The organism is Pinisolibacter sp. DMC19 (genome assembly GCF_056313985.1).
In genome coordinates this window covers 336463-388574 of the sequence record NZ_JBQUZF010000004.1, presented here as the reverse complement: position 1 = coordinate 388574, position 52112 = coordinate 336463, and the positions used below count along the sequence as shown (strand labels likewise).

Genomic DNA, 52112 nt, shown 5'->3' with positions numbered 1-52112 from the left:
CGGCGCGACCGGTTCTCGGCGTTCGAGGGCAGACGGAGGCTTTACCTCCCGATCCCCTGAAAGCGAGAAAAACAGCGCAAATCATGTCCCGACGTGTAACGTACCTGCCTCGTCTTCCCTCGCGACCGACCGGTCCCGGGGGAACGTGTCGTACATAGGGGGCTCGAGCCCCGCGGGAAAGGACTTGGAATGAGGGATCGTGGTTTCGGCGGCGGGCGTGGCGGCGACCGCGGCGGTTTCGGACGTGATCGTGGTGGTTTCGGCGACGAGGGTTTCGGCGGCGGACGTGACCGCGGCTTCGGCGGTGGCGATCGTGACCGCGGTGGCTTCGGCGGCGGCGATCGCGGCGGCTTCGGCGGCGGCGACCGCGGTGGTTTCGGCGGTGGCGACCGCGGCGGCTTCGGCGGCGGCGATCGTGGTGGTTTCGGTGGCGGCGGACGTGATCGCGGCGGCTTCGGCGGCGGCGATCGTGGCGGCTTCGGCGGTGGCGAAGGCGGTGGTTTCCGTCCGCGTCGTCCGTTCGGTGGCGGCGAAGGCGGCGGCGATCGCGGCTTCGGTGGTGGCGACGATGGTGGTTTCCGCCCGCGCACCCCGCGTCCGCAGGTCGAGCGCGGCCCGCGTCAGAACGGCACCGTGAAGTTCTTCAACGCCGAGAAGGGCTACGGCTTCATCACCCCGGACGAGGGCGGCGCCGACGTGTTCGTTCACGTCTCGGCGGTCGAGCGTTCGGGTCTCGGCACCCTCGACAAGGGTCAGAAGATCTCGTTCGAGACCGAGCCGGACAAGCGCGGCAAGGGCCCCAAGGCCGTGAACCTGCAGCCCATCGAGGGCGGCGAGGCTCCGGCCGAGGAAGGCCTCGACGCTCCGGAAGCCTTCGACGACGAGGAATGATCCGTCCGGGCTCTCTCGAGAGAGCCACGTGACGGCCAGCGACGCGACGCCGACCCGGTCGGCGCCGCGGAGCCTGAGATCGACCCTCCCGCGCTCCCGCGCCGGGAGGGTTTTTCGTCCCGACCCGCCCGTTCGCCCGGTCCGTTCCCACAGCCCCTACCCGCCCGACCGCACCCGCCCGATCCGACGCCAACCGACCGACGCCCGCCGATGAACTACCGTCACGCCTTCCATGCCGGCAACTTCGCCGACGTCGTCAAACACGCCGCGCTCGCCCGCATCCTCGTCCATCTGACGGCGAAGGAGACGCCCTTCCGCGTCCTCGACACCCATGCCGGCATCGGCCTCTACGACCTCTCCGGCGACGAGGCGAGCCGCACCGGCGAATGGCGCGACGGCATCGGCCGCGTGCTCGCCGCCCCCTTCGACGCGCCGGTCGCCGAGCTGATCGCCCCCTGGCTCGAGGCGGTCGCCCGCGTCAACGGCCTGACCTCTCCGGCCCACCTGACGGCCGAGCGCCTCGCCGTCTATCCCGGTTCGCCGCTGGTCATCCGCGCCGGCCTGCGTCACGACGACCGCGCCGTCGTCACCGAGCTCCACCCGGCCGATGCCCGGACCCTCGCCGATCTCTTCGCCGGCGACGCCCTGCTGAAGGTGGTCGAGCTCGACGGCTGGCTGGCGCTGAAGTCCTTCCTGCCCTTCAAGGAGCGCCGCGGTCTCGTCGTGATCGACCCGCCCTTCGAGAAGCCCGGCGAGTTCGACCGCCTCACCCGCGGTCTCGTCGAGGCGACCCGGCGCTTCGCGAACGGCACCTATCTGATCTGGCATCCGATCAAGGACCTCCGCGATCTCGCCCGTTGGCGCGAGGACCTGAAGGCGACCGGCCTGCGCCGTCTTCTCACCGCCGACTTCGCCGTCGCCGGGCCCGCCGCCGACGGGCCGCTGACCGCCTGCGGTCTGACCATCCTCAATCCGCCGTGGAAGCTCGCCGACGAACTCGCCGTGATGCTGCCGCCGCTCGCCGAACGCCTGGCGATCGGCCCCGGCGCCTCGTCCCGCGTCGACTGGCTGGTGCCGGAGTGAGGCCGGCCGCCGGGGGCGATGCCGCCTTTCGCGCTTGACCCTCGCCTTGGCCTCCCCCATCGTCGCGATCGATCCGGACGCGTACGCACCCCGAGTCCCCTGCGTGCGCCCGCATCTCTTCGAAGGACCGACGATGTTCCTGTCCGCTTCTCTCCGCCCGCTCGTCGCCGCCGGCCTCCTGGCCGCAGCCGCCCTCGCCCCCGGTCGGGCCGCCGCCGAGGCGCCGTCCGTGCCGGTCGCCGAATGCGACGCCGCCACCGTGCTCTACACGGTCCGCTCCTCCTTCGCCCATGGCGCGGCGCGGGTCGAGAAGGACAACCTCGAGATCGCCGAGTTCGGCACGATCCGCAGCCAGGGCGCCACGGTGAACGATCCCTCGCCGATCCCGCGGCGCTGGTGCTACGCCCCGGTGAAGCTCTCCGACGGCACACGCTCGACCGCCTATTGGCGCATCGACGACTCGGCCGGCTTCGCCTCGCCGGGCCTCTTCAACATTCACGACCGGATCGAAGTCTGCGTCCTCGGCCGCGACCGCTGGCGCGTCCACGACGGCACCTGCCGCACCGTGCGCCGCTGGTGGTGAGCCACGCCTCGACCCGACGGGAGATCGACCGCATGCCGCATGCCTTCCTCGCGCGCGCCGTCGCCTTCGCCCTCGTCGGCCTCGCTGCGATCTTCGTCGCCCTGCCGGCCTCGGCCGAGGGGCGTGGTCGCGCCGGCGACTTCGACTTCTGGGTCCTGTCGCTGTCATGGTCGCCGAGCTGGTGCGAGACGCAAGGCGCCGGCCGCGGCGGCATCCAGTGTGCGCGACCCTTCGCCTTCGTCGTCCACGGCCTGTGGCCGCAATACGACCGCGGTTTCCCCTCCGACTGCCCGACCCGTGAGCCGGAACCGACCCGCGCCCAGGTCGACGGCGTCCTCGACGTCATGCCGAGCCCCGGCCTCGTCCGCCACGAATGGCGGACGCACGGCACCTGCTCCGGCCTCTCCGCCGAGAGCTATCTCCGCATCATCCGCAAGCTCTTCGAGAAGATCCGGGTGCCGACCGAGTTCCAGGCGCCGCGCGAGGCCCGCATGGTCGACGTCCGCACGGTCGAAAAGGCCTTCATCGACGCCAACAAGGGGCTCGACGCGCCGGAGATCTCGGTGCTCTGCGACCAGCGCCGGCTGCAGGAGGTCCGCATCTGCCTGAAGAAGGATCTCTCCGCCTTCACCGCCTGCCCCGAAGTCGATCGCCGCGCCTGCCGGCTCGACCGGGTCTACATGCCCGCCGTGCGCTGAGGATGCGTTCGATGACCTCTCTTCGCCGCGCCCGCCCGTTCGCCCTCGCGATCTGGGCGGCAGCCTTCGCGTCCCTTCCCGCCACCGCCGAGCCGGTCAAGACCGAGATCAAGGGCTGGCAGGTCGCCTGCGAGGCGCCGGTCTGCCGGGCGAGCCTCGCCTCCGCCTCGGGCGAACAGGCGCTGCTCTTCGGCCGTTTCGAGATCGGCGACGGCGTCGCCCTCGGTCTCGCCACGCCCGGTGCCGGTCAGGCCGACCGCGAACGGCCGATGACGCTGCGCATCGACGGCAAGGCGATCGCCGACATCGAGCCGAAGTCCGGCTATCGCGCCTACGAGAAGGCCGAGACCTTCTGGATCACCGACACGAAGCTCGTCGAGGCGATCGTCGCGGCACGCACCACCGCCAAGACGATTCGCATCGAGTACATCGACGTGATCGGCGCGCCCCACGACGCCGACTTCGACCTGACCGGCCTCGCCCAGGTCGTCGCCTGGACCGGCGAGCGCCTCGGCCGCGCCCCCGACAAGGCGGTCGGCGCCGCGCCCAAGGGGCTGATGATCGCCCCCGAACAGAGCCGGGCCGAACTCGTGTCGAAGCTCGGCATCCCCCCGCGCCTCGCCCAGAAGCACATGGCGGCGTCGGACTGCGAGGCACCGAACTCGCCGCTCTTGCGCGCCTTCAAGCCGGTGATCGGCGTGCTGTCGTCGACCGCGACGGTCTATGCCATCCCCTGCACCGCCTCGACCGGCAACGTCTCGTTCCGCGTCTGGGTGCTGGAGAACGGTGAGATCGGCGGCCTCACGGCGCAGTATTTCGCCACTTTCGACCCGGCGCTCGGCTGGCGCGGCTCCGACCTCCTCTACAACGTCGCCTACGACGACAAGACCCAGCGGCTGACCTCGACCTACCGCGCCGGCGGCGGCTGCGGCGCGCGCGGGGTCTGGCGTTGGAAGAAATGGACCTTCGAGATGCTGGAGACCCGCGTCGCCTCCACCTGCGTCGAAGGCAAGGACCCGGGCGAATGGCCCGTCGTCTGGCAGACCACCGCACAACCCTGATTCGACAGACCGGAGACACGATGCCGATCCTGCGCTCTTCCCCGCCGTCGCCCTTCGGCCGCAAGGTCAAGATCGCCGCCCACGAACTCGGCCTGATGGATCGCCTGACGATCGAAATGGCCGACACCACCGATCCGTCCGACAGCCTCAGGGCCCAGAATCCGCTCGGCAAGATCCCGGCGCTGGTGTTCGAGGACGGCTCGGCGCTGTTCGACAGCCGCGTCATCCTGGAATGGCTCGACGTGGAGACCGGTGGCGGCCGCATCCTGCCGTCCGACGCCCCGACCCGCTTCGCCGCGCTGCGTCTGCAGGCGCTCGCCGACGGCCTCGCCGACGCGGCGCTGCTGATCGTCTACGAGAATCGCTTCCGCAAGGAGAACGAGCGTTCGCCCGCCTGGATCGAATACCAGCAGGGCAAGGTCGACCGCACCCTCGACCATCTCGAGGCCAACGCACCGGCGACCGATGCGGCCCTGACGGTCGGCACCATCGCGCTCGCCTGCGCGCTCGGCTATCTCGACCTGCGCTTCTCGGGCCTCTGGCGCGGCGGCCATCCGAAGCTCGTCGCCTGGCTCGACGCCTTCGCCGCCCGCCATCCCTCCTTCGAGAAGACCCGCTTCGTCCCCTGAGCGGATGCGGGCTGGGCCCGAAAATGCGAAAACCCCGCCCGGCGGTGCCGGGCGGGGCTTCCCCCCACGACGCGCTTCCCGCGGGAAGCGCGAAAGGGTCGATCAGAACTTGTAGGCCGCGCCGGCGCGAAGCGTCGTGGTCGACACGTTGGAGCCGACGGTCGCCCAGTTGGCGACGTGATCGGTCTTGCTGAAGCCGGTGTGGACCAGTTCGCCACGCAGCGAGACGCGATCGGAGATCTTGCCTTCGACACCGGCGCCGAGCTGATAGCCGACCTTGGTCGTGGTGTCGTTGGCGCCGAAGGCCTTCACCGTGTCGTCGGCGATGGCGACGCCGATGCTGGCGTAGGGCATGACCTTGTCGTAGGCGACGCCGGCACGGGCACGCAGCGCGCCGTTCCAGCTCGACGACTGCTTCACCAGACCGCCGGCGATCACCGAGGCCCGCTCCTGGCCGGAGACGTTCACTTCCGCCTCGGCGCCGAGGACGATGTTGGTGCCGACGGCGAAGTTGCCGCCGCCGAAGACGCCGCCCTGGGCGCCGTTGATGCCGTGTTCGCCCCAGCCGTAGCCGACCTGGGCACCGGCGTAGCCGCCGGCCCACTGCTGCGCCGGCGAGGAGCCGCCGTCCGAATAGCCGTAGTTCGACGACGGAGCGCGCGTGTTGCTTCCGTACATGTCGGCGGCGGCCGCGGGAGTGATCGCCGCGACGAAGGCGGCGAACGAGAGTGCGATGGAGACGCGGGACATGATCGAACCTTCGCGTTGTAGATCTCGTCGATTCCTCTGGGATTTCCAAAGGAGATGTTGACCATGTTGCCGCCCCGCGGTTAATGACGCGTAAGTATTCATAGTTTATTTTTTGTAAATCAAAGTCGCCACAGATCAATACATGTGACAAAAAGAAGAAGCCCGGCTCTCCACGAAGGAGAGCCGGGCTCCAAAGGACGTCACTCGAAGATTCGAGATCAGAACTTGTAGTTCACGCCGACGCGGACGATGTGGTCCGAGAGGCTGTGCTCGGTGGCACCGACGTTGGCCTTGCCGTAGTCGGCGTAGAGATACTCGCCCTTGACCGACACGTTGCGGGTGAAGGCGTACTCGGCACCGGCACCCAGCGTCCAGCCGGCGCGGGTCGTGGTGCGCTCGACGACGGTGTCGTTGAGCTTGAAGTTCTTCCAGGCCAGACCGCCGGTGCCGTAGAGCAGCACGTTGTCGATCGCGTAGCCGGCGCGGGCGCGCACGGTGCCCGACCAGGTGCCTTCACCACGGCCGTAGGCCGTGTTGCCGGCCGGACGGCCGTAGCCGACGTCGGCTTCGGCGCCGAAGACGAACTGGTTGATCTGGTAGTTGTAGCCGGCCTGCAGGCCGCCGAACACCGAGCCCGGCGTACGGGTGGCCGAGCCGGCGGCGGACGACATCTTGTCGTTCAGCCACTCGCCGCCGAGGTTCGCACCCGCATAGAAGCCGGTCCAGTTGTAGGCCGACACCGGGGCGGCGATCGGAGCCGCCGGGGGAGCCTTCCGGTACATGTCGGCGGCCGAAGCCGCGCCGGAGGCCGCGATAACCGCAACACCCGCGAGGGCGACGGCACGAAGGAACGAAGTGGTCATTTCTAGTCCTCGTCTGCACACGGTACGTCGACAGGGGTTCCCTGAGGAACCAACTCCGACGGGGCCCGAGGGTTCCCGCCGGCACGTCGATGTCGAAACTCGATCACGAATTCCAATGACCTCCGGGATGGTCCCCGAATGTGGCGAACTCGGAACCGAAATGAGACCGCCATCGCCCCATTCCCGGTTTTCGCCATGCATTTTTGTTCTTGGTAAACAAGTGATGTATGCGCGCAACACCGAGCTCTGCGCCATTTTCCGTCGCTCCGCCGTCTCGGCCGTCGCTTCTCGCCGGAACCGGCGCTAAAATCGCCGGACCGTCCGAGCCCTCCCGATCCGAGTTCAAATGACCGTGACACCCGTCCCCGCATCCCGCACCGCGCTGGTCACCGGCGCTGCGCGCCGCATCGGCGCGGCCATCGCGCGCGATCTGGCGGCCGCCGGCTGGCAGGTCGTGCTGCACGCCAATCTCTCGTTCCCGCAAGGCGAGGCGCTGGCCGCCGAGCTCGTCGCGAGCGGCGCCCGGGCGATCGCGGTGAAGGCGGATCTCTCCGATCTCGCCGCCCTCTCGGGCCTGCTCGACGCGGCCGAGGCGGCCTTCGGGCCGGTCGATCTCCTCGTCAACAACGCCTCGGAATTCGAGCCCGACGAGATGGGCACCCTCGGCGCCGAGCGATTCGAGCGCCATCTCCGGGTCGATCTGGTGTCGCCCTGCCTGCTCGCCGACCTCTGGGCCGAGCGCCTGCCGGAAGGTCGCGAGGGCCACGTCATCAACGTCGTCGATCAGCGTGTTCTGCGGCCGACGCCGAAGTTCTTCTCCTACACGCTGGCGAAGTCGGCGCTGTGGACGGCGACCCAGACCATGGCCCAGGCGCTCGCCCCGCGCATCCGCGTCAACGCCATCGGCCCCGGCCCGTCCTTCGCCAACTCGCGCCAGACGGCCGAGGACTTCGCCCGTCAGGTCGCCGCCGTGCCGCTGAAGCGCGGCCCGGCGCCGGAGGAGTTCGGCCGCACCGTGCGCTTCCTCGTCGAGACGCCGTCGATCACCGGCCAGATGATCTGCCTCGACGGCGGGCAGCACCTCGCCTGGGAGACCCCCGACGTGGTCGGCGTCGGCGAGTGAGCCGTCCCCGCGGTGGAGATCGAGCGGCCCCCCGTTTCGATCCCGCCGCGATCCGCTCCATATAGACGGTGACGAAGGACGGCGACGATTCGCCGGCCGCCCCGCTCGAGCCCCTCGAAACGACCACGATGTCCGACCAAGATCCGCAACCGGCCGCTCCGCCCCCGGAGAATGTGCTGCCGACCGCCGAGACCGCGACCGACGAGAGCCTCCTCGTCGAGGCGACGCGCACGCTCGCGGGCGTCGAGGTCATCGCCGATCAGGTGAAGCGCCTGCCCAGCGCGCCCGGCGTCTACCGCATGATCGACGATGAGGGCACCGTCCTCTACGTCGGCAAGGCGCGGAACCTGAAGAAGCGGGTGGTGAACTACACCCGCGGTCAGGGCCTGACCGCCCGCATCCTCCGCATGGTGCGCGAGACGGCGTCGATGGAGTTCGTCCAGACGCGGACGGAGACCGAGGCGCTGCTGCTCGAGGCCAACCTGATCAAGCGTCTGCGCCCGCGCTACAACGTGCTGCTGCGCGACGACAAGTCGTTCCCCTACATCCTCGTCACCGCCGACCACGACGCCCCGGCGATCGTCAAGCATCGCGGTCCGCGCAAGCGCAAGGGCACCTATTTCGGCCCCTTCGCCTCGGCGGGTGCAGTGGCGCGCACCATCAACGCGCTGCAGAAGGCGTTCCTGATCCGCACCTGCACCGACGCCGCCTACGACGGCCGCACGCGCCCCTGCCTGCTGTTCCAGATCAAGCGCTGCTCTGCGCCCTGCACCGGCGAGGTGTCGCTCTCCGACTACGCCGACCTCGTCGACGAGGCCGGGCGCTTCCTGTCGGGCAAGTCCAAGGCGGTGCAGGCCGAGATGGCGACCGCCATGCACGCCGCCGCCGAGGACCTCGACTTCGAACGCGCTGCCGTCTACCGCGACCGCCTCGCGGCGCTGTCGCATGTCCAGGCGCATCAGGGCATCAACCCGCAGGGCGTCGAGGAGGCCGACGTCTTCGCCCTCCATCAGGAAGGCGGACAGACCTGCATCCAGGTCTTCTTCTTCCGCACCGGTCAGAACTGGGGCAACCACGCCTTCTATCCCAAGGCCGACCGCAGCCTCGAGCCCGAGGAGGTGCTGGAGAGCTTCGTCGCCCAGTTCTACGACGACAAGCCGATCCCGCGCCTGATCCTGCTGTCGCACGACACGCCCGAGCGCGAGCTGCTGGAGGAGGCCTTCTCGGAACGCTCGCAGTATCGCGTCGAGGTCGCCGTGCCCAAACGCGGCGAGAAGAAGGACCTCGTCGACCACGCCGCCCTCAACGCCCGCGAGGCACTGGGCCGCAAGCTCGCCGAGACCTCGTCCCAGGCGAGCCTGCTCGCCGGCGTCGCCCGCGCCTTCTCGCTTCCCGAGACGCCGAAGCGCATCGAGGTCTACGACAACTCCCACGTCCAGGGCACCCACGCGGTCGGCGGCATGATCGTCGCGGGGCCGGAGGGCTTCGTGAAGGGGCAGTATCGCAAGTTCGACATCAAGTCGGAGGAGACGACGCCCGGCGACGACTACGCCATGATGCGCGAGGTGCTGACCCGCCGCCTCACCCGTCTCGTCAAGGAGAACGGCAGCCGCGACACCGCCCCGCGCGACGACCAGGGCTTCGGCCCCTGGCCCGACCTGATCCTGGTCGACGGCGGCAAGGGCCAGCTGGAGATGGCGCGGCAGGTGGCGGAGGAAGTCGGCGTCCTCGATCAGATCGCCTTCGTCGGCATCGCCAAGGGCCCCGACCGCGACGCGGGGCGCGAGAAGTTCTTCTTCTTCGATCGCCCCGACATCATGCTGCCGGAGCGCGACCCGGTCCTCTATTTCGTCCAGCGCCTGCGCGACGAGGCCCACCGCTTCGCCATCGGCACGCACCGGGCGAAACGGTCCAAGGCGATCCGCCAGTCGACGCTCGACGAGATCCCCGGCATCGGCCCGACGCGGAAACGCGCCCTCCTCGACCACTTCGGCACGGTCAAGGCGATCGGCCGCGCCGGGCTCGGCGACCTGATGGAGGTCGACGGCATCTCCGAAGGCATGGCCGAGACCATCCACGGCTGGTTCCATCAGGGCGAGGGGTGAGGCGCTCCTTGCCAATCCGCCGAAGGGTGCTACGTTTCGTAGTCATGAAGACCGTTGCCGACCTGACCTTCGATGATTTCCGAAAGATCGGAAAAGACGCCGCCGAAAAGGCCGTCGCCGATCTGCGGGCGGCCGGGCATCTCGCATCCGAGGCACACGAGACCTCGAAGGTGCCGACCAAGCGGGCAGTCACCAAATTTCTTCGTCGGTCTCGCAGCGACGAGACCACCTCTCATTCCGCTGAAATTCATTCGAGCAAGGCTCTTCGTTACGAGAAGAGCTGACGAACTCCATTGCGTTGACCGAGATCGATACGAATGGCGCCCGTTCTGGCTATTTTTTGTGGGCCGAACGGCTCCGGAAAGAGCACCTTGACGAGAGAGATCCTGCGTCGCGGTATCGATCTCGGAATCTACATCAACCCCGACGACATCGCGGCCGAACTGGTGGGCTCGCTCGAAGAGCGAACGCGTACGGCGCAGGAGCACGCGGACGAACTCCGCGAGCAGTGCCTCGCCGAACGCCGCGACTTCGCCTTCGAGACCGTCTTCTCCCACCGCTCGAAGCTCGGCTTCATGGAGCGGGCCGCGGACGCGGGATACGAGATCCACGTCTTCTTCATCTCCCTACCGACGCCCGAGATGAACGTCGAACGCGTCCGCCTGCGTGTCGCGAGCGGTGGCCACGACGTGCCGAAGGACCGCATCGTCGCGCGATGGGCGCGGGTCATGGCCATGCTCCCGGAGATCGTCCGCCGCGCGCACCGGGTGATGATCTTCGACAACGGCTCCCCTCCGGAGGCGCCCGTCATTCGCCTCGTCGCCTTCGGCGATCGTGACCCCGAAGGTCACCTCGACCTCGAGCGCGAAGCCGATGCGCCGGCATGGGTCGAAACCTGGCTGCCATCCGCCGGACAGTATTGAAGGGCATACCTCCGCCGTTGACGCGCCCTCCCCCCGCATGCTCTGTCTTCGGGCGAGACGAGGAACCCATGTCCGCGCTGAGTCTGCCCAACATCCTCACCTACGGCCGGATCCTGGCGGTGCCCGCGGTCATCGCCTGTTTCGCGCTGCCGGGAACGCCGACGCCGACGTCGCGCTGGGTGGCGCTCGCCATCTTCGCCGCCGCCGCCATCACCGACTTCTTCGACGGTTGGCTCGCCCGCGTCTGGAACCAGCAATCGGCGCTGGGGCGGATGCTCGACCCGATCGCCGACAAGCTGCTCGTCGCCTCCTGCCTGCTGATTCTGGTCGATGCCCGCACCATCTCGGGCTGGTCGCTGATCGCCGCCGCGATCATCCTCTGCCGCGAGATCCTGGTCTCGGGTCTGCGCGAATTCCTCGCCGAGCTGCGCGTCTCCGTGCCCGTCACCTGGCTCGCCAAATGGAAGACCACGGCGCAGCTGGTGGCGCTCGGCTTCCTCATCGTCGGCCCCGCCGGCGAGCCGGTCTATCCCTGGACGCTCGTCACCGGCCATCTGCTGCTGTGGATCTCGGCGCTGCTGACGCTCTATACCGGCTGGGACTATTTCCGTTCCGGCATCGTCCACCTGATGAACGAGCCCTGAGACACCGATGAAGATCCGCTATTTCGCCTGGGTCCGCGAACGCGTCGGCAAGCCCGAGGAAGACCTCGCGCCGCCCGCCACGGTCAAGACCGCCGCCGACCTGCTCGGCTGGCTGAAGACGCTCGGCCCCGAATACGAATGGGCGCTGGAGAAGTCCGAGTTCATCCGCGTCGCCGTCGACAAGGTCCACGTGACGCCGGAGGCCCCGATCACCGGCGCCGCCGAGGTCGCGCTCTTCCCGCCGATGACCGGCGGCTGAGCCCGCGCCGCCCCTTCGCAGACGAGGCCGCTCATGGAACCGATCCTCACCGTCCGCGTCCAGCCCGAGCCCTTCGACGTCGCCGCCGAGACGAAGAAGCTCACCGCCGGCCGCACCGACATCGGCGCCGTCGTCGCCTTCACCGGCCTGTGCCGCGCCGAGGAGGGCCGGCTCTCGGCGCTCGAGCTCGAGCATTATCCCGGCATGGCCGAGGCCGAGATCGAGCGCACCGCCCACGAGGCGATGGCGCGCTGGCCGCTGATGGGGGTGACCGCCATCCATCGCCACGGCGTCATCCACCCCGGCGAGCCGATCGTCGTGGTGATCACGACGTCGTCGCATCGCGTCGCCGCCTTCGAGGCGGCCGAGTTCCTGATGGACTTCCTCAAGACGCGCGCCCCCTTCTGGAAGAAGGAGGTCGGCGTCGACGGCTCGAAGGGCGACTGGGTCGACGCCCGCGAGCACGACGACGTCGCCGCCGCGCGCTGGGCGAAGTGACCGCGCCCCCGACGCCCGCTCACTTCGGCGTCAGCCGCTCGATGCCGACTTCCGTTCCGCCGATCTGGCTCCAGATGCCCTTCCAGTCCTTGCCGTCGCGGGCATAGACGGCGATGCCGCCCTCTGCGCCCTGGCGATAGCCGACCGCGAAGAAGCGGTCGTCGCCGACGGCGGTGCCGACGGTCTTCTCGTTGCCGATCGTCCAAGTGACCTTGTAGGTCTCGCCGGTCTTGGTGATGACGGCGCTGCCACGATAGGCCGCGCCGCCCGGGCTCTTGCCCTCGACCGTGTAGCTGCCGGTCGGATCGGCGAGAGCCGGCCCCGCGATCAGCGCCAACCCCAGAGAAATCGTCGCGAACTTCATGTGATCTCCTCCCACGGCACGAACCACCCGGCCGCTGCACGAACGCCGCTCCGAGTGTTTCTCGTTCTTTCCGGGAAGGAAAGGGCGTTCTGCCCGAAACGGGCAACGGACAGCGAACCCCGTGAGCTCTCGGGCGAACGCGGCCTCACCCCGCCACGGCGCGGATCGCCGCGGCGAGCAGGGTGGCGAGCAGCAGAACCACGACCGCGGTGCCCCATTTGTGCTGTCGGTGATCGACGTCGACCCATGCCGCACCGATCCCCTCGCGCGCGGCGCGCTGCCGCGCCAGCACCAGGTGGAGGCACCAGACGTTCGCGATCACCGCGCCGAGACCGAGGGCCACCTTGATCGCCAGCCCCGGCGTCCAGGGCGTGCGCCCGAGCAGCACCGCCCCGCTGATCGCCACCGCGACGAAGGCCGGTCCCTCGACCCACCGATCGACCTTATCGTGCAGCGCCGAGACCCATTGGCGGATCGCCGCCTCCGTGCCCATCGCCTTCTCGAAGGCGATCTCCGTCGCCAGACAACCGAGCCAGACGCCGACGGCGACGAGATGAAGAGTCGACCAGATCATGATACCTCCAGGCGCGGAGATCTCACGGCGAACGCGGCGCCCCCGCCAGCCGACACGTCGCCGCAGGCGCCGTTCCGGTCGCGAGCCCCGAAAGAAAAGAGGCGCCGTCGCGAGACGGCGCCTCTTTCGTCCCGCCGAGGCGGGCATGATCACTTCGGCTGCACTTCCGCCATGTAGGCCTCGAGCAGGCCGAGTGAGATCGCGCCGGGCGTGAAGCGATGGTGGGCGATCTCGGAGACCGGGGTCACTTCCGCTGCCGTGCCGGTGAGGAAGCACTCGGTGAAGCCTTCCATCTCTTCCGGCAGGATGCGCCGCTCGATCACCTCGATGCCGCGCGCCTTGGCGAGACCGATCACCGTGCGACGGGTGATGCCGTCGAGGAAGCGGTCGGCGAGCGGCGTGTGGATCTTGCCGTCCTTCACGAAGAACACGTTGGCGCCGGTCGCCTCGGCGACGAAGCCTTCCCAGTCGAGCATCAGGGCGTCGGCATAGCCCTTCTTCTCGGCGGCGTGCTTGGAGATGGTGCAGATCATGTAGAGGCCGGCCGCCTTCGACTTCGACGGCGCGGTGCGCGGGTCGGGACGGCGATAGTCGGCGAGATCGATGCGGATGCCCTTCATCCGCTCTTCCGGCTTGAAGTAGCTCGGCCACTCCCAGGCGGCGATGGCGACGTGGATCGTGTTCTGCTGGGCCGAGACGCCCATCATCTCCGAACCGCGCCAGGCGACGGGCCGCACGTAGGCGTCGACGAAATTCATCCGGCGCAGCACTTCTTCGCAGGCGGCGTCGAGCACGTCGACCGAATAGGGAATGTCGAAGCCGAGAATGTTCGCCGAGGCATGCAGGCGCTCGTGGTGTTCGCGCTGTTTGTAGACCACGCCGCCATAGGCGCGCTGTCCCTCGAAGACGCAGGAGCCGTAGTGCAGGCCGTGGGTCAGCACGTGGACCTTGGCATCGCGCCAGTCGACGAATTCGCCGTCGAACCAGATCACACCGTCGCGGTCGTCGAAGGTGAGCGCCATGACTTTCCTCCCTTGGGGCCGTGCATCCGGCCGAATGACGTCGAAGGGGTTTCCCCCGAAACGCGCGCCGATGCAAGGGTGAGGCATCACGAATGCGCGCGCGGCTTTTGCCTTGCCCGCCCTCTTCGCGCTATCGTGGGCACCACGCGCGGCCCCTCCCGCCGCGCCGAACCCGAAGACGCGAGATGGTCGACGATACCCTCGAAGCCGCGACACCCGCCGGGCCCGATGCCGCCCCGCGCCGTCCGGCCGCCCCCCGCGCCGCGCCGCGCGCCGCACCCGCACGCGGCGACACGCCGTCGTCGGCCTTCCTCGAGATGCTCGAGCTGTTCTTCTTCGCCTATCGCGACTTCGTCGCCGACCCGGACGCGATTCTCTCCCGCTACGGCTTCGGCCGGGCGCATCACCGGGTGCTCCACTTCGTCGATCGCAATCCGGGCCTCTCGGTCGCCGAACTGCTCGACATCCTGAAGATCACCAAGCAGTCGCTCGCCCGCGTGCTGAAGGAACTGGTCGAGACCGGCCACATCGAGAGCCGCACCGGCTCGACCGACCGTCGCCAGCGCCTGCTCTACGCCACCGACAAGGGACGCGCCCTCGCCCGGTCGCTGTCGCTGCCGCAGATCGGCCGGATCGCCGCCGCCTTCCAGGCCCTCGGTCCCGACGGCGCGGCGCGTGCCCGCGAGTTCCTGCGCCTGATGATCGACGCCGACGAGCGCCCGCGCGTCAGTCGCTACACCAATCGGCCCGCCCCTCCGCCGCTGGACGAGACGCCATGAACACGATCGACGCGATCGAAGCCCCGATCCCCGCCGACGAGGCGCCCCACCTGCTGGTCGTCGACGACGACAGCCGCATCCGCACCCTGATCTCGCGCTTCCTCGCCGAGAACGGCTTCCGCGTCACCGCCGCCCAGTCGGCCGAGGAGGCCGGCAAGAAGATGGCGATCATGGATTTCGACCTGCTGGTGGTCGACGTCATGATGCCGGGCGAGAACGGCATGGACTTCACCCGCCGAGTACGGTCCGGATCGAGCGTACCGATCCTGATGCTGACCGCGCGTTCGGAGACCGAGAGCCGCATCCGCGGCCTCGAGCTCGGCGCCGACGACTATCTCGCCAAGCCCTTCGACCCGCGCGAACTGCTGCTGCGGCTGAACAACATCCTCAAGCGCGGCGGCCCGGCGCCGAAGGCCCGGGCGCACGAACTGCACTTCGGCCCCTTCGTCTGGGACGGCGACCGCGACGAGTTGCGCCGCGGCGACGAGATCGTCCGCCTGACCGACGGCGAACTCCGGCTGATGCGCATGTTCGCCGACCGCTCCGGCGAGATCATCCCGCGCCACGAGATCGTGCAGGGCGAGAGCGCCCTCGGCGACCGCACCGCCGACGTCCAGATCAATCGCCTGCGCCGCAAGATCGAGACCGATCCGGCCAACCCGATCCATCTCGTCACCGTCCGCGGCCAGGGCTATCGCCTCAAGACAGATCAGGCCGCCCCATGAGCCTCGACGACGACGGTCCGCGCATCGGTCTGCTGCGCGACGCGCCGCTGGTGCGCATCCGCCTCGCCTGGCGCCGCTTCGCCCGTCGCATCGCCGATCACCTGCCCAAGGGCCTCTATGCCCGGTCGCTGCTGATCGTCATCCTGCCGGTGTTGATCCTGCAGTCGGTCGTCGCCTATGTCTTCATGGAGCGTCACTGGCGCCTCGTCACCGGCCGCCTGTCGGAAGCGCTCGCCCGCGACGTCGCCGCCGTCATCGAGGTGATCGACACCTGGCCGCAGGATCCCGACTGGCGCCTGATCGGCGGGATCGCCGAACGCGACCTCGGCTTCCAGGTCTCGGTTCTGCCCGGCTCGACCCTGCCGCCGCCGATGCCGCGACCCTTCTTCTCGCTGCTCGACAACGCACTCTCCGACGAGATCGCCACCCGCGTCGGCCGGCCCTTCTGGATCGACACGGTCGGCAACTCCGACCTCGTCGAGATCCGCATCGTGCTGAAGTCGGGCGTGCTGCGCGTCATCGCCCGCCGGTCGCAGGCCTATGCCTCGAACTCGCACATCTTCCTCGTATGGATGGTGTCGGCGTCGCTGGTGCTGCTCGCCATCGCCATCCTCTTCCTGCGCAACCAGATCCGGCCGATCCAACGCCTCGCCGACGCCGCCGAGAGTTTCGGCAAGGGCCGCGTCGTGGGCGAGTTCAAGCCGAGCGGCGCCCGCGAGGTCCGCCGTGCCGGCGAGGCCTTCGCGCTGATGCGCTCGCGCATCGAGCGCCAGATCGAACAGCGCACCGCCATGCTCGCCGGTGTCAGCCACGACCTGCGAACCGTGCTGACCCGCTTCCGTCTCCAGCTCGCCCTGCTGCCCGACGGCCCCGACCGTGAGGCGCTCGACGTCGACATCGACGAGATGCAGGCCATGCTCGAGGCCTATCTCGCCTTCGCCCGCGGCGAGGGCGAGGAGGAGGCGGCACCGACCGACATGGCGGAGATGATGGCGGCGATCGCCATGGACGCCGAACGCGCCGGCTTCGAGATCGCGATCCTGTTCCGCGGCGATCCCGAGATCGTCCTGCGCCCCAACGCCTTCAAGCGTCTGCTCGGCAACCTCGTCGGCAACGCGCTGCGCCATGCCGATCGCGTCGAAATGACGGGGGCGCACGCCGACGGCTGGCTGACCGTCACCGTCGACGACGACGGCCCCGGCGTGCCGGAGGCGGAGCGCGAGAATGTCTTCCGCCCGTTCTACCGACTCGACGAGGCGCGCAATCAGGACGAGGGCGGCACCGGCCTCGGCCTCGCCATCTCGCGCGACATCGCCCGCAGCCACGGCGGCGACATCACCCTCGACACGAGCCCGCTCGGCGGTCTGCGCGCCGTCGTCCGCATTCCGGGCTGATCAGATCGACGGATCGGCCGCCGCGGTGCTCGGCTCTGCGGTCGCCTTCGCCGCCGCCGGCGCGTCGCAGGACCGACGGCACAGGATGCGTCCGAACCGCGCCTCGAACCTGCGCGCCCGTCGAGCGAGACCGCCCAGCCGATCGAGCGTCGTGTCGAGCGCCGCCATGGTCTTGGGCAGACCCGATTCTTCCTCGGCGAGGAAGACCGGCACCACCCGCGAGAGCCCGGCGGCGAGCCCGAGCGCCCTGAGCGCACCGCGCGGTCCGGCTGCCGACACGCCCGCCGCCTCGAGCATCCAGGCCTGCGAGCCGACCACCAGACGGGTGAGATGCAACGCCAACACCGGATCGCGCCGCGCCGAGCGTTCGAGCCCCTTCAGGCCGGCGCGATGGGGCGCGAGCAGGTCGAAGCGGCGCATCAGCACGTCGAAGAGCCGATCCTTGGTGGGCTCGCCCTTCATGCCCGGATCGTCGCCGGCGAGCACGCCCGTGTCGATCCGCCGGGCGAAGCCGGAGAGACCGTCGAGCGGCCCGTCCCAGGCCCGCCGCAGGTCGGCGAGCGCAACACCCGCCCGTTCGGCGACGGCCGAGAGCCCGATCGTGCGGAACGGTCGTTCCGCCACGAGTTGCAGAAGCGCCGTCTCGGCGCGCGCGGTGACGTCGACGCCCGCTTCGCTCGCCATGCCCGTTTCGCTCGTCATGTCGGTCTCCTTCCGATGACGCCCGATCGTCGCGCGGATTTGCGGCGGCGGAAAGACGCCTCGTGGCCGATGAAAAAACCCGCGACCGTCACCGGCCGCGGGTTCGATACGGTGGACAAAGAACGATCGGATCAGTCGAACAGGCTCGACACCGACTGTTCCTGCGCGGTGCGGGCGATCGCCTCGCCGAGCAGCGGCGCGATCGACAGCAGGCGGATGTTGGAGGCCGCCTTCACCGCGTCGGTCGCCTGGATGGAATCGGTGATCACCAGTTCCTTGAGGCTCGACGAGGTGATGCGGGCCACCGCGCCGCCCGACAGCACGCCGTGGGTGCAGTAGGCCGACACGTCCTTGGCGCCGCGCTTCAAGAGCGCTTCCGCCGCGTTGCACAGCGTGCCGCCCGAATCGATGATGTCGTCGACCAGGATGCAGGAGCGGCCCGAGACGTCGCCGATGACGTTCATCACTTCCGATTCGCCCGGCCGCTCGCGACGCTTGTCGACGATGGCGAGCGAGGCGTCGATGCGCTTGGCGAGCGCACGGGCGCGCACCACGCCGCCGACGTCCGGCGAGACGACCATCACGGTGCCCGGCGCGTAACGCTCCTTGATGTCGCGCATCATCACCGGCGCGGCATAGAGATTGTCGGTCGGGATGTCGAAGAAGCCCTGGATCTGGCCGGCATGCAGGTCGAGCGTGAGAACACGGTCGGCACCGGCATGGGTGATCAGGTTGGCGACGAGCTTCGCCGAGATCGGGGTGCGCGGGCCGGGCTTGCGGTCCTGGCGGGCGTAGCCGAAGTAGGGCAGCACGGCCGTGATGCGGCGCGCCGAGGAACGGCGCAGCGCGTCGATCATGATGAGCAGTTCCATCAAGTGATCGTTGGCCGGGTAGCTCGTCGACTGCACGACGAACGTGTCCTCGCCGCGCACGTTTTCCTGGATCTCGACGAAGATCTCCTGGTCGGCGAAGCGCTTGACCGAGCAGGCCGACAGCGGGATCTCGAGATACTTGGCGATCTCGGCGGCGAGAACGCGGTTGGAATTGCCGCAGACGATCTTCATCCGATGCCTCTCGACGGAGGAGACGGTCGCGACTCGGGTCGCGTGTCTCGTGAAGTCGGCGCGGGCGCGCGCCATGGACGGGAATGGCCGGCCTTTTAACGGCTTTGTCCGCCGTCGTAAACCGCCCGATCGTCGGATCCCGGCATCAGGTGCGGTTGAGCCAGCTCTGCAGTCCGCGCACGGCCCGCGCCGCGAGCCGCTCCTGTACCGCGCCGTCGACCGCGCCCCACGGGTCGCCCTCGACGCCGCGCGACACTTCCTGACCGGTGAGGCGATAGACCGGGTTGCCCTGCGCGTCGTAGACGTCCCAGGTGAAGATGATGGTCGAGGCCGTGGCGTGGCCGAGCGCCACCAGATGGCCCTGCACGCGCCAGGTCGCCGGCTCCTCGAGCCGGTGGACCAGCGTGATGCCGGCCTGCGGCGCCGCGTTGCGGATGCCGCGATAGATGGCGTCGGCGATCGTCACCGGCGTGCCCGAGATCGGCAGGAACTGCACCGTCGGCCGCCCCGCCGGTGGCGCCTCGCGCAGCGGCGCCAGCCGAATGCGACCCGACAGTGTCGCCCCCGCATCCTCGAGCGTCTGCTCGCCCATGCAGCCGGCGAGCGCCGAGACCCCGAGCGCGACGGCCGCGACGCGCGCGAGCGTGCGGCGCTTCGAAGGATCGATGGGACCGTTGGATTGCATCGCGCGCTGCCTCGTCGCCGAGAGTGGACTTGCGGGTCTGTCTAGCCGGAAACCGCCCGGCGGTCCAGAAATCATGGCGCCGCGGAGAGCGCGATCGCCGAGACCAGCCGGCCGTAATCCGGCTCGCGCCGATGGGTGGTGCGACGATAGGAGAAGAACCGCGCCTCGTCGGCATAGGTGCAGGCGCCGAGATCGCCGCGCCGCCCGACGCCGGCCTCCTCCAGACGGAAGGCGACGAAGGCCGGTAGATCGAACATCGCGTGCCCCGCCCGCTCCGACGGCACGAAGAACCGCGCGAAACCCGAATCGGCATCGACGAATCGCGCGACGAATTCCGGCCCGACTTCGTAGGCCGAAGCCGAGATGGTCGGCCCGAGCACCGCGACGATGCGGCCCCGCGCGGCACCCAGCCCCTCCATCGCCGCGACCGTCGCCGCGATCACGCCCTTGAATGCCCCCTGCCAGCCGGCGTGGGCGGCACCCACCACCCGCGCTTGCGGATCGGCGAAGAGGATCGGCCCGCAGTCGGCGGTCGCAACCCCGATCGCCACGCCTTCGCGCGCCGTCACCACCGCGTCGACCTTCGGCCCCTCGCCCGGCCCCCAGACTTCCTCGACCACCGCCACGTCGGGCGAATGGACCTGATAGGGCATGGCGAGCGCATCCCCGGCGACGCCGAGCGCCGCCGCCACCCGGCGGCGGTTCTCGAGCACCCGCGCCCGCTCGTCGCTCGAGCCGAGGCCGACGTTGAGGCTGGCGTAGAGCCCGTCGGAAACGCCGCCCTCGCGGGTGAAGAAGCCGTGGGCGATGCCGGGAAGATCGGAAAGCAGGGGCGAACGGATCACGAGCGCGCGGGCTCCTCGACGGGGGACCAGAGTGAGAGCCCCGGCAGCGTCACGCCGGATCGGCTGACGGCCAAGACCTTGAACAGCGAGCCCATTTCCTGGGCTCCGACGAGGCGTTCGACCTGACCGACGATGTCGGCCCGCGTCGCCTCGTCCTTGTCGGCGCCGAGCCGGCCGGCCCGTTCGGCGAGACCGAGGGCGAGAAGGAAGTCGCCCTGTTCGACGATGCCGTGGATGCTCGCCCCCGCCGCCCGCGCCGCGACCGCCAGCGCGGTGAAGTCGACATGAGCGGTCAGATCCGCCTCGCCCGGCCGATCGAGCACGTCGACGGGGGAATGCGACCGCACCGCCTGGAACGTGTCGCCGAAGGCCGGGCCGGCGAAGCCGTAGTCGATGGCGAGCAACATGCCGCCCGACGCGGCGATCCGCGCCGCCAGCCGCCGCATGATCGAAACGCCGATCGGCGAGACCTCGACGATCGCCCCCTGCGGCGCGACGCCGAGGCGTTCGGGCAGATCGGCCTCGCCGATCGCCGTCGGGCCGAGGCCGAAGACGAGGCTCCCCTCTTCCGAAAGCCCGACCATGCGCTCGCGCCAGAGGGCGCCGTCGCGTTCGAACTGGCGGATCGGCAGGGCGTCGAAGAACTCGTTGGCGACGGCGATCAGCGGCCCCACCGGGATCTCCTCGTCGGAACCGTACCAGACCGGCGCCAGCGGCCCACCGGCGAGCGTCGCCGCCTGCTTGGCCCGGAGCCGCGGGCTGGTCTCGACGAGGCCGAGGCGAGCGGCGGCGACGAAGGCCGGCACGCGCTTCGCGACTCTCAGAAGATCGGCCATCAGCGTGCCGCGGCCGGGGCCGAACTCGACGAGATGGAACGGCGCCGGCCGGCCGAGCCGCTCCCAGGCCTCGACGACGAAGGCGCCGATGACCTCGCCGAACATCTGCGAGACTTCCGGCGCGGTGACGAAGTCGCCCTCCGCCCCGAAGGGCTCGCGCGCCATGTAGTAGCCGTGTTCGGGATCGGAAAGACACGTCCCCATGAAGTCGAACACCGACATCGGACCCTCGAGCCGGATCCGCGCCTTGATGCGGCGTTCGAGGGGCGTGGCGTTCATGCAGTCTCCCCGGCCGTCGCCGTTCTCGCCCGCGCTGCGCGCTTCCATGCCCAGATCGCCAGCGCCGCGCCCGCCGCCACCATCGGCAGCGACAGGATCTGACCCATGGTGATGAAGCCGAAGAGATAGCCGAGTTGGGCGTCGGGCTCGCGGAAATACTCGACGGTGAAGCGCGCGAGCCCGTAGCCCATGGCGAAGATGCCGGCGATCACACCGGGCTTCTCGAGGAGCCTCGTGCGGAACACCAGATGGGCGATCACCGCGAAGAGCACGATGCCCTCCAACGCGGCCTCGTAGAGCTGGCTCGGATGGCGCGCGATCGGCCCGCCGTGCGGGAAGACCATCGCCCACGGCACGTCGGCGGCACGGCCCCACAACTCGCCGTTCACGAAATTGGCGATGCGGCCGAAGAACAGCCCGAACGGCGCCGCCGCTGCCGCGAGATCGAACAGGGTCAGCAGCGGGAAGCCCTTGCCGCGGGTGAACAGCGCCATGGCGACGACGACGCCGAGGAAGCCGCCGTGGAACGACATGCCGCCGCCCCACACCTGCCAGATCTCGCTCGGATGGGCGAGATAATGGGCGGAATTGTAGAAGACGACGTAACCGAGCCGCCCGCCGAGCACGATGCCCAGCGTCGCCCAGAGGATGAAGTCGTCGATGTTCTCGGGCGTCGGCCGCGGCGCGCCGTTCCACAGCGGCACCTTCTCGACCAGACGGCGAACGAACCACCAGGCGAGCAGGATGCCCACCACATAGGCGAGCGCATACCAGCGTATGGCCAACGGGCCGATCTGAACCGCGATCGGATCGATCACCGGAAAGGGCATGACGAAGAGGGGCATTTCGATCTCGCGTTCGCCGGACGCGGCGACAGTGCGGTGCCCGCGTCGCGACGTCAAGGCGAGGGTGACATCCGTACGGTCGCGTCCTCGTGACGGGCGGGCGGGCACTCGGATCGAACGGCAGACGTCGGCCTGACCGCCCCTTGCGATCGCCCCGACGCCACCCCATAACCATCGCAGCTGCCGGGGCCTGCGGGCTCGCGGCCCCGTATCAGGAGCGACGCCCGTGACCCAGACCGGCAACCGTATCTTCGACGACATCGCCAAGCTCGTGACCGATGCCGCCGGCATGGCGCAGGGGCTCGGCAAGGAAGTGGAGGCCGCTGTCAAGGCGCGCGCCGAGGGCTTCGTCGCCGACATGGACCTCGTCAAGCGCGAGGATTTCGAGGCCGTCCGCGACATGGCGATCAAGGCGCGCGAGGAGAACGAGGCGCTCGCCCATCGCCTCGCCGATCTCGAGGCGCGACTGGCGAAGCTCGAAGGCGGCAAGTCGGACCTTTCGCAGACGCTGGTCGCCGGCGATCCCTCCGGCCCCGCCGTCGCCTGACGGCCATGGACCGCATCCTCGTCTCCGCCTGTCTGATCGGCTGGCCGGTGCGCTATGACGGCGGCGCCAAGACCGCTCATCACCCGCTCCTGGCGCAGTGGGCCGAGGAAGGACGCCTCGTGCCGCTCTGCCCGGAGACCATGGCCGGCCTGACGACGCCGCGCCCCGCCGCCGAGATCGTGCCCGAGGCGACCGCGACCGACGTGCTCGAGGGCCGTGCCGCGATCCGCGATGCGACCGGCGGCGATCATACGGAGGCCTTCCGCGAGGGCGCCCGCATCGCGGTGTCGATGGCGCGCGTCCGTGCCGCCCGCTTCGCGCTTCTGACCGACGGCAGCCCCACCTGCGGCTCGCAGTTGATCGCCGACGGCACGTTTTCCGGCAGGAAACGGCTCGGCGAGGGTGTCGCCGCCCGCGCCCTGCGCGACGCGGGAATAGAGGTCTTCGCGCTCGACGAGATCGAGGCGCTCGCCGCCCGGCTCGACGCCGCCCCCGCCCCCGGCGCCGACTGACCATCCACAGGCTGCCGAACCGTCCACATTTTTTCCCCGGCAATCGACGCCGGGGAAGGTCGCCGCCCGCTCGTCTCGGCCTATACTGAAACTCGTACGAGAGATTCGCGCCGCCGGTCGATCTTTCGATCGGTGTTCCGCGCCTCGTCGCTCCTGCGTTCGACGAAGACTAGTCTTCGACGAAGGTTCCAGTGGTGATGCGTCCTGTTGCGTCTCCCCGCGTCCGGCCATTCCACTCTCGCGAGACCTCGCCGATGAGCCTGATCGAATTGGAACTCGAACGGCAAGCCCACCCGGTGGACGTGATCGAACACGTCGCCGCCCTCGAGGACTGGTCCTTCGAGCGGTCCGGCGACGACGAGATCACCGTCTCGATCGCCGGTTCGTGGTGCGACTATCACGTCTCCGTCTCCTGGATGGAGGACGTCGAGGCGCTGCATCTGGCCTGCGCCTTCGACCTCAAGGTCTCCGACCAGCGCCGCGCCGAGGTGATGCGCCTCCTGGCAATCGTCAACGAGCAGATGCTGCTCGGTCACTTCGACCTGTGGTCGGGCGAAGGCGTGGTGATGTATCGCCACGCCCTGCTGCTGACCGGCGGCATCGAGCCCTCGGCACGCCAGATCGGCGCCATGCTGGTCGGCGCGATCGAGAGCTGCGACCGCTACTATCAGGCCTTCCAGTTCGTCGTCTGGGCCGGTCGTTCGGCCCAGGAGGCGCTCGAGGGGGCCCTCTTCGAAACCGTGGGCAACGCATGATCGACACGCTTTCCGCCGCCCGTCCGCTGGTCCTCGTCGGTTGCGGCAAGATGGGCGGCGCCATGCTCGCCGGCTGGCTCGACCGGGGCCTCTCGCCCGCGGCCGTCGTCGTGATCGAGAAGCACGTCTCGCCGGAACTGGCGGCGCTGGCCGCGAAACACGGCTTCCGCCTCGAGACCGCGGCACCGGCGAACGTCACGGCGCGGGTGCTGCTCGTCGCGGTGAAGCCGCAGGTCCTCGACGGCGTCCTGCCGGGGATCAAGGCTCTGGTCGACCCCGGCACGGCGGTGATCTCGGTCGTCGCCGGCAAGACCATCGCGACCTTCGCGAACGGCCTCGGCACCGAGCGAATCGTCCGCACCATCCCCAACACGCCCGCCCAGGTCGGCCGCGGCATCACGGGAGCCGCCTGCGGCCCCGCCGTGACCGCCGAGGACCGTGAGCTGGTCGGCGCGCTGCTCGCCACCATCGGCCGGCTCGAGTGGGTCGAGAAGGAAGAGCACATCGACCTCGTCACCGCGGTCTCGGGCTCGGGTCCGGCCTATGTCTTCCACATGGTGGAGGCGCTCGCCGCCGCCGGTGCCGCCGCCGGTCTGCCCGCCGATCTTTCCGCCCGGCTCGCCCGCGCGACGGTCGAGGGCGCCGGCGAACTGCTGTTCCAGAGCCCCGAGAGCCCGGAGCAGTTGCGCATCAACGTCACCTCGCCGGGCGGCACCACCGCCGCGGCGCTGGCCGTCATGATGGGCGGAGACGCGCTGATGAAGCTGATGACGGAAGCGGTTGCCGCCGCCGCGAAGCGCTCGCGCGAACTGGCGGGCTGAACGACACCGGCAAAGCGCCTTTCGGCGGTGAATTTCCGGCCGAAATCCTTGCGCTTTGCCCCCTTCGGTGCTAGAGACGCGCCCGGTCCCGCGACGCCGACACCCCTGGAGGCAACGTTGGGGACGTCGTCCGTGCGCCCGTGAGGGTCCGCGGACGAGAGCCGAAAGGGCCGGTCGACCGGCCTTTTTCTTTTGAATTCTCTGAATGAAGGAAAGCACCCCATGAGCCGTCAGTCTTACGAGCTCGAGGCCGTGGTGCGCGAACGGGTCGGCAAGGGGGCCGCTCGTGCGCTGCGTCTGGAAGGCCGTGTTCCCGCCGTCATCTACGGTGACAAGAAGCCCCCGCTGGCGATCTCGCTCCCCTACAAGGAAGCGGACAAGCGCCTGCGTGCCGGTGGCTTCCTCACCACCGTCGCCACCATCGTGGTCGGCGGTGAGAAGATCCGCGTGATCCCGAAGGACTTCCACATGCACGTGGTCAAGGACACCCTGACCCACATCGACTTCCTGCGCATCTCCGACGAGACCATCGTCACCGTCTTCGTTCCGGTCCATGCCGTGAACCAGGAGGCCTCGGTCGGTCTGAAGCGCGGCGGTGCCCTCTCGATCGTCCATCACGAGGTCGAGCTGCAGGTCCGCGCCGATTCGATCCCGGAAGCGGTCGAGGTCGACGTGACCGAGCTGAACATCGGCGGCAGCATCCACATCGAGGATGTGAAGTTCGCCGCCGGCATCAAGCCGGTCATCCACGAGAAGAACTACACCGTTCTCTCGATCACCGCGCCGGTCGGCTTCTCGGAAGCCGCCGAGACCCCGGCCGCGTGATTTCGCATTTCCGCGCCGGAGGCGACCCATGCTCCTCTTCGTGGGCCTCGGCAATCCCGGCGCGGAATACGCGAGAAATCGACACAACATCGGATTCATGGCGGTGGACGCGATCGTCCGCCGCCATTCCTTTTCCCCCTGGCGCGCCAAGTTCCAGGGCCAGGTCTGCGAAGGCACCATCGGTGACGAGAAGATCGTCGCCTTGAAGCCCCAGACCTACATGAACGAGAGCGGTCGTTCCGTCGCCGAGGCCGCCCGCTTCTACAAGATCGAGCCGAAGGACGTCGTCGTCTTCCACGACGAGCTCGACCTCGATCCCGCCCGCATCCGCGTCAAGTTCGGTGGCGGCCATGCCGGCCACAACGGCCTGCGCTCGATCGGCGCCCACATCGGCGCCGACTATCGCCGCATCCGCCTCGGCATCGGCCATCCCGGCTCGAAGGAACGCGTCACCGGCTGGGTGCTCGGCGATTTCGCCAAGGTCGACCGCGAATGGCTGGAGCCGCTGCTCGACGACGTCGCCGATGCGGCGACCTTCCTCGTCGCCGGCAACGACACCGGCTTCATGAACCGCATCGCGGCGAAGCCCGCGACCGACAAGGCACCGCCGCCCAAGACCGCCCCCGCCGCGCCGAAACCCGCCGGTCCCGAGCCCGCAGCGAAGAACGCCATGGCCGAGACGCTGCGCCGTCTCCTCGCCGCCAAGAAGCGTTGAACGGGTTTTCCCGCCTTCCTTGTTTGCGCGGCCCCGACGCGGTATGATGTGCGCATCGGACTTTGGCCAGACCATCGGCACCTTCGCTCGGAGGCAACTTCGAGTGTCCTCGTCAGCTCTCCCAAAATTCGACCGACCAGATCGCGGCGCGGCTCGTGCGGCGTGATCTTCCATATCTGCGACGAGCGGCAAGGACCACCCACATGACTATCGGCGTCGTCAAGTTCTTCAACGAAACCAAGGGCTACGGCTTCATCCAGCCGGATGACGGCTCCAAGGACGTCTTCGTCCACATCTCGGCCGTCGAGCGCTCGGGCATGACCACCCTGACCGAAGGCCAGAAGGTTTCCTTCGAGGTCGAAGTCGACCGTCGTTCGGGCAAGTCGGCCGCGGCGCGCATCACCGCCGCCTGACGCGACCTCGCGACACGTTCGAATCGAGCCGGGACTCGGGCTTTCCCCGTTTCCGGCTCGATGCTTTTCGGCTATATGCCAACCCCGAACGAACAACCGGAAACGGAACCACGCCACATGGCCAAGGAAGAACTGATCCAGTTCGAGGGCCTCGTCCTCGAAATCCTGCCCGACGCCCGATTCAAGGTGCGCCTCGAGAACGGCCACGAGATCATCGCCTACACCGCCGGCAAGATGAAGAAGAACCGCATCAAGACGCTGGCCGGTGACCGTGTGACCGTCGAGATGTCGCCTTACGACCTCGAGAAGGGCCGTCTGGTCTTCCGTCATCGCGAAATCCGTGCCGACGGCGCCCCGCCGCCGCCGCGTCCCGGCGGCCAGCAGTTCCGCCGTCGCTGATCTCTCATCTGACGGAACGATCGACCCATGGGTTTCAAGTGCGGCATCGTCGGCCTGCCGAACGTCGGCAAGTCGACCCTCTTCAACGCGTTGACGCGCACCGCGGCGGCGCAGGCAGCCAATTATCCCTTCTGCACCATCGAGCCGAACACCGGCGAGGTGGGCGTCCCCGACCCGCGGATGGACGCCATCGCCAAGATCGGCAAGTCGGCACAGATCGTTCCGACCCGCATCACCTTCGTCGACATCGCGGGCCTGGTCCGCGGCGCCTCCAAGGGCGAAGGCCTCGGCAACCAGTTTCTCGCCAACATCCGCGAGGTGGACGCGATCGTCCACGTCCTGCGCTGCTTCGAGGACGGTGACGTCACCCACGTCGAGGGTCGCGTCGATCCCGTCGCCGACGCCGAGACCGTCGAGACCGAGCTGATGCTCGCCGACCTCGACAGCCTCGAGCGCCGCGTCGTCGCCACCCGCAAGAAGGCGCAGGGCGGCGAGCGCGATTCGAAGCAGATCCTGCCGGTGATGGAAGGCGCGCTCGAGCTGCTGCAGCACGGCAAGCCGGTCCGTCTGCTCGAGGTCTCTCACGAGGACAGGCCGCTGCTCGACGGGCTGATGCTGCTCACCTCGAAGCCCGTGCTCTACGTCTGCAACGTCGAGGAGGCCTCGGCCGCCACCGGCAACGCGCACTCGCGGGCCGTCGAGGAGATGGCCGCCAAGCAGGGCGCCCGCGCCGTCGTCATCTCCGCCGCCATCGAAGCCGAGATCGCGCAGCTGTCGGACGAAGAGGAGCTCGAGTTCCTCGAAGGCATGGGTCTGCACGAGCCGGGCCTCGATCGCCTGATCCGCGCCGGCTACGAGCTGCTCGGTCTCATCACCTACTTCACGGTGGGTCCGAAGGAGACGCGCGCCTGGACCATCGTCAAGGGCACCAAGGCCCCGGGCGCCGCCGGCGTGATCCACTCGGACTTCGAACGCGGCTTCATCCGCGCCCAGACCATTGCCTACGACGACTATGTCGCGCTGGGTGGCGAGGCGGCGGCGAAGGAAGCCGGCAAGGCCCGCGACGAAGGCAAGGAATACGTCGTCCAGGACGGCGACATCCTGCTCTTCCGCTTCAACGCCTGAGAAACCAGACGGCGGGGGCCCTCCCCCGCCGTTTTCACGCCGTGCGGTCGAGCCGCGCGCCCGGCGGTGCCGACCCTTGGGCGAAGACGATCGAAGCGGCTTCCGCCGTCAGCCGCACGCCGAGGAAGACCGCGGCGCCGAGCAACAGGCCGAGACCGACGACCATCAGCCCGAGCACCGGCGAGATCGCCAGCAGTCCGAGCCCGATGACCAGCCCGATGCCGGCGAGCACCAGGGCGAGCGTCGAGCCGACGACCCAGAAGGGCCGCACGAGATGCGGACCGACCCGCGTGTCGAGCGACAGAAGTGAGGCCCACATCGGCTCTTGCCTCTTGCGATTCGAACGAAACCGCCGCGATTTTGGACCCGAATGCCCGAAGACGCCATGACCTCGACGCTGCGCCACTACGAAGACTTCGCCGTCGGCGACGTTCTCCCGCTCGGCGAGAAGACGATGACGCGCGACGAGATCGTCGCCTTCGCCCGCCTGTGGGACCCCCAGCCGATGCATCTCGACGAGACGGCGGGCGCCGCCTCGCTGCTCGGCTCGCTCGCCGCGTCGGGCTGGCACACCGGCTGCGTCGGCATGCGCCTCTTGGTCGACGGCCTCCTCTCGACCGCCGCCTCGCTCGGCTCGCCCGGCATCGACCGCATGCGCTGGCTGAAGCCGGTGCGCGCCGGCGACCGTCTCGCCGTCCGCCTGACCATCCTCGACGCCCGCACCTCGCAGAGCCGGCCGACCGTCGGCATCCTGCGCGGACGCATGGACGTCGACCGTGTCGTGGGCGAAGCCCGCGAGCCGGTGGCGATCATGGAATCGACGCTGATGATGCGCCGGAGGGCCACACCATGATGTGGCTCGAGGAGATCCCTGCCGACTGGTCCGTCGAACTCGGCGCACACACGTTCACGGCCGAGGCGATCATCGCCTTCGCCCGCGACTTCGATCCGCAGCCCTTCCACCTCGACGAGGAGGCCGGCCGCGCCTCGCTCTTCGGCGGGCTGGCGGCGTCCGGCTGGCACGTCGCCTGCGCCTGGATGGCGCTGTGGATCGCCCATCAGAACCGCGAGATGGAAGCCCGCGCCGCCCGCGGCGAGATCGTCCCCGTGCCCGGCCCCTCGCCGGGCTTCGAAGACATGCGCTGGCTGAAGCCGGTGCTCGCCGGCCAGACCGTCCACTACCGCTCGCGCCTGGTGAAGGCGAGGCCTTCGGCGACGCGTCCCGAATGGGGCGTCTTCACCACGCTGAACGAGGGCCTCGTCGACGGCGAAGTGGTCTTCCGCTTCACCGGCAACGTCATGTGGCCGCGCCGGCCGCGCGCCGACGGGTAAGGCTCACACCAGCGGCCGGTCGACCGGATGCAACATCCGCGAGGCGACCGCGACGCGGTTCCAGATGTTGATCGTGCCGATCGCGACGATCAGCCGGGCGATGTCCACGTCCGAGAAATACGCCCGCACGGCCTCCCAGGCCGCGTCCGGCACCCCGGTCTCGGCGAGACGGGTGACGCATTCGGTCCATTCCAGTACCGCCCGGTCGCGCGCGTCGAAGAGCGGCGATTCCCGCCAGGTCGAGACGAGATGCAGCACCCGTGCGTCGATGCCGTCGGCGAGCGATTCCGCCACGTGCAGATCGACGCAATAGGCGCAGCCGTTGATCTGCGACGCCCTGAGCTTGACGAGATGCAGGAGGCGCGTATCGATGCCGGAAGCCTTCACGGCGCCGTCGAGGGCGCGGATCGCACGGTAGAGATCGGGGGTGGCCTCGGCCACGTTCAGTCTGCGCAGCATGTCGGTTCTCTCCTCGGTGGCGGCACGAAACCTCGTGCCGAATCATGGATAAAATATATCGATGATTATGAAACGCAATCCTCGTCCGACGAAATCCGCATGGAGGCGGGCGCCATGAGACGTCTCGGCGACGGCGTCGAGGCGGCGCTACACTGCCTGCTGGTGCTGGCGGGGCTCGAAGACAGGCGCGTCCTGCCGGGCAAGGCGCTGGCCGAGATCCACGGCGTGTCGGAGAGCTATCTCCTGAAGCACCTGCGCGAACTGACCGCCGCCGGGCTGATCGAGGCCGTTCCCGGCCCGCGCGGCGGCTATCGTCTCGCCCGCGAACCGGCCGCGGTGACGCTGCTCGACGTCGTCGAGGCGATCGACGGGAGCGAGCCGACCTTCGTCTGCCGCGAAATCCGCCGCAACTGCCCCGGCAAGTCGCAGGACCCGGCGGTGTGGCGGCAGGACTGCTTCATCAAGACCCGCATGATGGCGGCCGAGCAGGTCTGGCGCGACGCGCTGCGCGCCCAGACGCTGGCCGATCTCGTCGCCGACGGCGAACGCCTGATCGACCCGGAGAACAGGCGCATCGTCGCCGACCACGTCGAGAAGGCGCAGCGCTGATCCCTGCGCCCTGAGCCGCGGCGAACGGATCGTTTCCCGTTCGGCGACTGGTCTGGCGGCGTGAACGTGCCATCTTCTCCTCGAACGAGGAGAGAGCCATGACCGCCGCCGAGCCCATGCCCCCGATCGACAAGATCGTCCTGCCGCGCCTGCACGACCTCGGCGACGGCTTCACCGTCCGCCGCGCCCTGCCGACCACCGAGCGCCGCATGGTCGGCCCCTTCGTCTTCCTCGACGCCATGGGCCCGGTCGACTTCGCCCCCGGCCGCGGCATCGACGTGCGGCCGCACCCCCACATCGGCCTGTCGACCCTGACCTTCCTGCACCAGGGCGAGATCCGCCATCGCGACTCGACCGGCGCCGTCGAGGTGATCCGCCCCGGCGCGGTCAACTGGATGACCGCCGGCCGCGGCATCGTCCATTCCGAGCGCACCCCCGAGACCCCGCGCACGAACGGCGACCGCGTCGCCGGTCTCCAGCTCTGGCTCGCCCTGCCGCGGAGCCACGAGGAAACCGGCCCGACCTTCACCCATGTCGAGGCTTCCGCCCTCCCCGTCCTCGAGGGCGACGGCGCGCGCGCCACGCTGGTCGCGGGTTCGGCCTTCGGCAAGGCGTCGCCGGTACCGGTCTTCTCCGATCTGGTGCAGCTCGACGTGGTGCTCGAGGCCGGCGCCCGTTTCCGCCTGCCGGCCGACTTCTCGGAACGGGCGATCTGGCCGTCGACCGGCGAGATCGTCATCGAGGGCGACGACACGGTCCACGCCCCCGACCGCCTGATCCTGCTGCGTCCCGGCGCCGAGATCGTGGTCCGCGCCGTGACACCCACCCGCTTCGCCCTCCTCGGCGGCGAGCCCTTCCCGGAACGGCGCTTTCTCTACTGGAACTTCGTCTCGTCCTCGAAAGACCGGATCGAAGCCGCCAAGGAAGACTGGCGCGCCGGCCGCTTCGACGGCGTCCCCGGCGAGACCGAATTCATCCCCCTGCCGCCCGACCCGCCGGGCGTGGTGTGGAAGGGGTGAGGCGGCGGCACGGATCGGTCCCACACTCATGGTTCGAGGGCCGGCCGTCCGGCCGGCCACCTCACCATGAAGCCGCATGAGATCGCCGCCCGTTCGGCTTCATCCTGAGGTGCTCGGCGAAGCCGAGCCTCGAAGGACGAAGCCGGTGGCACGGCCTCCACCACACGAAAAAACCCGGCCTCACGGCCGGGTTCTTCATGTCTCTCGGGCGTTCGCTATCGGACCGATCAGTCCTTCGCGCGCTCGACGTAGGAACCGTCGGCGGTCATCACGACCACGCGGGTGCCGACGCCGACATGCGGCGGGACGGCGGTCTTGACGCCGTTCGAAAGAAGCGCCGGCTTGTAGGACGACGACGCGGTCTGGCCCTTGGTCACCGGCTCGGTCTCGACGATCTCGAGCGTGACGCGCTGCGGCAGTTCGATCGACACCGGCACGTCCTGATAGATCGCGACCTGGCACTCCATGTCTTCCTGGAGATAGGCGGCCAGATCACCCACCACGTCCTTGGAAACCACGATCTGGTCGTAGTTTTCCTTGTTCATGAAGTGGAAGCCCTCGTCGTCGTTGTAGAGGTAGGCGTAGGCGCGCTCGTCGAGCATGGCGCGTTCGACCTGCTCGGTGGTCTTCCAGCGCTCGGACACCTTCACGCCGTCCGAAATGCGGCGCATGTCGATCTGCGTGGTGGGCGTGCCCTTGCCGGGATGGAACGACTCGGCGGAAAGAACGACATAGAGCTTGCCGTCCATCTCGACGACGTTGCCCTTGCGGAGATTCTGCGCATTGACTCGCATGGGAGCGGGACCTCTGGGAAAGAATACGAAACGGCGCGCGCTGACCCGACGGGCCGCACGATCTCGGCGTCTCCTCTCTCACGGATCGCGCATGGAGGAAAGCAAAAAGTCATGAAAGCCGCCTCTTCCTGGTGGGATCGCGCCGTTCACGCCGACCGCCGCCCCCTCCTTCTCGCCCGCAACGCCGTCAAGCGCGCGATCCGGGCGCATTTCGAGGCCGACGGCTTCGTCGAGGTCGAATGCGACGCTCTCCAGGTCTCACCCGGCAACGAAACCCATCTGCACGCGCTCGCCGCGACGCCGATCGGCGCCGACGGCGTCGCCGAGACGCGCTTCCTCCATACCTCGCCCGAGTTCGCCATGAAGAAGCTGGTGGCGGCGGGCGAGGAGAAGATCTTCGACTTCGCCCGCGTCTGGCGGAACCGCGAGGGCGGACCGCTCCACGCCATCGAGTTCACCATGCTCGAATGGTACCGCGCCCACGCCCCCTACGAGACGCTGATGGACGACTGCGCCGACCTGATGCGGCTCGCCGCCGAGACCGTCGGCACCCGCACCTTCCGCCGCCGCGACCGCACCTGTGATCCCTTCGCCACGCCCGAACGCATCACCTGCGCCGAGGCCTTCGCGCGCCATGCCGGCATCGACCTGCTGGCCACCCTGCCCGAGGACCCGACCCTGGAACCCGACCGCGACCGCCTCGCCGCGGGTGCCCGCGCCGCCGGCATCCGCGTGTCGGACGACGACGGCTGGTCCGACGTCTTCTCCCGCGTGCTGGCGGAGAAGATCGAACCGGCGCTCGGCGACGGCCGCCCGGCGATCCTGATGGAATACCCGTCGCGCGAGGCGGCGCTCGCCCGCCCCTCACCGCACGACGCCCGCGTCGCCGAGCGGTTCGAGCTCTGGGTCTGCGGCGTCGAACTCGCCAATGCCTTCGGCGAACTGACCGACCCGGTCGAACAGCGCCGTCGCTTCGAACTCGAGATGGCGGCGAAGGAAGAAACCTACGGCGAGCGCTATCCGATCGACGAGGACTTCCTCGACGCCCTCGGTTCCATGCCGCCGACCAGCGGCATCGCCCTCGGCTTCGATCGGCTGGTGATGCTGGCGACCGGCGCGCCGCGCATCGACGACGTCAAATGGGCGCCCGCCCGACCGCTCGGACTGTAATTGTATCCGCCCCGACGCCGAGGCATGGTCTCGCATCTGCGAGAGGACGAAGCATGAGCGCCGACGCACACCGTCACGATGATCATGATCACCACGACCACGCACACGCGTGCGGCCATGATCACGATCACGGCCACCGTCACGGTCCCGGTGGTCACGTCCATGCGCCCGCCGACTTCGGCCGCGCCTTCGCCGTCGGCATCGCGCTGAACACCGCCTTCGTCGCGGTCGAGATCGGTTTCGGCCTCGCCGCCAACTCGATGGCGCTGGTCGCCGACGCCGGCCACAATCTCTCCGACGTGCTCGCCCTCGTCGTCGCCTGGCTCGCCGACCGCGCCGCCAAGCGCCCGCCGAGCGCCCGCTTCACCTACGGCTTCGCCGGCACCTCGATCCTCGCCGCCCTGTTCAACGCCGTCTTCCTGGTCGCCGCCCTCGGCGCGCTGGCATTGGAAGCCGTGCAGCGGCTGCTCACGCCCGAACCGGTCTCCGGCCCGACGATGATGGTGGTCGCCGGCATCGGCATCGCCGTCAACGGCTTCACCGCCTGGCTCTTCGCCCGCGGCTCCAAGGGCGACCTCAACATCCGCGGCGCCTATCTCCACATGCTGACCGACGCACTGATCTCGGCCGGCGTCGTCGTCGCCGGCCTCGCGGTGTGGCTCACCGGCCTCGTGACGATCGACCCGATCGTCACGCTGGTGGTGGTGGCGATCGTGCTCTGGGGCACCTGGGGTCTCCTGAAGGAGAGCGCCGTGCTCTCCGTCGCCGCGGTGCCGCCGGGCATCGACCCGGCCGCGGTGCGCCTGGCGCTGACGAGCCTTCCCGGCGTCGCGGCGCTGCACGACCTCCACGTCTGGGCGATGTCGACGACCGAGGTGGCGCTGACCGCCCATCTCGTCATGCCCGAAGGCCACCCCGGCGACGCCTTCCTGCGCGACGCCGCGGCGATGCTGGAGGAGCGCTTCGACATCGGCCACGCGACGCTGCAGATCGAGGCCCGCGCCGACGGCTGGTGCGTGCTGGAGCCCGACGCGGTGCTGTGAGCCGCCCTTGCGGCGCCCCCGCCGCCGTCGCATCATCGCCGCGACGGAACCGGGGAGGACCGCATGACGCAAGCCCTCGCGACGGCGCTCGACCGCGCCGTCGGCGGCATTCTCGCCGCCGGCCGCTGGCTGGCGCTGCCGATCGTCCTCCTCCTCTTCCTGCAATGGCCGCTGCGCGATGGGCTCGGCCGCTGGTCGCGCGAGGCGAACGACCTCGGCCAGTGGATCTTCGCGCTCTACGTCGCCTGCGCCGTGACCGCGGCGACGCGGACGGGCCGCCACCTCTCGGCCGATCTCTTCGCCCACCGCCTCGCCGACCGCACCCGCCGCCGCATCGCCGCCGCCGCCCTCGGCCTGGCGCTTCTGCCCTGGGCCGGCTTCGTGCTGTGGAAGGGCTGGATCCCGGCGTGGCGGTCGATCCTCGGGCTCGAACGCTTCCAGGACACCGACGACCCCGGCTATTTCCTGATCAAGGCGGCGATGCTGCTGCTGGCGACGCTGGTGGCCGCACAGGGTTGCGTCGATCTCGCCCGCCTGTGGAGGCGCCCGTGAGCCTCTTCGGCATCGTCCTCCTCGTCGTCGCCGGACTCGCGCTGATCGTGACGGGGCTGCCCGCCTGGATCGTGCTGATCGCGGCCTCCGTCTTCGGCGCCGTCGTCTCGATCCTCTCCGGCGCCTCGTCGACGCTGTTCTCGGCGCTGCCCTCGCGCCTCGTCGGCCTGCTCGAGAACGACCTGATCCAGGCGATCCCGCTCTATGTGCTGATGGGCGCGCTGATCGACCGCCTGCCGATCACCGACGCCATCTTCCGCACCCTGTCGCGGGCGCTGCCCGGCCGCGGCGGCCATCGTCCGCTCGTCGCCGGTCTGACGCTCGGCGCGCTGATGGGGCCGATGAACGGCTCGGTCGGCGCCTCGGTGGTGGCGCTGTCGCGCACGCTCGCCCCGCGCCTCGAAGCCGCCGGCATCGATGCGCCGACGCGGCAGGCGCTGATCGCCGTCGCCGGCACGCTCGGCGTCGTCGTGCCGCCGTCGCTGGTGCTGATCCTGCTCGGCGACGCCATGCTGTCGGCCCACACCGCCGCGCTCAACGCCACCGGCCGGATGGATCTGATCGTCAACACCCGCGACGTCTTCCGCGCCGCACTGGTGCCGGCCGGCCTGTTCTTCGTGCTCGCGCTCGCCGTCGCGACGATCGCCGGCCTGCGTTCCCGCGCGGCACCGCGCGAGGAGGCGAAGGCCGGCCTCGCCGACGTCGCCATCACCGTGGTGTCGATCGGCTTCCTCGTCGGCCTGCTCGGCGGCGTCGCGGCCGGGCGCTTCTATGCGGTCGAGGCCGCCGCCATGGGCGCGACGGTGCTCTTCGCCGCCGCTGCCGTGACCGGGCGCCTCTCGGGCGGCGCGCTTGCCCGTCTGCTCGACGAGACGCTGGCGACGACCGGCGTGCTCCTCGCCCTCCTGGTGTCGGCGACCACCTTCACGCTGGTGCTGCGGGTGCTCGGCACCGACCGGCTGGTCGCGAGCCTCCTCGCCGACGTCCCCGGCGGGCCGACCGGCACGGCCGCGGCCGGCCTCGCGGCGATCGGCCTCTCCGCCTTCGTGCTCGATGCCTTCGAGATCATCTTCGTGATCGTGCCGATCGTCGCCCCGGCGATCCTGATGCGGGTCGAGGACGCCGCCTGGGTGGCGACGTTGATCCTGCTGACGCTGCAGCTGAGCTTTCTCACGCCGCCGGTCGGCTACGCGCTGATGCTGTCGCGCGGCCTGATGCGCGAGCCCCCGCCGCTCGCCGCGACCCTGCGCCGGCTGGCGCCCTTCCTGGCGGTCGAGATCGCGGTGCTGGCGGCTGTCTTCGCCTTCCCCGTACTGTCGAAGCCCGAGAAGCTCTTCGCTTCACCGCAGGCCGCCGTCGGGTCGGCACCGCCCAAGGCGGGGACCGACCTCCTGTCGATCCCGCTGCCCGACTACGCTCCGCCCGCCGCCAAACCGTGAGGCGGGGCTGCGGACGCGGGCTCAGTGCCCCTCGAAGGCCACCAGCGAGCGCACCGGCACGCCCATGGCGCGCAGCTTGTCGGCGCCGCCGAGGTCGGGCAGGTCGATGACGAAACAGGTCGCCACCACGTCGGCGCCGAGGTTGCGCAAGAGCTGCACCGCGGCGGTCGCCGTGCCGCCGGTGGCGATCAGGTCGTCGACCAGCACCACCTTCTCGCCCGCCACGATCGCATCGCGATGGATCTCCATCTCGTCGACGCCGTATTCGAGGCTGTAGGCGATCGACACCGTCTCGTGCGGCAGCTTGCCCTTCTTGCGGATCGGCACGAAGCCGGCCGAGAGCTGATGCGCCACCGCACCGCCGAGGATGAAGCCGCGCGCCTCCATGCCCGCCACCTTCTCGATGCCGGTGCCGGCATAGGGCTGCACCAATTCGTCGACCGCGCGACGGAAGGCACGCGGATCGCCGAGCAGCGTGGTGATGTCGCGGAAGATGATGCCGGGCTTGGGATAGTCCGGAATCGAGCGAATGGCGTCACGAAGGTTCATCACCAGTAGTTCCTCATGATTTCGTCGGCCCATTCGGGCTCGCGGATCGGCGTGCGCGGCTCGAAACCACGCATCGCCGGCTTGATGTCCAGAACGGGCGTCCCGTCGATCGCATCGAGCCCGCGCACCCTGAGCACCCGGCCGGCGACGCCGAGGACCTCGACGGTCGTCACCCCGAGCCGATTGGGACGCGGGCTGCCGCGTTGCGCGAAGATGCCGACCTCCGGCCAGTCGGCCCGCCCGCGCGGCCGCCGCGCGCCGAGCGTGATCCGCGCCGGATCGATGCGGTCGAAGTGAAAGACGATCACCGCGTGGGAAAAGCCGTCGAGCCCGGCGAGCGCCGCCTCCGGGAAGGCGGGTTCGAGCACGATCTCCGCCTCGACGCTGCCCCAGTCGTCGTCGACGTTCTCGACCCGGCCACCACGCACCCGCGCGACGACCTCGAGTTCGATCGCCGCGCTCATCGCGCGAGCACCCGCCCCGCCACCGCGTCGAGCTTCGCCAGCACCGCCGGATCGCGAGCCTCGCGCGCCGTCATGATGGCGAAGTCGAGCGCCTTGTCCGAGCCGATCGGACAGGCGGGATGCTCGGCCGGGAAGTCGGTCGCGAAACGGGCGACGAGACGCTTGGCCTTGTCGGCATTGGCATGGGCGACCGCGATCACCGACTTGACGTCGACATGGTCGTGGTCGGGGTGCCAGCAATCGAAGTCGGTGACCATGGCGACGGTGGCGTAAGGCAGCTCCGCCTCACGGGCGAGCTTGGCCTCCGGCATGTTGGTCATGCCGATCACGTCGAAGCCGGCCGACTTGTACCAGCGGCTCTCGGCCAGCGTCGAGAACTGCGGCCCCTCCATGCAGACGTAAGTCCCGCCACGCGCCGCGGCGATGCCTTCGGCCTTCGCCGCCGCCTCGAGCCGGTCCATCAGGCCCGGGCTCGTCGGATGGCCGAAGGCGACATGGGCGACGCAGCCCTTGCCGAAGAAGGACGAGGCGCGGCTGACCGTGCGGTCGACGAACTGGTCGACCAGCACGAAGGTGCCGGGCGGGAGATCCTCGCGATAGCTGCCCACCGCCGAGACCGAGATCACGTCGGTGACGCCGGCGCGCTTCAGCGCGTCGATGTTGGCGCGGTAGTCGATGTCGGAGGGCGGTACCCGGTGGCCGCGGCCGTGGCGCGGCAGGAAGACCAGTTTCTTGCCCGCGATCTCGCCGATCAGCAGTTCGTCCGACGGCTCTCCCCAGGGGCTTTCGACCTTCACCCATTCGGCGTTGGTCAGACCCGGAAGGTCATAGAGCCCCGAGCCGCCGATCACCCCGATCACCGATGCCGTCATGGTCGTCCCCGTCTTTCGTCGTCGCGCCCGAGTTTCCCCATTCCGCGCCGCAATGCAATCCGGGATCACCCCCGAAACACGTACGGAACGCCGCGTTCGGTCCACCACGTCGGGTCGGCAGGATCAGGTCGCGCGCACTCCCGCCGCCCCGCTCACGGCTTCACCGTCTCGCCGGCGGTCGTCCACTTGGCCGACGGCGGCTCGTAGGTGCGGAAGCGCGCGACGAGCGTGTCGATGTCTTCGGCGAAGACCAGCATCTCGGCATGGCGCGCGCCGGTGAAACCTTCGCCGACCATGGTGTCGATCATCGCCCGGAGCGACCGGTAGTAGCCGCCGACGTCGAGGAAGCCGCAGGGCTTGGCATGGATGCCGAGCTGCGCCCAGGTCCATTGCTCGAAAATCTCGTCGAGCGTGCCGGCGCCGCCCGGCAGGGCGATGAACCCGTCGGCGATCTGCGCCATCGCCGCCTTGCGCTCGTGCATCGTCTCGACGATCCGCATCTCGGTGAGGCCCGGATGGGCGAGTTCGCGGTCGACCAGCGCCCGCGGGATGACGCCGATCACCCGACCGCCCGCCGCCAGCGCCCCGTCGGCAACCGCGCCCATCAGACCGACCCGCCCGCCGCCGTAGACGACGTCGATCCCCTCCGCGGCGAGCCGTCGCCCCACCTCGATGGCCGTCTGTCGGTAGAGCGGATTCGTTCCGTCGGCGGAGCCGCAGAAGATGCCGAGAATCATCGGAAGTGCCCTCTTTCGAATGGGGCGGCAGGTTAGGCGCCGACCACGACGGCGCCAAGAACGCCCGCCGCATGGCCGATGCCCGGATCGATGCCCGACCGGCGACGAAAAAGGGCTCCCGGTCGCCCGGGAGCCCTTGTCCGATGTCGTGCCTGGAACGCTGCCTCAGTGGGCGACGTTCGACCACACCTTGCGCTTCGACAGGTAGAGAAGACCCGCGAAGACCACGAGGAACATGATCGCCTTGAGGCCGGTCGACTTGCGGGCCTCGAGCTTGGGCTCGGCGGTCCACATCAGGAAGGCGGCGACGTCCTTGGCATACTGTTCGACGGTGCCCTTGGTGCCGTCGGTGTAGGCGACGAGGTCGTCCGACAGCGGAGGCGGCATGGCGATGCAGGAACCGCCGATGAACGACTGGTTGTACTGCAGCGCGCCGTCGCAGGTGATGCCGTGCGGGGCGTCGACGTAGCCGGTGAGCAGGCTGACGACGTAGTCCGGACCGGCTTCCGCGTAGAGCGTGAAGGGATCAGTCAGGAAGCCGGTACCGCGATGGGCGGCACGCGCCTTGGCGATCAGCGACAGATCCGGCGGCAGGGCGCCACCGAAGCTGTCACGCGCCGCCTCGTCGTTGGCGAAGGGCGCCGGGAACTTGTCCGAGGCGCGGCCGGCGCGATCGAACATGGCACCCTTGTCGTTCGGGCCGTCCTTGACCTTGATCTCGGCGGCGAGCGCCTTGGCCTGGTCCATCGTGAAGCCGGGGCCGCCCTCGTCCGCGAGGTTGCGGAAGGCGACCAGGTTCATCGAGTGGCAGTTGGAGCAGACTTCCTTGTAGACCTTGTAGCCGCGCTGCAGCTGGCCCTTGTCGAAGCGGCCGAAGGGACCGGCGAACGACCAGGAATAGGTGTTCACCACCGGGCCGTGCACCGCGGTCTCGGCCGCCGACGCCGGGGCGGCGAAGGCGAAGCCGGCCAGGAGCGCGGCAGCGCCGAGCGCCCGGACGACCTTGGAAGCGGAGAGGATCGTGTTCATGTCTATGTCTCCCGATCTCTACCGTTTCAGTGCGCGCTCTTGGCGAGAACGGCGGCGGTGACCGACTCCGGCAGCGGACGCGGCTTCTCGATGAAGCTGAGCACCGGCACGATCACCAGGCAGTGGAGGAAGTACCAAGCGGTCAGGATGCGCGAGGCGATGACGTAACCACCCTCGGCCGGCTGCGAGCCGAGATAGCCGAGACCGATGCCGCAGGCGACGAAGATCCAGAAGAACTGCTTGAACAGCGGGCGATAGGTCGCCGACTTGACCGGCGAACGGTCGAGCCACGGCATCACGAACATCACCGCGATGGCGCCGAACATGGCGATGACGCCGCCGAGCTTGTCCGGGATCGAACGCAGGATCGCGTAGAACGGCAGGAAGTACCATTCCGGAACGATGTGCGCCGGGGTGACCATCGGGTTGGCCGGGATGTAGTTGTCCGGGTGACCCATGTAGTTCGGGCTGTAGAACAGGAACCACGAGAACAGGATCAGGAACACCGACATCGCGAACGCGTCCTTGACGGTCGCGTAGGGGGTGAACGGCACGCTGTCCTGCTCGGTCTTGAGCTCGACGCCGGTCGGGTTGTTCTGGCCGACGACATGCAGCGCCCACACGTGCAGGATCACCACGCCGACGATCACGAACGGCAGGAGATAGTGCAGCGAGAAGAAGCGGTTGAGCGTCGGGTTGTCGACCGAGAAGCCGCCCCACAGCCAGGTCACGATCGGCTCGCCGACGAGAGGAATGGCCGAGAACAGGTTGGTGATGACGGTGGCGCCCCAGAAGGACATCTGGCCCCACGGCAGCACGTAGCCCATGAAGGCGGTCGCCATCATCAGGAGATAGATCACCACGCCGAGGATCCACAGGATCTCACGCGGCGCCTTGTAGGAGCCGTAGTAGAGACCGCGCAGGATGTGGACGTAGACGGCAATGAAGAACATCGACGCGCCGTTGGCGTGCATGTAGCGCATCAGCCAGCCCCAGTTCACGTCGCGCATGATGTGCTCGACGGAGTTGAAGGCGAGGCTGATGTGGGGGGTGTAGTGCATCACCAGGACGATGCCGGTGATCAGCTGCACCGCGAGCATCATCGAGAGGATCGCGCCGAAGGCCCACCAGTAGTTCAGGTTGCGCGGCGTCGGATAGGCGACGAAGCTGTCGTAGCCGAGACGAACGATCGGCAGGCGGGCGTCGAGCCAACGCGTGAAGCCGTTCGAAGGCGAATAGGTCGAATGACCGCTCATGTCTTGCTCTCCCTCGACGGCGTCAGCCGATCTTCACGACCTTGTCGGACAGGAACTCGTAGGGCGGAACCGGCAGGTTCAGCGGCGCCGGGCCGGCATGGATGCGGCCGGAAGCGTCGTAGACCGAGCCGTGGCACGGGCAGAACCAGCCGTCGTACTCGCCGGCGTGACCGGTCGGAACGCAGCCGAGATGGGTGCAGACGCCGACGACCACGAGGATGTTCTCGTGACCCTTCTTGACCCGGTCGGCGTCGGACTGCGGGTCCTTGAGCGCCTTCGTGTCCATCGCGGCGAGCTTCTTCAGCTCGTCCGGCGTGCGGTTGCGCACGAAGACGGGCTTGCCGCGCCACTTGACGGTGATGATCTGGCCCGGCGCGACGGCGGAGATGTCGACTTCGGTCGAAGCCAGCGCCAGCGCCGAGGCGTCGGGGTTCATCTGGTCGATGAACGGCCAGGCGACGGAGGCGACGCCCACGGCGCCGACGGCGCCCGTGGCGATGTAGAGGAAGTCGCGGCGCGACGGTTCTGCGGTGTCCAAGGTAGCCAAGGTCGGATCCTCGCGATTCGTGTCGTCGGATCGAACGTCCCCGCCATGCCCGCCGCCGTCGCTCGGAGGACTTCGCGTCCTTCGACTTGCCGACGACCTGACACGTGAGGAGAATTCACGCGAAAGAAGGACACCGAGAGCCTGCGCCCCCAGTCTCCGATCGGCCGCCGTTTTGACACCGGTCAAACGCAATGTCCAGCGTCGCCGGGCGTTTCCGGCCTCAGACCTTGGAATTGTTTCATTTGAAATGTCTCATTGCGCGAACGGCTTGTCGCCGCTCGCCGCGACCGAAGCGCCCACCTACGCAACAACACTTATCGACGATGAAACGAGCCCCGATTTCCGCCATGTCCGACGAAGCGCTCGCCGACCTCCGGCTGGCGCTCTACCAGCCCGACATCCCGCAGAACACAGGAACGCTGCTGCGCGCCGGCGCCTGCCTCGGCGTGGCGGTCGATCTGATCGAACCCGCCGGCTTCGCCGTGACCGATCGCAACCTGCGCCGCGCCGGCCTCGACTATCTCGACGAGGCGATGCTGACGCGCCACGACGACTGGACCGCCTTCGACGCCGCCCGCCGTGCCGCCGGCCGCCGCCTCGTGCTGCTGACGACGCGCGGCGAGACCGACTATCGCGATTTCGCCTTCATGCCCGACGACGTGATCATGGTGGGGCGCGAATCGGCGGGCGTTCCCGATACCGTGCACGAGGCCGTCGACGCCCGCCTGATCGTGCCGATGCGGCCGGGCATGCGCTCGCTCAACGTCGCCATCGCCGCGGCACTGGTCCTCGGCGAGGCCCTGCGCCAGATACGTCGACGCTCCGACCCTGCCCGAGGATGACCCGCTTGGCCCCGACACCCCCGCCCGCTTCGCCGCTCCCTGCCGATCTCGAGACGAAGAAGGCCGCGACCACCCGCTGGTTCGAGACCTTACGCGATCGCATCACCGCCGCCTTCGAGGCGTTGGAGGACGAGATCGCCACGCCGAACGTCGACGCCGCCCCCGGCCGCTTCGTCCGCACGCCGTGGGAGCGTACCGACCACACCGGCACGCCCGGCGGCGGCGGCGTGATGGCCCTGATGCACGGCCGCGTCTTCGAGAAGGTCGGCGTCCACGTCTCGACCGTCCACGGCACCTTCGCACCGGAATTCCGCAAGGAGATCCCCGGCGCCGAGGAGGATCCGCACTTCTGGGCCTCGGGCATCTCGCTGATCGCCCATCCCAGGAACCCGCACGTCCCGACCGTCCACATGAACACCCGCCACGTCGTCACCACGCGCCGCTGGTTCGGCGGCGGCGCCGATCTGACACCGGTGCTCGATCGCCGGCGGACCCTCGACGATCCGGATTCCGTCCGCTTCCACGCCGCGATGAAGGCCGCCTGCGACCCCCACGCGGTCGCCGACCACGCGCGCTTCTCGAAATGGTGCGACGAGTATTTCTTCCTGCCCCATCGCGGCGAACCGCGCGGCATCGGCGGGATCTTCTACGACCGGCTGGACACCGGCGACTTCGAGGCGGACTTCGCCTTCACCCGCGACGTCGGCACCCGCTTCCTCGAGGTCTATCCCGAGATCGTGCGGGCGAACGGCACCACCGCCTGGACCGACGCCGATCGCGAGGAACAGCTGGTCAGGCGCGGCCGCTACGTCGAGTTCAATCTCTTGTGGGACCGCGGCACGGTCTTCGGCCTGAAGACCGGGGGCAACGTCGCCTCGATCCTGTCGTCGCTGCCGCCCGTCGCCAAATGGCCGTGAGGCCTCACGCCACCCGGCGCGCGTCGAGCACGCGCGAACGGTCGAAGACATCGTCGGGCGAGGTCGCGAGCGGTGGCGAGACGCGGTTGCGTCCGCCGCGCTTGGCGGCATAGAGCTCGGCGTCGGCTTCGCCGAGAATGTCGGCGAAGGGCAGCGACGTGTCGACCATGCCGGCGGCGCAGCCGATCGACACCGTGACGACCCCGCCGGTCGCGCCCTCGCGATGGGGAATGGCGAGCCGTTCGACCGCCTGGCGGATGCGTTCGCCGACCCGTTGCGCGACGACGAGATCGGCCCCCGGCAGGACGGCGAGGAACTCTTCGCCGCCGAACCGGCCGATCAGATCGTCGCGACGGCGGACCTGATCGCCCACCACCCGCGCCACCGCGGTGAGGCAGCGGTCGCCGGCCTGGTGGCCGTAGAGATCGTTGAACTGCTTGAAGCAGTCGACGTCGATCATCATCACCGCCACCGTCTCTTCCTCGGCCTGCGATCGTTCGGCGAAGGCCGGCAGACGCATGTCGATCGAACGCCGGTTGGCGAGCTTGGTCAGGGGATCGACCTCGCTCAGCACCCTGAGTTCGTCGGCGCGATGGGTCAGCCGATGGGCGGCCAGTTCGGCGCGGATGCGGGCCCGATGGCAGCGATCGAGCTCGGTCTGATGGGCGAGACCGGCGACGAAGGCGACCATCACGACACCGGTCAGAACCGCCGCCACCCCGACGTCCGTGATCGCACCCTGCTCGCAGGCGAGCGCCGCCACCCAATAGGCGGCGAGCCCGACGGCACCCGTCGTCACCGCCACCGCCGGCCGCGGCCTGACGAAGAGACCGAGATGGACGAGCGGCAGCACCGCGACGGCATCGAACAGCCGATGATCGCCGTCGGTCTCGTGGTGGTCGACGAACAGCGTCACCAGGACCGCCAGCAGCATCACCCCGGCGGCGACCACGTCCGAACGCTCGCGCCGCGACAGTTCGTCGACCCGCATGGCGACGAACAAGGCCCACGGCAGCACCAGCCCGACGTGGGCGATCACCGCCCAGACCGACGCCGCATGCACCGCCGTCGCCTCGACCACGGGGACGAGACCCCACCAGGTGGCGAACCAGATCAGCGCACGCCCGATCCGTCCGGCTTCCAGCGTCCGTCGGTCGCTCGCCCAGCGCAGTTGCACGAGCGAATCGATACGCCCCCAACCTTCCGTTGCGGAAGCGTTGTGGGTATCGAAAGAGGATGCCTCGGCGAGATCGACCATGGCCCGGTTGCACCATCGAGATGTTGCGATGGCGCCATCATGCCGACGGGGTCTTCAGGCGGGTTTTATGGCTTCGGTAAAATGCGTAGCAAATGCCGATTTGCTCGTTCGAGCAGTTCTGCCCGCTCCGCGCGGAAACCCTCGGCTTCCCAGATGTCGGCTATCTCGGCGAGCACGCGACCGATCGCCGGTCCGCCCTTCGCCCCCCGCGCCAAGAGGTCGCGCCCCGAGATCGGCAGCACCGGCACCGGTCGCACCTCGGCTTCCGCGAGCCGCGCCCGCGTCTCGTCCGCGTCGATCCGGGCCCGCGCATGGGCGAGGACGATCGCGTCGCAGGCCCCCTGCCGGCCGCGGCGATGGAGCAACCGGTCGACGCCCGTCGCCCCCGCACCCGGCACGACCGCCCGCCCGCCGCCGACCGCGGCGACCATCCGGTCGCGCGCCGCATTGGAGAGCCGCAACCTCTCGGAAAGCGCCACCGCGTCCCTCTCGGTCCAGGCGGCGAGCGCCGCGAGGAACAGAGGCGCGTCGGCGCCCGTCCGCCGCGGCCCACCGGCGAGACCCGCGAGCGCATGGACGCGGGCAAAGCCGCCGAGATCGACGGCGCGGCCGAAGACACGCTGGGCGAGACCGGCGTCGCTCATCGTCGCCAGCGTCGCCGGTGCGCCGATCGCCGGCACCAGTTTCGTCGTCTCCTGCCCGATCCGCTCCGCCGAGAGCCCGGCGAGCCCGTCGCGCGCCGCGATCGCGGCCGCGAGGCCTTCGGCATCGAGTGGGCCGACGCCGTAGGCGGCATGGAAGCGGAAGAAGCGCAGGATGCGCAGATAGTCCTCGGCGATCCGCTGCGCGGCGTCGCCGATGAAGCGCACCCGCCGCGCCTGACAGTCGGCGATGCCGCCGACGAAGTCGTGGACGACGCCGTCGAGCGAGACGTAGAGCGCGTTCATCGTGAAGTCGCGACGATGGGCATCGACCGACCAGTCGCGCCCGAAGGCGACGGTGGCGTGCCGCCCGTGGGTCTCGACGTCCTGGCGCAGCGTCGTCACCTCGAAGGGATGGCCCTCGACGACCACGGTCACCGTGCCGTGCTCGATGCCGGTCGGCACCGGCTTCAGCCCGGCCTCCCTGGCGCGTGCCACCACGACCTCGGGCATCGCGTCGGTCGCCACGTCGACATCGACGACCGGGACGCCGAGAAGCGCATTGCGCACCGCACCGCCGACCACCCAGGCGGTGTCGCCGTCGCGCGCGATCGCCGCGAAGAGACGATGGAGACGCGGATCGCGCAGCCAGTCGGCCTCGATCTTCGTCGCCGTCGCAGCCCGTCTCATGGCGTCCCCCGGCGGATGCCTCCGGGCACCAGATGGCCGTTCTCGAAGCGATCGGGGACATAGGTGCCGTCCGCCTCGCCGCCCTCGAAGGCGACCAGCACGAAGAAGGCGGCGATCGTGAGTGCCAGCCCCGCCAGCGTCAGCTTGAACAGCGGCGCGCCGTCGAAGACACGTCCCTCCCGCGACCGCAGCGCGTGCACGATCCCCCAGACGAGGAAGGGCAGGAGAAAGAGACCGATCTGGATCGCCAGCAGGCGGATCATGGGATGCCCTCGTCAGTCCGGCGTCGCCTCGCCCGGCACCGGCGTTCCCGGCGCCGGCGGCGCACCGCGACCCCAGGTCCGCTCGTAGATCTGACGGATGATCCCGGCGGTCACACCCCAGATATAGCGATCCCCGAAGGGCATTTCATAGAAATAACGCCGTCGCCCCTGCCACACCCGATTGCCGACCCGATGATTGGCTCCACTCATCAGGAAGCCGAGCGGCACTTCGAAGACGTCCGCCACCTCGCCGGGGTTGGGGAAGAGCCGCAGACCCGGCCGGACCAGCCCGATCACCGGCACGATGCGGTAGCCGGAGTTCGAGGCATAGGGCGGAAAACAGCCGAGCGGCACGACGTCGGCGCGGTCGAGGCCGACTTCTTCCTCCGCCTCGCGCAGCGCCGTCTCGATCGGACCTGCGTCGTCGCGGTCGATCTTGCCGCCGGGAAAGGCGATCTGCCCGGCATGGCTCGCCAGATGCTCTGTGCGCTGCGTCAGGATGACGCCGGCCTCGCCCGGATGGGTGACGATCGGCACCAGCACGGCGGCGTCGCGGAGCTTGACCGGCGGCGCCAGCCCCGGATTGAGCGTGGTGTCGCCGAAGGGCGCGACCGCCGGCAGGAGACCGGCGTCGCCGACGAGATGCGCCGCGATCCGCGCCGCGAACCCGTCCGCCGTGAAGTCCTCCCCGCTCATGCGAGCCTCTCGAGATCGGTGGCCGGCGCCATGGGGAAGAAGACCCCGGCCGAGCGCACGCCGAACCAGGCCACGCCCTCGACCTCGGCCTCCTCGCCGAGTTCCACGAGTTCGTGGAGCACCGCTCGGGTCAGCCGCGCCTCGAGCCGGCCGCGCACCAGCACATAGGGCTTCAACCCCTGATTCGCCGGATCGACGACGAAGCGCAGCGGGTGCTCGCGGTCGACCACGACGACGTCGCCGACGTTGGTGCGCAGCGCCAGCACGGTCTCGCCGTCGCGCGTCTCGGTGGCGAGATCGACGGCCAGGAAGGGCACGTCCTCGACGGTGATGCCGCATTTTTCCACCGGCGTGACGAGATAGGTCCGCCCGTCCTCGTCGCGCCGGAGCACCGAGGCGAACAGCCGCACCATCGCCTCGCGGCCGATCGGCGTGCCGCCGTAGAACCACGTCCCGTCGGCGGCGATGCGCATGTCGATGTCGCCGCAGAACGGCGGGTTCCAGCGCTCGACCGGTGCCGGTCCGCGCGTCGCTCCATCCGTTCCGAAACGCGCCGCGAGGCCGGCGATGCCGCCGCCGACCACCGTGCCACCCTTGTTCTCGACCATGGTCTCGCCATCTCCCCGTCGCAGGGTCGGACCCGTCGGGTCCGGTTTTCGTGGGTGCCTTCCGCCGCCGATCCTGTCAAACTCCGCCGCGCCCGCAAAGCCGTCCCGCCCGCACGCCAACGCCGAGACCCTTCATGACGTCCACCACCGATCTCGCGTCCCCGCAATCGATCGTCGCCCGCGCCGAAGCCGCCATCGAACGTCTGGGACGGGTCCGCGAAGGCATCGGCCGCGTCGTCTTCGGCCAGGAAGCGGTCGTCGACCGGACGCTGGCGACCATCCTGTCGGGTGGCCATGGCCTCCTCGTCGGCGTCCCCGGCCTCGCCAAGACGCGACTGGTCGAGACACTGGGCACCGTACTCGGTCTCGACACCCGGCGCATCCAGTTCACGCCCGATCTGATGCCCTCGGACATCCTCGGCTCGGAAGTGCTCGATCAGGCCGCCGACGGCACCCGCGCCTTCCGCTTCGTCGAGGGCCCGGTCTTCACCCGCCTGCTGATGGCCGACGAGATCAACCGTGCGAGCCCGCGCACCCAGTCGGCGCTGCTCCAGGCGATGCAGGAGGCCCACGTCACCATCGCCGGCCAGCGCCGCGACCTGCCGCAGCCGTTCCATGTGCTCGCCACCCAGAACCCGCTGGAGCAGGAGGGCACCTATCCTCTGCCCGAGGCCCAGCTCGACCGTTTCCTGATGCAGATCGACGTCGACTGGCCCGATCTCGCCACCGAGCGCAAGATCCTGGTCGAGACCACCGGCACCCGTCAGGCCACCGCCGAGCCGGTGCTGACGGTCGAGGAGTTGGTCGATCTCCAGGCCCTCGTCCGCCTGATGCCGGTCGGCGAGACGGTGGTCGAGGCGATCCTCGCCCTCGTCCGCTCCGCCCGCCCGCCGGAGGGCGGTGCCGAGCGCGGCGATCCCGCCGGCGCCGTCGCCTGGGGCCCCGGCCCGCGCGCCGGTCAGGCGCTGATGCTGACGGTGCGCGCCCGCGCGCTGCTCGCCGGCCGCCTCGCTCCCGACGTCGGCGACGTCGTCGCGCTCGCCGAACCGGTCCTCCAGCACCGCATGGCGCTGACCTTCGCCGCGCGTGCCGAGGGCGCGACGGTGCGCGACGTCGTCGCCCGCCTCGCCGCCCGTATCGGCTGACCGGGAGAGATCCCTTGTCCCTCCCCCCCTTCGCCCGCGCCTTCGTCCGACCGCCCGCGCGGCCGGCGACGCGCGCCGAAGGGGACCGCGACACCCATGCGCCCCTCGTCGCCGGACGGCGGCTGGCCGACGCCCTGCCCGACCTGCTGGTCGAGGCGAGCCGTGTCGCCGCCACCGTCTCGGCCGGCTGGCACGGCCGACGCCGCGCCGGATCGGGCGAGACCTTCTGGCAGTTCCGCCCCTGGCAGTCCGGCGAGAGCACCCAGGCGATCGACTGGCGCCGTTCGGCGCGCGGCGACGATCTCCACGTGCGCGAACGCGAATGGGAGGCGGCGCAGACCGTCTTCGTCGCCGTCGACCTCTCCGGCTCGATGGACTGGCGCTCGCATCTCTCGCCCGTCGGCAAGCTCGAGCGCGCGCTGGTGCTCGCCCTCGCCCTCGCCGACCTCCTCGGCCGCTCCGGCGAGCGGGTCGGCATCCCCGGTCTCCTGCCGCCGCGCGCCGACCGTCGCTCCGCCGAACGCCTCGCCGAGGCGCTCGCCCGCGCCCCCGACGGCCTGTTCGATGCCGCCGCCCCCGTCGGCCCGCGCGCCGAGGTGGTGGCGATCGGCGACTTCCTCGACGCGCCGGACGCGATCGAGGCCCGCCTCGGCCGCTGGACCGCCGAGGGCGCCCGCCTCCACGCCCTGCGCATCGTCGATCCGGCCGAAGCGAGCCTGCCTTGGACCGGTCGCGTCGACTTCCGCGATCCCGAGACCGGCGAACGCTTCGAGGGCCGCCGCGCCGAGGCGCTCGCTCGCGGTTGGGCCGATCGCTGGGCCGCCCACGGCGAGGCGCTCGCCGCCATGGCGCGACGCCACCGCTGGGGCCTCGTGACGCACACGACCGACCGGCCGGCGACCGAGGCGCTGCTCGCCCTCCACGCCAGTCTCGGCGGCGCCCGCCACGGCTTCGCCGCCCGTGCCCGTCACGCGACGGAGGACGGGCGATGAGCGCGCTCCTGTCGCTCGGCTTCGCCGCCCCGGCGGCACTGCTGGCGCTCCTCGCCCTGCCGGCACTGCTGTGGCTACTGCGCCTGACGCCGCCGCGGCCGAAGACCGTCGACTTCCCGCCGACCGCCCTGATGCGCGACCTCGTCGACCGCGAGGAGACGCCGGCCCATACCCCATGGTGGCTGGTGGCGCTGCGCATCGGCGTCGTCGGCCTCCTGGCGTTGGCGCTCGCCCACCCCTTCCTCGGCCCCGGCCCGACGGACGACGGCCGCGACGGTACGCTGTGGCTCGTCCTCGACGACGGCTGGCCGGCGGCCCCGCGTTGGGAGGAGACGATCGCCGCGGTCGCGACCCGGCTCGACGCGGCGGAAGCGCGCGGCCGATCGGTGGTGCTCGCCGCCACCGCCTCGGGCGCCGACCACGTCTTCGCCCCGCGCGCCGTCTCCGACGTCCGCCGCGACCTCGCCGTGCTCGCCCCCCGCCCCTGGGCCGAGGACCGCGCCGGCCTGATCGAGGCGCTGGCGAAGTCGGCCGAGACCGCCCCGCCCGGCTCGGTCGTCTGGATCGCCCACGGCACGGACCTTTCCGCCGACGACGCGACCAGACGCTTCGCCGCCGACCTCGCCCGCATCGCCAAGGGTGCCCCGGTCACCCTGTCGCTGCCCGACCGCATCGACACCGTCGCCGTCGAACGCCTCGAGAACGGCGCCGATGGCCTCCGCGTCGGCCTCCTGCGCACCGATACCGGCGCCGCCGATCAGGGCCGCCTCGCCGCCTTCGACCGCCGCGGCCGCAGCCTCGCGGAGGCGGCCTATGCCTTCACGGCGGGCGCCCCCCGCGCCGAGCTCCGCCTCGACCTGCCGCTCGACCTCGCCAACGACGTCGCCCGCGTCGAGATCCTCGATCGCCGCTCGGCCGGCGGCGTCCGCCTCGTCGACGACCGCTGGCGCCGCCGCGCCGTCGGCCTCGTCTCCGGTGCCGGCTTCGAGCGCGACCAGCCGCTGCTCGCCCCGACCCACTATCTCCAGGCGGCACTCGCCTCCTTCGCCGATGTCCGTAAGCCTCGCGCGGCGGAGACCGATGCGGCGATCCGCGAGCTGATCGGAGCCGGCGTCTCGGTGATCACCCTCGCCGACGTCGGCACCCTGCCGCCCGAGACCGCGAACGCGCTGCTCGGCTGGGTCGAAGGCGGCGGCGTGCTGCTGCGCTTCGCCGGGCCGAAACTCGCAGGCCTCGCGCCCGACGATCCGCTGGTGCCGGTGGCGCTGCGCCGCTCGGAGCGCGCACTCGGCGGCGCCCTGTCGTGGTCGAGCCCGCGCGGCCTCGGTCCCTTCGCCGAGACCGGCCCCTTCGTCGATCTCGCGGCGCCCAAGGACGTCCGCGTCACCCGTCAGATCCTCGCCGAACCCGGCCCCGATCTCGCCGCCCGCACCTGGGCGAGCCTCGACGACGGCACGCCGCTCGTCACCGCAAGCCCCCGCGGTCGCGGCCGCGTCGTGCTGTTCCACGTCGGCGCCGATACCGCCTGGTCGGACCTGCCGCTTTCCGGCGTCTTCCCCGAGATGCTCGCCCGCATCGTCGCCCTCGCCGGCCTTTCCCGCGAACCCGGCGCCGAGACCCGTACCGACGCCGCCCGGCCGACGACGCTGCCGCCCTGGCGCCTGCTGGACGGTTTCGGCCGCCTCGGCGCACCCGGGGCCGAAGCCCGTCCGGTCGACGTCGCGGCGATCGCGACGCTCGCCCCCGACCGTCGCCATCCGCCGGGCCTCTGGGGCCGCGACGATCGGTTGGCGGCGCTCCAGGCCCTGCCCAAGGGCGCGACGCTCGCCCCCCTCGCCCCACGGCTCGACGCT

General features: G+C 69.8%; 65 protein-coding genes (1 of these 65 running past the window's edge). 38 read left to right on the top strand and 27 right to left on the bottom strand.

What is annotated here, in order from left to right:
• Window positions 1-81: 81 nt before the first annotated feature.
• The gene (locus ACT53U_RS13040; protein WP_476155697.1) at window positions 82-708 is read right to left on the bottom strand and encodes a hypothetical protein; all 627 of its coding nucleotides are present in this window, start codon (window positions 706-708) and stop codon (window positions 82-84) included.
• Between ACT53U_RS13040 and ACT53U_RS13035 the strand changes: the two genes are divergently transcribed.
• The 6 genes from ACT53U_RS13035 (at window position 634) to ACT53U_RS13010 (ending at window position 4945) form a co-directional block, all read left to right on the top strand.
• Window positions 634-891, top strand: a complete 258-nt coding sequence (locus ACT53U_RS13035; RefSeq protein WP_476155695.1) for a cold-shock protein — start codon at window positions 634-636, stop codon at window positions 889-891. The two genes, ACT53U_RS13040 and ACT53U_RS13035, sit on opposite strands and share 75 nt — an antisense overlap.
• 210 nt (window positions 892-1101) lie before the next feature.
• Window positions 1102-1974 carry a 23S rRNA (adenine(2030)-N(6))-methyltransferase RlmJ gene (locus tag ACT53U_RS13030; protein ID WP_476155693.1) on the top strand — a complete coding sequence of 291 codons (873 nt, stop codon included), beginning with the start codon at window positions 1102-1104 and terminating at the stop codon, window positions 1972-1974.
• A 133-nt stretch (window positions 1975-2107) separates the two neighbouring features.
• Window positions 2108-2557 (top strand): hypothetical protein, encoded by a 450-nt coding sequence (locus ACT53U_RS13025; RefSeq protein WP_476155692.1) that lies wholly within the window; start codon window positions 2108-2110, stop codon window positions 2555-2557.
• A gap of 32 nt (window positions 2558-2589) precedes the next feature.
• Window positions 2590-3255, top strand: a complete 666-nt coding sequence (locus ACT53U_RS13020) for a ribonuclease T2 family protein (RefSeq protein WP_476155691.1) — start codon at window positions 2590-2592, stop codon at window positions 3253-3255.
• A gap of 11 nt (window positions 3256-3266) precedes the next feature.
• Window positions 3267-4316, top strand: a complete 1050-nt coding sequence (locus ACT53U_RS13015) for a DUF1176 domain-containing protein (protein ID WP_476155689.1) — start codon at window positions 3267-3269, stop codon at window positions 4314-4316.
• Between the two features lie 20 nt (window positions 4317-4336).
• Complete coding sequence (locus ACT53U_RS13010; RefSeq protein WP_476155687.1) at window positions 4337-4945, top strand: glutathione S-transferase family protein; 609 nt, start codon at window positions 4337-4339, stop codon at window positions 4943-4945.
• Window positions 4946-5047: 102 nt separating this feature from the next.
• On the opposite strand, the gene ACT53U_RS13005 is transcribed toward ACT53U_RS13010, so the two are convergent.
• Both ACT53U_RS13005 and ACT53U_RS13000 read right to left on the bottom strand, forming a co-directional pair.
• Window positions 5048-5695: an outer membrane protein gene (locus tag ACT53U_RS13005; protein ID WP_476155685.1), complete on the bottom strand. Its 648-nt coding sequence runs from the start codon at window positions 5693-5695 to the stop codon at window positions 5048-5050.
• A gap of 218 nt (window positions 5696-5913) precedes the next feature.
• Window positions 5914-6558 carry an outer membrane protein gene (locus tag ACT53U_RS13000; RefSeq protein WP_476155683.1) on the bottom strand — a complete coding sequence of 215 codons (645 nt, stop codon included), beginning with the start codon at window positions 6556-6558 and terminating at the stop codon, window positions 5914-5916.
• Between the two features lie 346 nt (window positions 6559-6904).
• On the opposite strand from ACT53U_RS13000, the gene ACT53U_RS12995 reads away from it, so the two are divergent.
• The 7 genes from ACT53U_RS12995 to ACT53U_RS12965 all read left to right on the top strand — a co-directional run bounded on the left by ACT53U_RS12995 (window position 6905) and on the right by ACT53U_RS12965 (window position 12110).
• Window positions 6905-7681 carry an SDR family oxidoreductase gene (locus ACT53U_RS12995; protein ID WP_476155681.1) on the top strand — a complete coding sequence of 259 codons (777 nt, stop codon included), beginning with the start codon at window positions 6905-6907 and terminating at the stop codon, window positions 7679-7681.
• 128 nt (window positions 7682-7809) lie between these two features.
• Window positions 7810-9786, top strand: a complete 1977-nt coding sequence (uvrC, locus tag ACT53U_RS12990; protein WP_476155679.1) for an excinuclease ABC subunit UvrC — start codon at window positions 7810-7812, stop codon at window positions 9784-9786.
• 44 nt (window positions 9787-9830) lie between these two features.
• The gene (locus ACT53U_RS12985) at window positions 9831-10070 is read left to right on the top strand and encodes a hypothetical protein (RefSeq protein WP_476155677.1); all 240 of its coding nucleotides are present in this window, start codon (window positions 9831-9833) and stop codon (window positions 10068-10070) included.
• Between the two features lie 33 nt (window positions 10071-10103).
• Window positions 10104-10709 (top strand): ATPase, encoded by a 606-nt coding sequence (locus tag ACT53U_RS12980; RefSeq protein ID WP_476155675.1) that lies wholly within the window; start codon window positions 10104-10106, stop codon window positions 10707-10709.
• A 68-nt stretch (window positions 10710-10777) separates the two neighbouring features.
• Complete coding sequence (gene pgsA, locus ACT53U_RS12975; protein ID WP_476137679.1) at window positions 10778-11353, top strand: CDP-diacylglycerol--glycerol-3-phosphate 3-phosphatidyltransferase; 576 nt, start codon at window positions 10778-10780, stop codon at window positions 11351-11353.
• A 7-nt stretch (window positions 11354-11360) separates the two neighbouring features.
• Complete coding sequence (gene moaD, locus ACT53U_RS12970) at window positions 11361-11612, top strand: molybdopterin converting factor subunit 1 (RefSeq protein WP_476155673.1); 252 nt, start codon at window positions 11361-11363, stop codon at window positions 11610-11612.
• 33 nt (window positions 11613-11645) lie between these two features.
• Window positions 11646-12110 carry a molybdenum cofactor biosynthesis protein MoaE gene (locus ACT53U_RS12965; protein ID WP_476155671.1) on the top strand — a complete coding sequence of 155 codons (465 nt, stop codon included), beginning with the start codon at window positions 11646-11648 and terminating at the stop codon, window positions 12108-12110.
• A 19-nt stretch (window positions 12111-12129) separates the two neighbouring features.
• Here the strand turns inward: ACT53U_RS12965 and ACT53U_RS12960 are convergent, their stop codons facing one another.
• From ACT53U_RS12960 to ACT53U_RS12950, 3 genes are all read right to left on the bottom strand, one after another.
• Window positions 12130-12474, bottom strand: coding sequence for a hypothetical protein (locus tag ACT53U_RS12960; RefSeq protein ID WP_476155670.1), 345 nt, complete (start codon window positions 12472-12474; stop codon window positions 12130-12132).
• A gap of 145 nt (window positions 12475-12619) precedes the next feature.
• A complete protein-coding gene (locus tag ACT53U_RS12955; protein WP_476155668.1) occupies window positions 12620-13048 on the bottom strand; it encodes a hypothetical protein in 429 nt (142 codons plus the stop codon).
• 149 nt (window positions 13049-13197) lie between these two features.
• On the bottom strand, window positions 13198-14070 hold the full coding sequence (locus ACT53U_RS12950; protein WP_476155666.1) for a branched-chain amino acid aminotransferase: 873 nt from the start codon (window positions 14068-14070) through the stop codon (window positions 13198-13200).
• Between the two features lie 185 nt (window positions 14071-14255).
• On the opposite strand from ACT53U_RS12950, the gene ACT53U_RS12945 reads away from it, so the two are divergent.
• The 3 genes from ACT53U_RS12945 to ACT53U_RS12935 are packed head-to-tail and all read left to right on the top strand — an operon-like array spanning window position 14256 to window position 16968.
• The gene (locus tag ACT53U_RS12945; protein WP_476137673.1) at window positions 14256-14849 is read left to right on the top strand and encodes a MarR family winged helix-turn-helix transcriptional regulator; all 594 of its coding nucleotides are present in this window, start codon (window positions 14256-14258) and stop codon (window positions 14847-14849) included.
• Complete coding sequence (locus ACT53U_RS12940) at window positions 14846-15574, top strand: response regulator (protein ID WP_476155664.1); 729 nt, start codon at window positions 14846-14848, stop codon at window positions 15572-15574. Before ACT53U_RS12945 ends, ACT53U_RS12940 begins: the two co-directional genes overlap by 4 nt.
• 56 nt (window positions 15575-15630) lie before the next feature.
• Window positions 15631-16968, top strand: coding sequence for an ATP-binding protein (locus ACT53U_RS12935; protein ID WP_476155742.1), 1338 nt, complete (start codon window positions 15631-15633; stop codon window positions 16966-16968).
• On the opposite strand, the gene ACT53U_RS12930 is transcribed toward ACT53U_RS12935, so the two are convergent.
• The 6 genes from ACT53U_RS12930 to lgt all read right to left on the bottom strand — a co-directional run bounded on the left by ACT53U_RS12930 (window position 16969) and on the right by lgt (window position 22224).
• Window positions 16969-17670, bottom strand: coding sequence for a TetR/AcrR family transcriptional regulator (locus ACT53U_RS12930; RefSeq protein WP_476155662.1), 702 nt, complete (start codon window positions 17668-17670; stop codon window positions 16969-16971). It abuts the gene before it with no gap.
• Window positions 17671-17801: 131 nt separating this feature from the next.
• A complete protein-coding gene (locus ACT53U_RS12925; protein WP_476137670.1) occupies window positions 17802-18734 on the bottom strand; it encodes a ribose-phosphate pyrophosphokinase in 933 nt (310 codons plus the stop codon).
• Window positions 18735-18879: 145 nt separating this feature from the next.
• Window positions 18880-19419 carry a hypothetical protein gene (locus tag ACT53U_RS12920; protein ID WP_476155660.1) on the bottom strand — a complete coding sequence of 180 codons (540 nt, stop codon included), beginning with the start codon at window positions 19417-19419 and terminating at the stop codon, window positions 18880-18882.
• Window positions 19420-19490: 71 nt separating this feature from the next.
• On the bottom strand, window positions 19491-20264 hold the full coding sequence (gene pgeF / locus ACT53U_RS12915) for a peptidoglycan editing factor PgeF (protein ID WP_476155658.1): 774 nt from the start codon (window positions 20262-20264) through the stop codon (window positions 19491-19493).
• A complete protein-coding gene (locus ACT53U_RS12910; protein ID WP_476155656.1) occupies window positions 20261-21379 on the bottom strand; it encodes a class I SAM-dependent methyltransferase in 1119 nt (372 codons plus the stop codon). The genes pgeF and ACT53U_RS12910 overlap by 4 nt, the downstream gene beginning before the upstream one ends.
• The gene (gene lgt / locus ACT53U_RS12905; protein ID WP_476155654.1) at window positions 21376-22224 is read right to left on the bottom strand and encodes a prolipoprotein diacylglyceryl transferase; all 849 of its coding nucleotides are present in this window, start codon (window positions 22222-22224) and stop codon (window positions 21376-21378) included. The genes ACT53U_RS12910 and lgt overlap by 4 nt, the downstream gene beginning before the upstream one ends.
• Before the next feature lie 226 nt (window positions 22225-22450).
• On the opposite strand from lgt, the gene ACT53U_RS12900 reads away from it, so the two are divergent.
• From ACT53U_RS12900 to ychF, 9 genes are all read left to right on the top strand, one after another.
• Window positions 22451-22771: an accessory factor UbiK family protein gene (locus ACT53U_RS12900; RefSeq protein ID WP_476155652.1), complete on the top strand. Its 321-nt coding sequence runs from the start codon at window positions 22451-22453 to the stop codon at window positions 22769-22771.
• Between the two features lie 5 nt (window positions 22772-22776).
• Window positions 22777-23283 (top strand): 2-thiouracil desulfurase family protein, encoded by a 507-nt coding sequence (locus ACT53U_RS12895; protein ID WP_476155650.1) that lies wholly within the window; start codon window positions 22777-22779, stop codon window positions 23281-23283.
• 254 nt (window positions 23284-23537) lie between these two features.
• A complete protein-coding gene (locus ACT53U_RS12890; protein WP_476137663.1) occupies window positions 23538-24038 on the top strand; it encodes a type III secretion system chaperone family protein in 501 nt (166 codons plus the stop codon).
• Window positions 24035-24859 carry a pyrroline-5-carboxylate reductase gene (gene proC / locus ACT53U_RS12885; RefSeq protein ID WP_476155648.1) on the top strand — a complete coding sequence of 275 codons (825 nt, stop codon included), beginning with the start codon at window positions 24035-24037 and terminating at the stop codon, window positions 24857-24859. The genes ACT53U_RS12890 and proC overlap by 4 nt, the downstream gene beginning before the upstream one ends.
• Window positions 24860-25081: 222 nt before the next feature.
• On the top strand, window positions 25082-25684 hold the full coding sequence (locus ACT53U_RS12880) for a 50S ribosomal protein L25/general stress protein Ctc (RefSeq protein ID WP_476155646.1): 603 nt from the start codon (window positions 25082-25084) through the stop codon (window positions 25682-25684).
• Between the two features lie 28 nt (window positions 25685-25712).
• A complete protein-coding gene (gene pth / locus ACT53U_RS12875; protein WP_476155644.1) occupies window positions 25713-26399 on the top strand; it encodes an aminoacyl-tRNA hydrolase in 687 nt (228 codons plus the stop codon).
• A gap of 203 nt (window positions 26400-26602) precedes the next feature.
• The gene (locus ACT53U_RS12870; RefSeq protein ID WP_476137659.1) at window positions 26603-26812 is read left to right on the top strand and encodes a cold-shock protein; all 210 of its coding nucleotides are present in this window, start codon (window positions 26603-26605) and stop codon (window positions 26810-26812) included.
• A gap of 117 nt (window positions 26813-26929) precedes the next feature.
• A complete protein-coding gene (gene infA / locus ACT53U_RS12865; protein WP_476155642.1) occupies window positions 26930-27211 on the top strand; it encodes a translation initiation factor IF-1 in 282 nt (93 codons plus the stop codon).
• Window positions 27212-27238: 27 nt separating this feature from the next.
• Window positions 27239-28336, top strand: coding sequence for a redox-regulated ATPase YchF (ychF, locus tag ACT53U_RS12860; RefSeq protein WP_476155640.1), 1098 nt, complete (start codon window positions 27239-27241; stop codon window positions 28334-28336).
• A gap of 34 nt (window positions 28337-28370) precedes the next feature.
• Here the strand turns inward: ychF and ACT53U_RS12855 are convergent, their stop codons facing one another.
• On the bottom strand, window positions 28371-28655 hold the full coding sequence (locus ACT53U_RS12855) for a hypothetical protein (protein WP_476155638.1): 285 nt from the start codon (window positions 28653-28655) through the stop codon (window positions 28371-28373).
• A gap of 66 nt (window positions 28656-28721) precedes the next feature.
• On the opposite strand from ACT53U_RS12855, the gene ACT53U_RS12850 reads away from it, so the two are divergent.
• Window positions 28722-29189, top strand: a complete 468-nt coding sequence (locus ACT53U_RS12850) for a MaoC family dehydratase (protein WP_476155636.1) — start codon at window positions 28722-28724, stop codon at window positions 29187-29189.
• Entirely contained in the window at window positions 29186-29668 is a 483-nt protein-coding gene (locus tag ACT53U_RS12845; RefSeq protein ID WP_476155635.1) for a MaoC family dehydratase, read from the top strand. The genes ACT53U_RS12850 and ACT53U_RS12845 overlap by 4 nt, the downstream gene beginning before the upstream one ends.
• Window positions 29669-29671: 3 nt before the next feature.
• On the opposite strand, the gene ACT53U_RS12840 is transcribed toward ACT53U_RS12845, so the two are convergent.
• Window positions 29672-30127, bottom strand: coding sequence for a carboxymuconolactone decarboxylase family protein (locus ACT53U_RS12840; protein WP_476155633.1), 456 nt, complete (start codon window positions 30125-30127; stop codon window positions 29672-29674).
• Window positions 30128-30241: 114 nt separating this feature from the next.
• Here ACT53U_RS12840 and ACT53U_RS12835 point away from each other — a divergent pair, with 114 nt between their 5' ends.
• Together ACT53U_RS12835 and ACT53U_RS12830 are read left to right on the top strand one after the other, a co-directional pair.
• Window positions 30242-30736, top strand: coding sequence for an RrF2 family transcriptional regulator (locus ACT53U_RS12835; protein WP_476155632.1), 495 nt, complete (start codon window positions 30242-30244; stop codon window positions 30734-30736).
• Window positions 30737-30834: 98 nt separating this feature from the next.
• A complete protein-coding gene (locus ACT53U_RS12830) occupies window positions 30835-31755 on the top strand; it encodes a pirin family protein (protein ID WP_476155630.1) in 921 nt (306 codons plus the stop codon).
• A 227-nt stretch (window positions 31756-31982) separates the two neighbouring features.
• Here the strand turns inward: ACT53U_RS12830 and efp are convergent, their stop codons facing one another.
• The gene (efp, locus tag ACT53U_RS12825; RefSeq protein WP_476155628.1) at window positions 31983-32549 is read right to left on the bottom strand and encodes an elongation factor P; all 567 of its coding nucleotides are present in this window, start codon (window positions 32547-32549) and stop codon (window positions 31983-31985) included.
• A 111-nt stretch (window positions 32550-32660) separates the two neighbouring features.
• Between efp and epmA the strand changes: the two genes are divergently transcribed.
• The 4 genes from epmA to ACT53U_RS12805 all read left to right on the top strand — a co-directional run bounded on the left by epmA (window position 32661) and on the right by ACT53U_RS12805 (window position 36753).
• The gene (epmA, locus tag ACT53U_RS12820) at window positions 32661-33719 is read left to right on the top strand and encodes an EF-P lysine aminoacylase EpmA (RefSeq protein WP_476155627.1); all 1059 of its coding nucleotides are present in this window, start codon (window positions 32661-32663) and stop codon (window positions 33717-33719) included.
• Window positions 33720-33772: 53 nt separating this feature from the next.
• Window positions 33773-34762: a cation diffusion facilitator family transporter gene (locus ACT53U_RS12815; protein WP_476155626.1), complete on the top strand. Its 990-nt coding sequence runs from the start codon at window positions 33773-33775 to the stop codon at window positions 34760-34762.
• A 63-nt stretch (window positions 34763-34825) separates the two neighbouring features.
• The gene (locus ACT53U_RS12810; RefSeq protein WP_476155625.1) at window positions 34826-35314 is read left to right on the top strand and encodes a TRAP transporter small permease subunit; all 489 of its coding nucleotides are present in this window, start codon (window positions 34826-34828) and stop codon (window positions 35312-35314) included.
• A complete protein-coding gene (locus ACT53U_RS12805; RefSeq protein WP_476155624.1) occupies window positions 35311-36753 on the top strand; it encodes a TRAP transporter large permease subunit in 1443 nt (480 codons plus the stop codon). Before ACT53U_RS12810 ends, ACT53U_RS12805 begins: the two co-directional genes overlap by 4 nt.
• 21 nt (window positions 36754-36774) lie before the next feature.
• On the opposite strand, the gene ACT53U_RS12800 is transcribed toward ACT53U_RS12805, so the two are convergent.
• From ACT53U_RS12800 to petA, 7 genes are all read right to left on the bottom strand, one after another.
• Complete coding sequence (locus ACT53U_RS12800) at window positions 36775-37302, bottom strand: adenine phosphoribosyltransferase (RefSeq protein WP_476155623.1); 528 nt, start codon at window positions 37300-37302, stop codon at window positions 36775-36777.
• Window positions 37302-37766: an SAM-dependent methyltransferase gene (locus ACT53U_RS12795; RefSeq protein ID WP_476155622.1), complete on the bottom strand. Its 465-nt coding sequence runs from the start codon at window positions 37764-37766 to the stop codon at window positions 37302-37304. Before ACT53U_RS12795 ends, ACT53U_RS12800 begins: the two co-directional genes overlap by 1 nt.
• Window positions 37763-38638 carry an S-methyl-5'-thioadenosine phosphorylase gene (locus ACT53U_RS12790; protein ID WP_476155621.1) on the bottom strand — a complete coding sequence of 292 codons (876 nt, stop codon included), beginning with the start codon at window positions 38636-38638 and terminating at the stop codon, window positions 37763-37765. Before ACT53U_RS12790 ends, ACT53U_RS12795 begins: the two co-directional genes overlap by 4 nt.
• 152 nt (window positions 38639-38790) lie before the next feature.
• Window positions 38791-39375, bottom strand: a complete 585-nt coding sequence (locus tag ACT53U_RS12785) for an LOG family protein (protein WP_476155620.1) — start codon at window positions 39373-39375, stop codon at window positions 38791-38793.
• A gap of 165 nt (window positions 39376-39540) precedes the next feature.
• Window positions 39541-40404, bottom strand: a complete 864-nt coding sequence (locus tag ACT53U_RS12780; protein WP_476155619.1) for a cytochrome c1 — start codon at window positions 40402-40404, stop codon at window positions 39541-39543.
• A 26-nt stretch (window positions 40405-40430) separates the two neighbouring features.
• Window positions 40431-41660, bottom strand: a complete 1230-nt coding sequence (locus ACT53U_RS12775) for a cytochrome b (protein WP_476155618.1) — start codon at window positions 41658-41660, stop codon at window positions 40431-40433.
• Window positions 41661-41682: 22 nt separating this feature from the next.
• Entirely contained in the window at window positions 41683-42207 is a 525-nt protein-coding gene (gene petA, locus ACT53U_RS12770) for a ubiquinol-cytochrome c reductase iron-sulfur subunit (protein ID WP_476155617.1), read from the bottom strand.
• 347 nt (window positions 42208-42554) lie between these two features.
• Here petA and ACT53U_RS12765 point away from each other — a divergent pair, with 347 nt between their 5' ends.
• Together ACT53U_RS12765 and hemF are read left to right on the top strand one after the other, a co-directional pair.
• Window positions 42555-43049, top strand: coding sequence for a tRNA (cytidine(34)-2'-O)-methyltransferase (locus ACT53U_RS12765; RefSeq protein ID WP_476155616.1), 495 nt, complete (start codon window positions 42555-42557; stop codon window positions 43047-43049).
• The gene (hemF, locus tag ACT53U_RS12760; protein ID WP_476155615.1) at window positions 43046-43966 is read left to right on the top strand and encodes an oxygen-dependent coproporphyrinogen oxidase; all 921 of its coding nucleotides are present in this window, start codon (window positions 43046-43048) and stop codon (window positions 43964-43966) included. Before ACT53U_RS12765 ends, hemF begins: the two co-directional genes overlap by 4 nt.
• A 4-nt stretch (window positions 43967-43970) precedes the next feature.
• On the opposite strand, the gene ACT53U_RS12755 is transcribed toward hemF, so the two are convergent.
• The 5 genes from ACT53U_RS12755 to ACT53U_RS12735 form a co-directional block, all read right to left on the bottom strand.
• The gene (locus tag ACT53U_RS12755) at window positions 43971-45143 is read right to left on the bottom strand and encodes a GGDEF domain-containing protein (RefSeq protein WP_476155614.1); all 1173 of its coding nucleotides are present in this window, start codon (window positions 45141-45143) and stop codon (window positions 43971-43973) included.
• Between the two features lie 146 nt (window positions 45144-45289).
• Window positions 45290-46555, bottom strand: coding sequence for a CCA tRNA nucleotidyltransferase (locus ACT53U_RS12750; protein ID WP_476155613.1), 1266 nt, complete (start codon window positions 46553-46555; stop codon window positions 45290-45292).
• Window positions 46552-46818, bottom strand: a complete 267-nt coding sequence (locus tag ACT53U_RS12745) for a DUF6111 family protein (RefSeq protein WP_476155611.1) — start codon at window positions 46816-46818, stop codon at window positions 46552-46554. Before ACT53U_RS12745 ends, ACT53U_RS12750 begins: the two co-directional genes overlap by 4 nt.
• Before the next feature lie 12 nt (window positions 46819-46830).
• Entirely contained in the window at window positions 46831-47514 is a 684-nt protein-coding gene (locus ACT53U_RS12740) for a CoA pyrophosphatase (RefSeq protein WP_476155609.1), read from the bottom strand.
• Window positions 47511-48122: a DUF1285 domain-containing protein gene (locus ACT53U_RS12735; protein ID WP_476155607.1), complete on the bottom strand. Its 612-nt coding sequence runs from the start codon at window positions 48120-48122 to the stop codon at window positions 47511-47513. Before ACT53U_RS12735 ends, ACT53U_RS12740 begins: the two co-directional genes overlap by 4 nt.
• A 134-nt stretch (window positions 48123-48256) precedes the next feature.
• Here ACT53U_RS12735 and ACT53U_RS12730 point away from each other — a divergent pair, with 134 nt between their 5' ends.
• The 3 genes in view from ACT53U_RS12730 to ACT53U_RS12720 are tightly spaced (at most 14 nt apart) and all read left to right on the top strand, a layout consistent with a single transcriptional unit that may run on beyond the window.
• Entirely contained in the window at window positions 48257-49267 is a 1011-nt protein-coding gene (locus ACT53U_RS12730; protein ID WP_476155605.1) for an AAA family ATPase, read from the top strand.
• Window positions 49268-49281: 14 nt separating this feature from the next.
• The gene (locus ACT53U_RS12725) at window positions 49282-50259 is read left to right on the top strand and encodes a DUF58 domain-containing protein (RefSeq protein ID WP_476155604.1); all 978 of its coding nucleotides are present in this window, start codon (window positions 49282-49284) and stop codon (window positions 50257-50259) included.
• A protein-coding gene (locus tag ACT53U_RS12720; RefSeq protein ID WP_476155602.1) for a DUF4159 domain-containing protein crosses the window boundary here: on the top strand, window positions 50256-52112 show its 5' portion. It continues 984 nt past the right edge of the window; 1857 of the gene's 2841 nt are visible here — the first part of the coding sequence; its start codon is at window positions 50256-50258; its stop codon lies off the right edge, out of view. The genes ACT53U_RS12725 and ACT53U_RS12720 overlap by 4 nt, the downstream gene beginning before the upstream one ends.

Excerpts from the sequence above, each read along its gene's own strand:
- ACT53U_RS13030 (WP_476155693.1), top strand. The coding sequence starts at position 1,102 with ATGAACTACCGTCACGCCTTCCATGCCGGCAACTTCGCCGACGTCGTC.
- ACT53U_RS13025 (WP_476155692.1), top strand. The coding sequence starts at position 2,108 with ATGTTCCTGTCCGCTTCTCTCCGCCCGCTCGTCGCCGCCGGCCTCCTG.
- ACT53U_RS13020 (WP_476155691.1), top strand. The coding sequence starts at position 2,590 with ATGCCGCATGCCTTCCTCGCGCGCGCCGTCGCCTTCGCCCTCGTCGGC.
- ACT53U_RS13015 (WP_476155689.1), top strand. The coding sequence starts at position 3,267 with ATGACCTCTCTTCGCCGCGCCCGCCCGTTCGCCCTCGCGATCTGGGCG.
- ACT53U_RS13010 (WP_476155687.1), top strand. The coding sequence starts at position 4,337 with ATGCCGATCCTGCGCTCTTCCCCGCCGTCGCCCTTCGGCCGCAAGGTC.
- ACT53U_RS13005 (WP_476155685.1), bottom strand. The coding sequence starts at position 5,695 with ATGTCCCGCGTCTCCATCGCACTCTCGTTCGCCGCCTTCGTCGCGGCG.
- ACT53U_RS13000 (WP_476155683.1), bottom strand. The coding sequence starts at position 6,558 with ATGACCACTTCGTTCCTTCGTGCCGTCGCCCTCGCGGGTGTTGCGGTT.
- ACT53U_RS12995 (WP_476155681.1), top strand. The coding sequence starts at position 6,905 with ATGACCGTGACACCCGTCCCCGCATCCCGCACCGCGCTGGTCACCGGC.
- uvrC (WP_476155679.1), top strand. The coding sequence starts at position 7,810 with ATGTCCGACCAAGATCCGCAACCGGCCGCTCCGCCCCCGGAGAATGTG.
- ACT53U_RS12985 (WP_476155677.1), top strand. The coding sequence starts at position 9,831 with ATGAAGACCGTTGCCGACCTGACCTTCGATGATTTCCGAAAGATCGGA.
- ACT53U_RS12980 (WP_476155675.1), top strand. The coding sequence starts at position 10,104 with ATGGCGCCCGTTCTGGCTATTTTTTGTGGGCCGAACGGCTCCGGAAAG.
- pgsA (WP_476137679.1), top strand. The coding sequence starts at position 10,778 with ATGTCCGCGCTGAGTCTGCCCAACATCCTCACCTACGGCCGGATCCTG.
- moaD (WP_476155673.1), top strand. The coding sequence starts at position 11,361 with ATGAAGATCCGCTATTTCGCCTGGGTCCGCGAACGCGTCGGCAAGCCC.
- ACT53U_RS12965 (WP_476155671.1), top strand. The coding sequence starts at position 11,646 with ATGGAACCGATCCTCACCGTCCGCGTCCAGCCCGAGCCCTTCGACGTC.
- ACT53U_RS12960 (WP_476155670.1), bottom strand. The coding sequence starts at position 12,474 with ATGAAGTTCGCGACGATTTCTCTGGGGTTGGCGCTGATCGCGGGGCCG.
- ACT53U_RS12955 (WP_476155668.1), bottom strand. The coding sequence starts at position 13,048 with ATGATCTGGTCGACTCTTCATCTCGTCGCCGTCGGCGTCTGGCTCGGT.
- ACT53U_RS12950 (WP_476155666.1), bottom strand. The coding sequence starts at position 14,070 with ATGGCGCTCACCTTCGACGACCGCGACGGTGTGATCTGGTTCGACGGC.
- ACT53U_RS12945 (WP_476137673.1), top strand. The coding sequence starts at position 14,256 with ATGGTCGACGATACCCTCGAAGCCGCGACACCCGCCGGGCCCGATGCC.
- ACT53U_RS12940 (WP_476155664.1), top strand. The coding sequence starts at position 14,846 with ATGAACACGATCGACGCGATCGAAGCCCCGATCCCCGCCGACGAGGCG.
- ACT53U_RS12930 (WP_476155662.1), bottom strand. The coding sequence starts at position 17,670 with ATGACGAGCGAAACGGGCATGGCGAGCGAAGCGGGCGTCGACGTCACC.
- ACT53U_RS12925 (WP_476137670.1), bottom strand. The coding sequence starts at position 18,734 with ATGAAGATCGTCTGCGGCAATTCCAACCGCGTTCTCGCCGCCGAGATC.
- ACT53U_RS12920 (WP_476155660.1), bottom strand. The coding sequence starts at position 19,419 with ATGCAATCCAACGGTCCCATCGATCCTTCGAAGCGCCGCACGCTCGCG.
- ACT53U_RS12910 (WP_476155656.1), bottom strand. The coding sequence starts at position 21,379 with ATGAACGCCACGCCCCTCGAACGCCGCATCAAGGCGCGGATCCGGCTC.
- lgt (WP_476155654.1), bottom strand. The coding sequence starts at position 22,224 with ATGCCCCTCTTCGTCATGCCCTTTCCGGTGATCGATCCGATCGCGGTT.
- ACT53U_RS12895 (WP_476155650.1), top strand. The coding sequence starts at position 22,777 with ATGGACCGCATCCTCGTCTCCGCCTGTCTGATCGGCTGGCCGGTGCGC.
- ACT53U_RS12890 (WP_476137663.1), top strand. The coding sequence starts at position 23,538 with ATGAGCCTGATCGAATTGGAACTCGAACGGCAAGCCCACCCGGTGGAC.
- proC (WP_476155648.1), top strand. The coding sequence starts at position 24,035 with ATGATCGACACGCTTTCCGCCGCCCGTCCGCTGGTCCTCGTCGGTTGC.
- ACT53U_RS12880 (WP_476155646.1), top strand. The coding sequence starts at position 25,082 with ATGAGCCGTCAGTCTTACGAGCTCGAGGCCGTGGTGCGCGAACGGGTC.
- pth (WP_476155644.1), top strand. The coding sequence starts at position 25,713 with ATGCTCCTCTTCGTGGGCCTCGGCAATCCCGGCGCGGAATACGCGAGA.
- ACT53U_RS12870 (WP_476137659.1), top strand. The coding sequence starts at position 26,603 with ATGACTATCGGCGTCGTCAAGTTCTTCAACGAAACCAAGGGCTACGGC.
- infA (WP_476155642.1), top strand. The coding sequence starts at position 26,930 with ATGGCCAAGGAAGAACTGATCCAGTTCGAGGGCCTCGTCCTCGAAATC.
- ychF (WP_476155640.1), top strand. The coding sequence starts at position 27,239 with ATGGGTTTCAAGTGCGGCATCGTCGGCCTGCCGAACGTCGGCAAGTCG.
- ACT53U_RS12855 (WP_476155638.1), bottom strand. The coding sequence starts at position 28,655 with ATGTGGGCCTCACTTCTGTCGCTCGACACGCGGGTCGGTCCGCATCTC.
- ACT53U_RS12850 (WP_476155636.1), top strand. The coding sequence starts at position 28,722 with ATGACCTCGACGCTGCGCCACTACGAAGACTTCGCCGTCGGCGACGTT.
- ACT53U_RS12845 (WP_476155635.1), top strand. The coding sequence starts at position 29,186 with ATGATGTGGCTCGAGGAGATCCCTGCCGACTGGTCCGTCGAACTCGGC.
- ACT53U_RS12840 (WP_476155633.1), bottom strand. The coding sequence starts at position 30,127 with ATGCTGCGCAGACTGAACGTGGCCGAGGCCACCCCCGATCTCTACCGT.
- ACT53U_RS12835 (WP_476155632.1), top strand. The coding sequence starts at position 30,242 with ATGAGACGTCTCGGCGACGGCGTCGAGGCGGCGCTACACTGCCTGCTG.
- ACT53U_RS12830 (WP_476155630.1), top strand. The coding sequence starts at position 30,835 with ATGACCGCCGCCGAGCCCATGCCCCCGATCGACAAGATCGTCCTGCCG.
- efp (WP_476155628.1), bottom strand. The coding sequence starts at position 32,549 with ATGCGAGTCAATGCGCAGAATCTCCGCAAGGGCAACGTCGTCGAGATG.
- epmA (WP_476155627.1), top strand. The coding sequence starts at position 32,661 with ATGAAAGCCGCCTCTTCCTGGTGGGATCGCGCCGTTCACGCCGACCGC.
- ACT53U_RS12815 (WP_476155626.1), top strand. The coding sequence starts at position 33,773 with ATGAGCGCCGACGCACACCGTCACGATGATCATGATCACCACGACCAC.
- ACT53U_RS12810 (WP_476155625.1), top strand. The coding sequence starts at position 34,826 with ATGACGCAAGCCCTCGCGACGGCGCTCGACCGCGCCGTCGGCGGCATT.
- ACT53U_RS12800 (WP_476155623.1), bottom strand. The coding sequence starts at position 37,302 with ATGAACCTTCGTGACGCCATTCGCTCGATTCCGGACTATCCCAAGCCC.
- ACT53U_RS12795 (WP_476155622.1), bottom strand. The coding sequence starts at position 37,766 with ATGAGCGCGGCGATCGAACTCGAGGTCGTCGCGCGGGTGCGTGGTGGC.
- ACT53U_RS12790 (WP_476155621.1), bottom strand. The coding sequence starts at position 38,638 with ATGACGGCATCGGTGATCGGGGTGATCGGCGGCTCGGGGCTCTATGAC.
- ACT53U_RS12785 (WP_476155620.1), bottom strand. The coding sequence starts at position 39,375 with ATGATTCTCGGCATCTTCTGCGGCTCCGCCGACGGAACGAATCCGCTC.
- ACT53U_RS12780 (WP_476155619.1), bottom strand. The coding sequence starts at position 40,404 with ATGAACACGATCCTCTCCGCTTCCAAGGTCGTCCGGGCGCTCGGCGCT.
- ACT53U_RS12775 (WP_476155618.1), bottom strand. The coding sequence starts at position 41,660 with ATGAGCGGTCATTCGACCTATTCGCCTTCGAACGGCTTCACGCGTTGG.
- ACT53U_RS12765 (WP_476155616.1), top strand. The coding sequence starts at position 42,555 with ATGTCCGACGAAGCGCTCGCCGACCTCCGGCTGGCGCTCTACCAGCCC.
- hemF (WP_476155615.1), top strand. The coding sequence starts at position 43,046 with ATGACCCGCTTGGCCCCGACACCCCCGCCCGCTTCGCCGCTCCCTGCC.
- ACT53U_RS12750 (WP_476155613.1), bottom strand. The coding sequence starts at position 46,555 with ATGAGACGGGCTGCGACGGCGACGAAGATCGAGGCCGACTGGCTGCGC.
- ACT53U_RS12745 (WP_476155611.1), bottom strand. The coding sequence starts at position 46,818 with ATGATCCGCCTGCTGGCGATCCAGATCGGTCTCTTTCTCCTGCCCTTC.
- ACT53U_RS12740 (WP_476155609.1), bottom strand. The coding sequence starts at position 47,514 with ATGAGCGGGGAGGACTTCACGGCGGACGGGTTCGCGGCGCGGATCGCG.
- ACT53U_RS12735 (WP_476155607.1), bottom strand. The coding sequence starts at position 48,122 with ATGGTCGAGAACAAGGGTGGCACGGTGGTCGGCGGCGGCATCGCCGGC.
- ACT53U_RS12730 (WP_476155605.1), top strand. The coding sequence starts at position 48,257 with ATGACGTCCACCACCGATCTCGCGTCCCCGCAATCGATCGTCGCCCGC.